Source organism: Reyranella sp. (genome assembly GCF_004297265.1).
In the GTDB taxonomy this organism is placed as follows: domain Bacteria; phylum Pseudomonadota; class Alphaproteobacteria; order Reyranellales; family Reyranellaceae; genus Reyranella.
In genome coordinates, this window is record NZ_SCUT01000028.1 from 1 (window position 1) to 56830 (window position 56830).

Here is a 56830-nt window from a genome sequence, read left to right on the forward strand (position 1 = left end):
GCGGCTTCTCCGAGGACAGGATGATCTGCTTGTTCTGCTCGACCAGCGAGTTGAACGTGAAGAAGAACTCGTCCTGGCTCGCTTCCTTGCCGCAGATGAACTGCACGTCGTCGACCATCAGCACGTCGACGTTGCGGAACAGCTCCTTGAACTGGCCGGTGTTCTTGGTGCGCAGCGCCTGGATGAACCGGTTCACGAAGCTTTCGGCCGTCAGGTAGAGAACGCGGGTCTTGGGATCGCGCTCGCGGATCACATGCCAGATCGCATGCATCAGATGGGTCTTGCCGAGGCCGACTCCACCGAAGATGTAGAGCGGGTTGCGCTCCGGCAGCGGCATGTCCTGCTCGGAGATGTTGCGCGCCGCCGCATAGGCGAACTCGTTGGGTTTGCCCACGACGAAGTTGGCGAAGGTGTAGCGCGCTTCCGGAGCCTGCGAGATCTCGTCGGCGCCGCGCCCGATCATGGGGCCCATCCGCGGCATCGGCGGCTGGTGGTTCTGCGACGAGGGCACGGGCGGCATCGCGATGATCTCGTTCGTCCGGCGCGGCGCCGGCGGCGGCACGAGATTCACCTCGACGTTCTTCACTTCGGTGTTCACCGATTGCCAGTAGGCGAGCACGCGGTCGCCATAGTGACGGCCGACCCAGTCGCGCACGAAGCGCGTCGGCGCGTAGAGGCGCAGCTTGCCGGCCTTGAGCTCACCCAGCTCGACCTCGCCGAACCATGTCTTGAAGGCCTTGTCGCCAATCTCCTTGCGAAGCCGATCGCAGACGCGCACCCAATGTGCTTCGAGCTCTTTTCGGCCCGCCCCTTCTTCCATACCTGCCCCCGCAAATTTGTTGTCTTCATATGCTGTGTTGTTATTGCCCTGGATCGGCGAATGAATTCGATTCACGTTTGTCTCCACGGAAGCCCCGCTGCCTTCCATCCCCTCGTCGCGCCGCGCTTGCCCTGCGCATCGAGGGGTCCTTCAAAGCCGTCTGTCACGTTGAGACACGTACTGTATCCGGCCGCGGACATGGCTTTCGCCGCCGCGACCGATCTCACCCCACTTCGACACAGAAAGAGCAGAGGGACCGCCTTGTCCGCCAACGCCCCGGAAAGCGCGCCGACGAAATCCGGATTGACCTGCATGCTCGGGAAGACTTGCCATTCGACCAGGCCCGGCTTCTTGTCCAGCCCGGCAAGGTCGGGCACGCCCACATAGTTCCACTCGGCGCGCGTGCGTACGTCGATCAGGATCGCGTCCTTGAGTTCGCCGAGAATCTTCCAGGCAACCGAAGGAGTCACGTCGCCAGCGTAGCCGGGCGCGGGGGACACTTCGAACGTGTCAGCGATCTTGTTGTCTTTCGACATGGCCCCCGCTTTCATTCGTCGAAGCGAGGCGTTGTCTGGCGAGCCAGCGATCTTGGGCGACACACAACACGGCAAGAGGGAACGAGGGATGTTCAGCGAGCGTCGCTTATGGGACGCTTCGTCTTCTTATCGATCGTCGAACTTGCGAAGCGTTGTGTACCTGTCTCCCTCGTTCGTCGTTGCGATGGAGAGGAATCCCCTCTTCTCCATCTGGCTCGCGATCCAAGCGCCCCACGCCCCGTCGCGATGTCGTGAGTCTTATCCAGACTCTCCGAAGCGCGCAAACGATTCACACGCAGAACACCACACGCTATTCAGCCACTTCGCGTCGTTGCTCGATTGACAAGTTGTGCGATTCGATTTTGCGCGTCGTTCGTCGAGAGACGGCTCTCAACATCTAGCGCTCGCCGTCGTCCTTCGTTCGATAACTCCGAATCGTATGTCAGTCGGCCAATCGACGACCAAACGATCAATGGAGAAAGGCGCGAAGATTTTTTTCGCGAAAGAATCTCGGCTTCGTCATCGCCACAAAAGAAAACGCCGCTCGAAGGAGCGGCGTTCACAAACCCTGAAGCAGGATGTCGGTAAGCGTCAGGCCATCGCCTTGATGCGCGCCGAGAGGCGCGACACGCGGCGGGCGGCTGCGTTCTTGGTCACGATGCGCTTGGTGGCGCCGCGCTGGATCTCGGGTTGCGCCGCGCGCAGCGCCTCCTGGGCGGCCCTCTTGTCGCCGGACGCAATCGCCTCCTCGACCTTCTTCACCGAGCCGCGCACGCGGCTGCGGCGCGCCGTATTCACGGCGGTGCGGCGCTCGGTCTGGCGGGCGCGCTTCTCGGCCGACTTGTGATTAGCCATGATAGTCCTCGTTGCTCGAAGGGCGCGCTTATACGGGCCGCATGGGGGCCGGTCAAGCGCGCCAAACCGGCCAAATCAGCGGTGTTTCCAGCCCGGCTTGCGCTTTTCGGCGAAGGCCGCCATGCCCTCGGACCGGTCATCGAAGGCAAAAGTTGCGTGAAAGGTCCTGCGCTCGAAGCGAACACCCTCCGAAAGGGTCGTTTCGAAGGCCCGATTGACCGCTTCCTTGGCCACCAGGGTGGCGGGCAGCGACATGCCGGCGATCTTCTCGGCCGTGGCGATGGCGTCGTCCATGAGCTGGGCCAGCGGGACGACCCGGCTGACCAGGCCGCAGCGCTCGGCTTCGGCAGCGTCCATCATGCGCCCCGTCAGGACCATGTCCATGGCCTTCGACTTGCCGACGAAGCGCGGCAGGCGCTGCGTGCCGCCCGCGCCGGGAATGGTACCCAGCGTGATCTCGGGTTGGCCGAACTTGGCGTTGTCCGCAGCGATGATGAAATCACACATCATGGCCATCTCGCAGCCGCCGCCCAACGCGTAACCCGCGACCGCTGCGACGATGGGCTTGCGGACCTGGCTCACCTTCTCCCAGCCGACGGTGATGAAGTCCTGCAGGAAGACGTCCTGGTAGGTCTTCTCCTTCATCTCCTTGATGTCCGCGCCGGCGGCGAACGCCTTCTCGCTTCCAGTCAGGACCATGCAGCCGATGCCGGGATCCACTTCGAAACCATCGAGCGCCTGACCGAGCTCGCGCACCAGATCGGCGCAGAGGGCGTTCAGGGCCTTCGGACGGTTCAACCGGATGATGCCGACCCGGCCCCTGGTCTCGGTCTGGATGTTCTCGTATGCCGCAGTCATTCTTGTTCTCCCTCGAGCCTGCCTTGGCTAGCGCTGGCAGCGCGCACAATAGAAGGTGGATCGCCCTGCCTGCACCAGCCGGCGCACCGTATTCCCGCAGTCGCGGGTCGGACAGGCGATGCCGGCGCGATCGTAGACATTGAAGCGCGTCTGGAAATAGCCGAGCTCGCCACCGGGCTGGACGTGGTCGCGCAGGGTCGATCCGCCGTCTGCAATCGAACGGTTCAGGACGAGCTTGATCGCGTCGACGAGGCGGTCCGCGCGCTCGCCCTTGATCGTGTGGGCGGAGCGGCGCGGCGAGATGCCGGCCAGGAACAGCGCTTCGCAGGCATAGATATTGCCGACGCCCACCAAGGTCTTCTGGTCGAGCAGGGCCGCCTTGATCGGCGTCTTGCGGCCGGCGAGGCGCCCGGCCAGCACATCGCCGGTAAAGGCGTCGTCCAGCGGCTCCGGGCCGAGGCTCTTGAAGTACTTATGCCGGGCGACGGCGTCGTTGGCCACCAGCACCATCAGGCCGAAGCGTCGGGCGTCGTTGAAGCGGACCTGCCAGCCGTCATCCATGTCGAAGACCACATGGTCGTGCCGGTCGAGCGGATGGCTGGAAGCGGTCTCGGCATCGTACAGGGTCATGCGGCCCGACATGCCGAGATGGACGACCAGGGTCTGGCCGTCGTCGAGCCGGATCAGCAGGTACTTCGCCCGCCGGTCGATGCCGGTGACGGTGCGGCCCTCGACCCGGGGCGCGAATTTCGTGGGTAACGGGACGCGGAGATCGCGGCGGCGTTGCTGCAGGCGGACGATGTGCCGGCCGACCAGGCGCGGCATCAATCCACGCCGGACGGTCTCGACCTCCGGCAGTTCAGGCATCGGCCTTCAGCGGAGGGGACAGCGGCGGACGTGCGCCGAACAGCGCGCTGCCGACCCGGACATGGGTGGCGCCCATGCGGACGGCCGTCTCGTAGTCGGCGCTCATGCCCATGCTGAGCTTTGCGAGGCCATTGCGGGCCGCCATCTTGGCCAGCAGCGCGAAATGCAGTGCCGGTTCCTCGTCGACCGGCGGGATGCACATCAGGCCGACGATCGGCAGCTTGTACTGGTCGCGGCAGAGGGCGACGAAGGCGTCAACGTCCTTCGGGAGAATGCCGGCCTTCTGCAGCTCCTCCCCGGTGTTGACCTGGACGTAGCAGGCGGGCCGGCGGCCCAGGCGCTCCATCTCCTTGACCAGCGCGGCGGCGAGGCGCTCACGATCGACGGACTGTATGACGTCGAACAGAGCGACGGCGTCGCGCGCCTTGTTGGTCTGCAGCGGGCCGATCAGGTGCAGTTCGAGATCGGGATAGGCGGCCTTCAACTCCGGAAACTTGCCTTCGGCTTCCTGGACACGGTTCTCGCCGAACACGCGATGGCCGACCCCCAGCAGTTCGCGCACCCGGTCCGCGCCATGGGTCTTCGAGACGGCGACCAGGGTGACATCGGACGGCGAACGACCCGATGCCCGCGCGGCCTCGGCGATGCGGCCCATGACCTCGGCCAGACGATTGGCGCCGCTGCTCATGCGTCGAGACCAGCGCGGGCGAGCAGGGCTTCCTCGTTGTTCGGATCGGCCGCCAGGGCGGCGTCCAGCGTCTCCCGGGCCCTATCGGATTCACCCAGCGCGGCGAGGCATATCCCGTAGTGGGCCAGCAGCCGCGTATCGTCCGGCAGCACCCGCAACGCCTGCTCGTGGTGCGCGCGCGCTTCGGCCGCCCGTCCCAGGCCCATCAGGGCCCGCCCGTAATTGGTCTGCACGAAGGGCTCGTCGGGAGAGACCTTCGCGGCCTTCTTCAGGATGCGCCGCGCATCGTCGAACCGCTTGAGACCGAGAAGCGCCAGCCCCTGGTTGTTCATCGCCCGTGCATCGCCGGACACGGCTTTCAGGTAGGGCTCCAGAATCCGGATGGCCTCCTCGAAGCGTCCGGCCAGGACGTGCAGGTTCGAGAGCTGGAGGATCGTCTCCTGATCGAGAGGGTTGCGTTCCAGAACCTTCTCGAGGATGCCGACGGCCTGTTCCGACTGGCCGGCCGCGGCTCGCGCCAGCGCCAGGGTGTTGTATGCTTGGCCGAAGGCCGGATCGAGTTGGAGTGCCTTCTCGATCACCGGGATGGCGTCGCTCGGACGACCGCTGAAATAGAGAACGTAACCCAGTGTGTGGTTCAACGTGGCGCTGGCCGGCGCCAGTTCGAGGGCGCGGCCGGCCTCGGCAATGGCTTCCTCGTAGTGGCCGAGCGCCGCCAGCGAGAGTGAGCGGTCACCCATGATCTGGCCACGGCGCTCGGTGTTGTCGCCCGCGTCCTCCAGCGCCATGTCGAAGACTTCGATGGCGGCTGAATACCGGCCCAGCCGATAGAGGGCATAGCCAAGCATGTTTCGGGCGCGCGCCTGCAGGGGCTTCAGCGCCTCGGTCTGATGTTCATGGATCGCGCGATCGACGTTGGCCACGAATTCCGACAGTTCACGTTCGGCGGCGGCGAAGCGGCCGGTGTCCATATGGACCGAGGCCAGCGCCAGACGGGCCTCGACATGGGTGGGTGCCTGGCGGATCGTGTCGCGGAAACGGCGCGCCGCCTCGTCGAGATTGCCGAGGCGACGGGCGGCGAGACCGAGATTGTAGAGCAGCATCGGCTCGTTCGGATCCTTCGCCACGGCCTTGCGCCACAGCCTCTCGGCTTCCTTCACGGCGCCCCGCTGCGACAGGCAGACGGCGAGATAATGGAGAATGTCGGGACGGTCGCCGTACCGGGATTGCGCGCTCTTGAACAGCGGCTCGGCGCGGTCGTACCAGCCTGCCCGCAGATACTGCAGGCCGTTCTGGAGATCAGGGTCGGGTTGCGGCTGGCCGTTGGGCCGGGAGGGGGGCGCGATGGCCATGCCGGGCTGTGTAGACCCGCCCCACGGCCAAGGCTAGACGAAATGGCATGGTGAAGGACGTCGAATTGTTCGCCGCGGCGATGGCCGGCGTGAAGCCGCTCAAGCGAAAGCGGGCGGCCGCGTCGCGTGTTCCGGCGGTGGAGGCCAAGTCGGCGTCCAAGTCGGCGCCCAAGGCGGCTGGCAAGCAAGCGACGCCCCGCTCGACGGCCCCCGTCTCGAAACCGCGGCCGCTGCCCGTCAGGTCCCATGTTTCCGACCTGTCGCCGGACGGCCGGCAGTTCGACCGCGACGTCTCGCGCGCCCTGTCGCGCCGTAAGCTCTCGCCGGAGGCGACCATCGACTTGCACGGCATGACGCTCGCTGTGGCCGAGCGGGCCGTGACGCGGTTTCTGGAACGGGTGACGGCGCAGGACATGCGCGTCGTGCTGGTTGTCACCGGCAAGGGGCTGCGCGAGGAAGGCGGCCGCACGATCGACGGCCGCATCCGGGGAGAATTCGTCGGCTGGCTGAACCGCGGCGACAATCGCGAGCGGGTGCGGGCGGTCCGTACCGCCCACGCCCATCATGGCGGCACGGGCGCCTTTTATCTGCTGCTGCGCCGGCGTTCCTCGGCCAGCAGCCGCTCCTTGCGCGCCACGCCCCAGCGATAGCCGGTCAGTGCGCCGCTCGATCCAACGGCGCGATGACACGGAATGACCACTGCGGCCTGGTTGGTGGCGCAGGCGCGTCCCACCGCCCGTGCCGACTTGGGCTCGCCGATGCGGCGGGCGATCTCGCCATAGGTGCGGGTTTCGCCGGCCGGGATCTCGGTCAGTGCCTTCCACACCTTCCACTGGAAAGCGGTCCCCAAGATGTCGAGCGGCACGTCGGGCGCGTCGAGCGCCGAGGGCTTTCGGCCGTAGAGCCGGGACAGCACGCCTCTGACGCGCGGGCCGAGGACATCGTCGTTGCGTTGGATCTCCGCGGCCGGGAAGTCCCGCTTCAGGTCCTTCTCGAGGGCCCGGTCATCGTCGCCCAGGAACACGGCAGCGATACCCTTCTCTGTCGCCGCCACCAGCACGCGGCCATAATCGGAGTCGACCGTGGTGTAGTCGATATGGGCGCCGGCGCCGCCCTTGGCGTAAGTCGCCGGCGTCATGCCCAGCGCCTTGTCGCTGTTCTCGTAGACGCGACTGGGCGAGCCGTACCCCGCGCCATAGATCGCATCGGCCACGCTGGCGCCGCCTCGGAGGGCGCTGCGGAAACGCTCGCGCTTGCGCGCGACCAGCCAGTCGCGAGGGGCGACGCCCAGCTCGGCAAGGAAGCGTTTGCCCAGCGCACCGCTCGACAAGCCGACCTTGCGCGCCACCTCGGTCAGGGAGGGCGGGGCGTCGGCGTCGCCGGCATCGAACAGCGCGCAGGCGCGCGCCACCGGCCGGCTGAGGCCCACCCCGGCCTGCCAGTCGCGCGGCTTGCACCGCTTGCACGCACGGAAGCCCGCCGCTTCCGCCGCCTCAGGCGAGGCGTGGAAGTCGACGTTGCGCCGCAACGGCGGACGGGCCGCGCACGAGGGCAGGCAATAGACCCCGGTCGTTCTAACCGAGAACCAGAACCGGCCATTGTAGCCGCGGTCGCGCCGCTGGACGGCGTGCCAGCAGGTCTCCGGGTCGGGAAAAAGAGAAGTGGCGAGGGCCACGGCGGGAAAGGAAAGAGCATGTTGGGTCATGGCGCCATCAAAGCACCACGACCCAAACCTGCTCTATCCGGCGCCCGCCGGCAATTCCGGCCTTTTAGGACCAGAAGGGCTTGTCGGCCTCGAACCGGGCGGTCGCCCGGTCGATGCCGATATCCCGCAGCAGTCGCTCGTCCAGCTGGGCCAGCTGATGTCGCGAACGGGCAAGCTCGGCTCGGGTCATGACTTTCTCGATCCCGACCACGACCGTGCCCGCCAGCAGCGACATCGCGCGGCCGAACGAGAAGGAGGGGGCATCCGCGCGGACCACCCGCACGTTGGATACGATCGACATGACTTAGCTCCGCTTGAGGCGATGGTGCCGGGGATCGGCAGTTGCGCCTCGTTTCTGGCCTGAATTTGCTGTATCCTGTGGGTACTTGCAAAGGATGAAAGCTCGGGGGAGGCATAGAATATCTATGAGCGTGTGTCCTAGATGAGCCGTTCGCAACTACCGCTTAACGCCTTGCGCGCCTTCGAGGCCGCTGCCCGCCACGCCAGTTTCACCCACGCCGCCGAAGAGCTTCACGTCACCCAGGCTGCCGTCAGCCATCAGGTGAAGGCACTCGAAGAAAGGCTCGGTGTCGCGCTGTTCGTGCGCCGTCCGCGCGGCCTCGAGATCACCAGCGAAGGCGAGGCGCTGCTGCCCGATCTGCGCGATGCGTTCGATCGCATGACCAATGCCCTGGAGAGGGTCGGCCGCAAGGCCAATTCCGGCACACTGAACGTGAGCCTCGTCACGACCTTCGCGCTGGGCTGGCTGGTGCCGCGCCTTCATCGGTTCCAGGCCAAGCATCCCGAGATCGAGGTGCGCATGACGACGAGCCAGAAGCGCGTCGACTTCGCCCGCGAGGATGTCGATTGCGCAATCAGGTTCACCGTGCAGCCGGAGCCCGAACTGCATGCAACGAGGCTGTTCAGCGACGTGCTGACGCCACTTTGCGGCAAGCGCTATCGCGACAAGCTGAAGACGCTCGACGACCTGAAGCGCGTGCCCTTCATCGACATGACACATGATCCCGAATGGCCGATCTGGCTGCGCGCCGTCGGCCTCGGCGACTTCAAGCCCAAGAGAGTGCTCACCTTCGATTCGACGATGATCGCGGTCGAGGCGGCAATGGAAGGCGCGGGTGTGGCGGTCGGTCCGCCACAACTGTTCCGCGAGGAGCTGTCGGAAGGTCGGCTGTTTCAGCCGTTCGAACAGATCGTCGACAGCGGCAAGGCCTGGTGGTTCGTCTGCCCGCCGGCCTCGGTCAGCCGCCCCAAGACCAAGGCCTTCGAGGAATGGCTGGTCGAAGAGCTGGCCGCGCCGCAGGCGCGGACGGTGCGCCCGGCGCTCACCGCGAGCGGTCGCCGCTGAGGCACCCTCGAAAAATTCTAATAGCGGGAAGGTCAGTCGGACGGGTAGCGGTGCTGCCCGCCGAAGACGTCCTCGACCATGAGGGCCCCGGGATCATCGGCCAGATAGGAGGGTCCGACCGGCACCTTTCCGTGGCCACCCGGCACGTCCAGCACGTAGGTCGGCTGGGCGAGGCCGGAGAGTCGGCCGCGCAACGCCTTCATCAGCGCCTGGCCCTCGGCGATGGACACCCGGAAATGGCCGGTGCCGCGCACCAGGTCGGGATGATGCAGGTAGTAGGGCTTCACCCGGGCCGTCACCAGCGCGCGCATGAGCTGCTCTAGGGTCTCGACATTGTCGTTCACGCCCTTCAGCAGGACCGTCTGGCCCATCAGAGGCAGGCCGGCATCGGCCAGGCGAGACAGGGAGGCGCGGGTCGGGGGGCTGAGTTCGCGCGCATGATTGCAATGAACGGCCAGCCAAACCGCGATCCGGCCGGGCTTCAGCGCCTGAATCAGCTCGTTTGTGACCCGTTCAGGATCGACGATCGGCACGCGGCTGTGCAGGCGGACGATGGCCACGTGCGGGATCGCGTCGAGCGCCGCCATCAGCTCGGCCAGCCGGCGCGGCGCCAGCATCAGCGGATCGCCGCCCGTCAGGATCACTTCCCAGATTTCCGGTCGCGCGCGGATATAGGCCAGCGCCGCAGCCAGTTCCTCGGCCGACAGGGCTTCGCCGCCCGGGCCTACCTTCTCGCGGCGGAAGCAGAAGCGGCAATAGACCGGGCAGACATGGATCGGCTTCAGCAGCACCCGGTCGGGATAGCGATGGACAATGCCTTTCACGGGCGACCGAGCCTCGTCGCCGATCGGGTCGGCGAGCTCGTCCGGCGCGACCTCGGCCTCGGCGCCGCTCGGAACGAACTGCCGGGCGATCGGGTCGTCAGCGAGGCGCGAACGGTCGATCAGCGCCACCATTTCTGGGGTTATGGCGATCGCCATGGCCTGCGCGGCCTCCGGCAGGCGCGGGTCGGGCAAGAGGAGGCCCTCGCTTTCGAGAGCTTCCAGGGAACGCAGCGTCTGCATGGCGCCGCCGAGATAGGCGGCACGGCCGCTCAAGTCCAGCGAGCGGTGTCGGCGCGGTCGATGGCCGTCAGAAGGGTCGCGGTGGACACGACGGTCCAGTCGCAGAGGTCGTAACGGCGGCTGAGCTTGTCGCGCACCGCCGCCTCGGCCGCGCCTTCAGGCAGCTTGGAGCGTTCCCACATGGCGAGATTGGGCCGCCGCGTCAGCAGCAAGCTGCGCACGCCGCCGTGCAGGCCCGCGCCCGTGACCTCGTCGAGGCCAGCACCGGTGCGCTCGCCGGTGGCCTGCCAGAGCCCGATCACCTGCGAATCGTAGGCGCTCTCGAAGCCCGGCCAGGCTGCGGCGCAGAGGTCGAGGAATTCTGGCCAGTTCGGCTGAGGCACGGCGAACCAGCGGAAGGCGTAGTTTCCCTGGCGCGTCGGCGGCACGAAGTCGGTGGGACGAAGCGTTGGCGTCATGGCCTCGCTGGTTATGGCGCGGATGTCGTCGATATTCGCCAGCAGCGCGCGCTCGGCCGCCGCCGCGGTGATCCCCTGCGGCCAGACGCTGATCGCCTGCACCTCGTCGCGCGGCCGGCCGATCTGGCTGCGCCAGGTGCCATAGAGCTGGCCGCCGGCTCCGGCGACCCGGCGTGCACCATCGCCCGACAGCCGGTCGGCAACGGCCTGCCACCGGCGCGGCCCGGCGTCGATGCGGTGATGGACGAAGGTGCTCAAGCCACGACTTTGTGGCGGCTGAGCGTGAAGCCTTCATAGCCACCGGCCGTGATCTCGTCGCAGCGCTTCTTGTAGCGGTCGAAGCCGCCGACATAGGGCATGAACACGCGTGGCTTGCCCGGAATGTTCGCTCCCACGTACCAGGAATTGGCCAGCGGATAGAGCGTGCTGTCGGCCACTGCGTTGACATGCGCGACCCAGTCGGCCTCGGCCTGCGGCGACGGCTCGATGCGGTCGAGCTGATGCTTGCCGAGATACTCGAGCGCGTCGGCGATCCAGTCGACGTGCTGTTCGATCGAGGCGATCATCTGCGTCTTCACGCCGGGGCTGCCGGGGCCGGTGACGACGAACATGTTGGGAAAGCCCGAGACCATCAGGCCGAGATAGGTGAGGGGGCCGCCCTGCCAGTGATCGGCCAGCACTGCGCCCTCGCTGGTGCGGATGTCGATCTCGCGCAGCGCGCCGGTCATGGCGTCGAATCCGGTGGCGAAGACGATGGCGTCGAGTTCGTATTCGTGGCTACTCGTCCGCACGCCCCTCTCCGTGATCTCCTGGATCGGGGCGGAGCGCACGTCGACCAGCTCGACATTTTCGCGATTGTAGGTCTCATAATAGTTCGTATCGAGGCAGAGCCGCTTGGTGCCGATCGGATGGTCCTTCGGCGCCAGCAGCTCGGCCGTCGCCTTGTCCTTCACGATGCCGCGGATCTTGTTGCGCGCGAACTCGGAGGCCGTGTCGTTGGCCTCTTTGTTCACCAGCAAGTCGGTGTAGGTATAGAGGTAGCTGATGCTGCCGCCCTCCTGCCACTTGGCCTCGTAGGCGGCGTTGCGCTCCTCCTCGGTGGCCTCGAGCGCCGACTTGGTCGGCCGCGGATAGCCGCCGATCGCGAAGGGCGTGTCGTAGGCGGCGCGGCGGCGGGCCGGATACTCGGCCTTGTGGCGGCTCTCGCGCTCTTCCTCCATCGGCGCGTTGCGCGCGGGCAGGCTGAAATTGGCGGTCCGCTGGAAGACGTGCAGGTGCTTCGCCTGCTGGGCGATCAACGGGATCATCTGTACGCCCGAGGAGCCCGTGCCGATGACGCCGACCCGCAGGCCGGTGAAGTCGACACCCTCGTGCGGCCACAGGCCCGAATGGTACCACTTGCCCTTGAAGCTGCCGATGCCCTTGAAGTCGGGCACGCGCGGCGTCGAGAGGTTACCTGCCGCCATGATGCAGTAGCGCGCCCGGATCTCCTCGCCGCTCCCGGTCCGCAAGGTCCATTCGTTGGTATCACTGTCGAAGGTGGCGGCCTTGATGCGGGTGTTCAGCTGCACGTCGCGGCGCAAGTCGAAGCGGTCGGCGACGTGGTTGATGTACTTCAGGATCTCGGGTTGCGTGCCGTAGCGCTCCGGCCACTTCCACTCCTGCTGCAGCTCGTCGGAGAAGCTGTAGGAATATTCGAGGCTTTCGACGTCGCAGCGCGCGCCCGGATAGCGGTTCCAGAACCAGGTGCCGCCGATTCCGGAGCCCGCCTCATAGGCCCGGACCTTGAGGCCCAGCTTGCGCAGGCGATGGATGGCGTAGAGGCCGGCCAGTCCGCCGCCGACGATGGCGACATCAAGTGGGGCAACGTCAAGCTGGCGAGGCGCGGGTGCATGGGAAGCATCGGGCATGGGACGGCTCCTGATTGAATTTTTGCTCTGCGAGCGGTGTCCGGCAGGTTGCACTTTCAGCGTCGACCCGGTGGTTCGTTTTGGCAAGAGCGGCGAGCACGGATGCGGAACTGGCAAGCGGCGGCATGCATCCGGCGCGGTGCAGCAAGTCGGTCGCCGATGCTAAGATCGATGGCTCGCCGATTGTTTCGGCCTTATTCTTTTTTGATGACAGCAGTGCGAAACCCCGGTTGAGAACGGCAGGAATAAGTCGTGGATCAATCGGTGCCGCCGCCCGTCCTGAAAACGCCGCCTGAATCTCCGGCAATCGGCGTGGTGCCGCGTGGGCGGTTGAGCCGTCCGTCCGGCCTCATACGCGTCCTGCTGCGTCCGCGCTTTCTTGCCATCGGCATCTTCTTGCTCGCGGCCTTGGTCTATGGCGGCCGCGAACTCCACCTGCGCCTCACTCACGTCTATGAGTACGACGCCCGCGTGAGCGCCGACATCGTGACCGTGTCGAGCCGCGCTGACGGCTGGATCGTGGATCTTGCCGTGCGGGAGGGCCAGCGGGTCGAAGCCGGCCAGACCCTGGTCAAGATCGACGATCGTGCGGCCAAGCTGCGGGTCGACGGCCTGAAGGCGCAGATCGAGGGCGTGCGGGTCGAGCGAGCGCGCCTGCGCGCCGAGCGCAAGCTCGATCAGAACCAGGCCGACGCCGCCATGCGTACCCGCACGTCGACTATCATGGTCCGCGAGAAGGCACGAGCGGCGCTGCAGGCCGACCTCGATTTCGCCCGGCTCGAACTCGATCGCAGCCGGACGCTGTTCGCCAGCAAGGTCATCAACGAGCGGCAGCTCCAGATGGCGCAGGCCGCCGTCACGAAGCTCGAGATCCAGATCCTCCAACTCCAGGCCGAGCATGAGCAGGCCGAGGGCAGCCTCGGCGAGGCGCGGGTCGGCCATGACAGGCTGGGCGTGATCGATGCGCAGATCGAGGCGCTGACCCACCAGGTCGCCGTGCTGGCGGCGCAGATGCGCCAGCAGCAGGTCGATGTCGAGGACCGTACGATCAAGAGCCCGATCCCCGCCGTCATCGACCGCACCTTCACTCTGCCGGGTGAATATGTGGCGGCCGGCCAGCGCATCCTGCTGCTCCACAACCCGGACGAGGTCTGGGTCGAGGCCAACATCAAGGAGACGCAGGTTGGCAAGCTCAAACTCGGCCAGCCCGTACGCGTCTCCGTCGACGCCTATCCCAACGACACGTTCGTCGGTCGTGTGGGACGGATCGGCAGCGCCACAACGGCGCGCTTCGCACTCCTCCCGACGCCCAACCCGTCCGGCAACTTCACCAAGATCACGCAGCGCGTGCCGGTGAAGATCGATATCGTCCAGATGCCGAAGCCGCTCACGCCCGGCATGATGGTCGAAGTCGAAATTGACATCCGCTGACTCTCCGACCGCTGGGGGCGCGCCACTCCAGAGGCGCGTCATGCTTGGCGAGGGAAGATCGCGCCACTGGAGTGGCGCGCCCCCGGCCGCATGAGCACTGCCGCCGTTCCCCTGCAGACCGCGGCCGCGCTCACGGAGCGCTACGGTCCCTCCTATCGCTGGCTGGTCACCGTGACCGGCATGATGGGCGTCGTGTCGATGGTGCTGGCGATGACCACGGTCAACGTGGCGGTGCCCGACGTCATGGGCGCCTTCGGCATCGGCCAGGACAAGGCGCAGTGGATGTCCTCGGCCTATATGGCGACGATGACCGCGGGCATGCTGATCAACGCCTGGCTGAGCGGCATCCTGGGTGAGCGCCGCACTTTCGTGGGGGCGCTCTTCTTCTTCTCGGTGGGCGCGCTGATGGGCGGCTCGGCCCCAACGGAAGATGCGTTGATCTTCGCCCGTGTCCTGCAGGGGTTCAGTGCCGGTGTCGCCCAGCCGCTGGTCATGGCGACGATCTTCACCGTCTTTCCGCCGGAGCGCCGCGGCATGGCGATGGGCGTGTTCGGCCTTGGCGTCGTCTTCGCACCGGCCATCGGGCCGACCCTGGGCGGCCTGATGATCGAGTACTTCTCCTGGCGCTACGTCTTCTTCATCTCGCTGCCGTTTTGCGTGATCGCAGCCGTCATGGGCATGATCTTCATGCCGACCCGGCCGATCCCGAAGATCATTCCGCCGTTCGACTGGCTGGGTTTCGCACTCCTGTGCACGGCGCTGCTCGGCCTGATGACCGGCATCGCCGACGGCCAGCGCGAGGGCTGGAGTTCCGATGCCATCGTGTTCCGGCTGGTTCTCGGCGCCGCAGCCACCGTCGCCTTTGTCTTCTGGGAGCTCTACACGCCCCGGGCGTTGCTCGACATACGCATCTTCGGCAATGTCGAGTTCGCCGCCGCGGCCCTCATCGCCTTCATCTTCGGCGCAGGCATGATGGGCTCGACCTACATCATCCCTGTCTTCGTGCAGACCATCATCGGCTTCACGCCGCTGCTGGCCGGGCTGATGATGATGCCGGCCGGCATCATGCTGGCCTTCATCTTCCCGCTGGCCGGCCGGCTATCGGACGCCATGCCGGCCTCGACCATGATCATCGGCGGGCTGATCCTGTTCGCCACAGGCTTCGCCTGGATGACGACGGCAGACATCGACACGACCTTCTGGACCCTGGTCTGCATGGTCATGGTCTCGCGCCTGGGGCTGGGCTTCATCAACCCCAGCCTCAATGCGTCATCGCTGAAGGCGCTGCCGGCCGACAAGGTGCGCCAGGGCTCGGGCGTCGCCAACTTCATGCGCCAGCTCGGTGGTGCCTTCGGCATCAACGGGATGGTCGCGTTCTTCGAGATCCGCACCCGCTTCCATGCCGACGCGCTGACAGCGACGCAGGACTGGGGCAACCGCACCACCGATCGCATGCTGACCCAGGTCGAGCATCTGTTGCAGAAGAGCGGTCTGCCGTACCAGCAGCAGAAGGCCGGTGCCCTCGAATATTTGGCCACGATGTTGCAAAGCAGCGCGCAGATGATGGCGTTTTCCGATACGTTCATCGTCGTGGGCGTGGTGGCGCTTCTGGCCCTGTTTCCGGCCGCGCTGCTGTCACGCTCGCAGCGCCGTGCGCGCGCCTGGAAGTAAGGGTTTGTACGAGGGGTTTTGCGATGATCGATGCCGAGACCAAGACGAAAATCATGAACGAGGTCGACCGCCAGTTCGACAACCAGATGAAGGTACTGGCCGACCTGGTGCGGATTCCCTCGACCCGGTTCCAGGAAGCGCCGGCGCAGGACATGATGGCGCGCCTGTTCAAGGAAGACGGGCTTGGCATCGACCGCTGGCAGGTCAAGATCGACGATCTCAAGCACCTGCCGGGCTACTCGCCGCATTCGCTGGACTATGACGATGCCTGGAACGTGGTCGGCGCCTGGCGGCCGTCCAATCCCAAGGGCCGCTCGCTGATCCTCAACGGCCACATCGACGTGGTGCCCGAGGGACCGCACGAGATGTGGACCCGCAATCCCTACGATGCCTACATCAAGGACGGCTGGATGTACGGCCGCGGCTCGGGCGACATGAAGGCCGGGCTGATCCTGAACGTCTTCGCGCTGCGCGCGCTGCGCGCGCTGGGCTACATGCCGGCTGCCGACGTCTACCAGCAGTCGGTGGTCGAGGAGGAATGCACGGGCAACGGCGCGCTTGCCTGCCTGCAGCGTGGCTATCGCGCCGACGCGGCACTGATCCCCGAGCCGTCGGGCTGCACGCTCACGGTCGCGCAGGTCGGCGTCATGTGGTTCCAGGTCAAGGTCACCGGCCATCCCGTACATGTCTACAAGGCGGACGCCGGGTCGAACGCGATCGAATCGGCCTTCCGCCTGATCCAGCAGCTGCGCGAACTCGAGAAGAAGTGGAACGCGCTGAAGGAACACGACAAGCATTACTGCGACCATCACCATCCGGTGAACTTCAACGTCGGCAAGATCGCCGGCGGAGACTGGGCCAGCTCGGTCCCGTCGTGGTGCACCTTCGACATGCGCGTGGGCGTGTTGCCGACCCAGACGCTGAAGGAGTGCCGGCAGGAGGTCGAGGACACGATCCGCCAGGCCGCGGCCAACGATCCCTTCCTCGGCAACAACCTGCCGACCGTGAGCTGGGAAGGCTTCCAGGCCGAGCCCTACGTGCTGAAGAACCACGAGCATGTGCGCGACATCCTGGCGGATGCGCACAAGACGGTGTTCGGGGCGGAACTCGACGATCGCCGCACGACCGGCACGACCGACGCCCGCTTCTTCGGCCTCTATGCCGGCCTGCCGGCGCTGGTCTACGGACCGCAGTCCGACGACGTCCACGGCTTCGATGAACGGGTGAACCTCGAATCGATCCGCAAGATCACCCAGTCGACGGCGCTGTTCATCTCCGAATGGTGCGGCCTGCAGAAGGCCTGACGGCTTCCACGCCTCATGAGTCCTCTCCCCCACTGCGTGGCGGAGAGGACATTCAAATCCACTGCGAACGTCCGCTGGGCCGGCGATGACCCGCCGGCCCCGGCGGCGAATCGCGTCGGCGATCTGGCGGAGATGGCTGTCCTGGCCGAAACCGGCGCGCTGAAACCCGGGATCGACCGCCGGTACAGGTTCGCCCAGATGGTCGAGGCGCACGCCTATGTCGAGACCGGCCGCAAGCGAGGCAGCATCGTGGGAAGCGTGGAGCGTCCGAGTTAGAGCCGTGTGACGGGATCTTGGGTGCGCGTTGCGGCTTTGCGCAGGCGGAGCCGAGGCATTGAGCGCGCTCCATGCAAAATGCCGGCGGCAGGGCCTCGGGAGCGCTGCTTCCCGGGGAAGTCCTTTTTCGGTTTGATTGTTTCGTTTATTTCGTTTGTTTCGTTTATGCCGCCTTACGAGGTCGCCGACAGGGCCCGTGACTCATTCGTGTCCCGGCATTTTCCAGACCGGGAAGGGGGCGGGCAGCCTATTCATCGTCATGGACCTCGTTGAGACAGAGGAAGAGCCGCGTCTGGCCGCTGGCGCCGACCGGGGGTGAGCGGTGCACGATGGCTTCCGTGCCGGCCCGCACCACGCCCTTGAACAGGCCAGCGGCAAAGCGCGGGAATTCGTTGAGGGGGCCGCGATAGCGGCGCTGGGCCTTGAGCGCGCGGGCGGCATGCTCGAGCGGCGGCCACTGCGTGCCGGGCCCGCGATAGGTTGCGTTGAGACGGTAGCCGACATGGTCGCGATGGAACCGCCAGCAGGCGTCGTGGGCGATCACTTCCAAGCGCAGGTCGACGTCGGGACTGTCGGTGCGCGCGGCGAAGCAGCGCGCAAGCCCGGCAATGTCGTCAATCAGCGCGCGGCGCTCGGGACTGTCGGCCAGCGCCACGAGATTGCACAGGGAAGCGAGCCGGCACGGGACGCACGCAACCGGTCCGATGAAATGGCCCTTCGGCAGGCGTTCGGGCGGCAGGGAATCGAGCCAAGCGGCCAGCTTCGCGGCTTGCCGGCGATGCCAAATGGTGAGGGCGACGTCGTGCTCGGCAATTCGATGCAGGACGGTGTCATCTGGGCTCTCGACGACCCGTCGGTTCGCAATTCCAGTCACGGGGAGTCCTCTCCGAAGGCAAGCCGGCAGTGATCATTTCCCAAAAAAGGTACATTATAACATTTCTGTAGATCAAGCTGCAGAAAGAGAGGGGCAAATAAAACGATGGGAGTTGCTCCCGCCCCTTCATCGATCCGCTTACGCGACCTTCGGGACGATCTCCCCGCCCCTGGCGAAAGAGGCGGGGAGGATTTGAGGTCAGCCGGCGATCGCCTGCTCCGCCGGCGCGTAGGGCAGGCCGAGGCTCTCGGCGGCGGCCTTGTGCGTGAAGCGGCCGCGATGGATGTTGAGGCCGGCGCGCAGGTGCGGGTCCGCGACGACGGCGGCGAGGCCCTTTGCGGCCAGAGCGAGACCGAAGGGGAGCGTGGCGTTGTTCAGGGCCTCGCTGGAGGTCAGCGGCACCGCGCCCGGCATGTTGGCGACGCAATAGTGGATGATGCCGTCGACCTCGTAGGTCGGGTCGGCATGGGTCGTGGCGTGGGACGTCTCGAAGCAGCCGCCCTGGTCGATGGCGACGTCGACGATCACCGAACCCGGCTTCATCGACTTCAGCATCGCCTTGGTCACGAGCCGGGGCGCGCTGGCGCCGGGCACCAGCACCGCGCCGATCACGACATCGGCCGAGAAGACTTCCTGCTCGACGGCGGCGATCGTCGAGTAGCGCGTGCGGACGCGGCCCTCGAAAAGCTCGTCGAGTTCGCGCAGCCGCGGCAGCGAGCGGTCGAGCACCGTGACATTGGCGCCGAGGCCGGCCGCCATGCGCGCGGCATGCGTGCCCACGACGCCGCCACCCAGCACGACGACATGGGCCGGTTGCACGCCGGGCACGCCGCCCAGCAGCAGGCCGCGGCCGCCGCGATGGCGCTGCAGGGCGCCGCCGGCCGCCTCGATGGAGAGACGCCCCGCCACTTCACTCATGGGCGCGAGCAGGGGCAGCCCGCCGCGAGAATCGGTCACCGTCTCGTAGGCGATGGCGGTGCAGCCCGATGCAAGCAGGCCTCTGGCCTGCTCAGGGTCGGCGGCGAGATGGAGATAGGTGAACAGAATCTGGCCGGGGCGGAGCTGGACCCACTCGCCGGGCTGCGGCTCCTTCACCTTCACGATCATGTCGGCGGTCGAGAAGATCTCGGCGGCGGTGGCAGCAATGCGGGCGCCTGCCGTGCGGTAGACCTCGTCGCTCGCACCGATCCCGGCACCCGCGCCGGTCTCGACCACGACCTCGTGGCCGGCATGGACGTATTCGCGGACCGCGCCGGGCGTCAGCCCGACGCGATATTCATGGGTTTTGATCTCTTTCGGCACACCGACGCGCATAGGGTCCATCTCCAGGCAGGTTCGGGTGTCATCAAACCAAGGAATGCCGGTTTGTTTCCCGGCATTCTGAAGATCAATTGAGTCTCTCCTGCCGAAATCCTACGATGAATCGGAGAAGCACGCAGGATTCCGAACATGAACCTCGACAAGATCGACGCCACCATCCTGTCGGAGCTGACGGAGAATGCCCGGGTGAGCCAGGTCGATCTCGCGGCACGGGTCGGCCTGTCGAGCACGGCGGTGGCGCGGCGGCAGCGTGCGCTGGAGGAGGACGGCCTCATCCGCGGCTACCAGGCCGTGCTCGATCTCGGCCGCTTCGGGTTGGCGACGACGGTCATTGTGCGGATCACGCTGGACGGCCAGAGCGACGAGGCGCTGACGGCGTTCGAGGCGGGCGTGCTCGATTGTCCCTCGGTGGTGCGCTGCTTCCTGATGTCGGGTAGCGACGACTATGTCGTCATCGTGCTGGCGCGCGACATCGAGGATTTCGAGCGTATCCACCGCACAGAACTCTCGCGCCTGCCGCGGGTCGCCCGGCTGGAATCGAGCTTCGCGCTGCGCGAGGTGGTGAACCGCGCGGTGCCGCCCTCGGTGTTTGGCAAGGCCGGGCGAATTGCTCAGCGCAGGCGGCGCGCCGAGGCATAGACGCCGAGCGCCACGCCGCCCAGCACGACCGCGACGGCCACGAGGCGCTCCGCCGACAGCGGCTCGCCGGTCAGGTAGGCCGAGATGGCGAGTGCGGCGCAGGGCACGAGCAGGCTGACCGGGCCGACCTTCGCGGCGGGATAGGTGCGCAACAAGGTGCCCCAGATCAGGTAGCCCAGCCACATCACCGGAACGACCGTGTAGAAGAGGACGAACCAGCCGCGCCAGGTCGGCGCGAGGATCGGTGCGGCCAGCGCCGCCGGCCCGTCGAGCACGAGGGACGCCAGGGCGAGCGGAATCGGCGGCAGGACGCTCGCCCAGACGGTGACGGCGAACATCGAAACCCCGCGGGCGGAACGGAAGACGAGGTTGCCCAGCGCCCAGGTGAGGGCCGACATCAGCGCGAGGCCGACGGCGAGCAGCGGCGTGTCGTCCGAGATCGAGCGTGCCAGCAGCACGACACCGGCGACGGCGACAGCGAGGCCGAGCCACTGTCCGCGCGTCGCGTGCTCCCGCAGCAGCAGGGCGGCGAGCACGACGGTGAGCGGCCCCTGGAGCTGCACCAGCACGGAAGTGAGGCCGGGCGGCAGGCCCGCCCCCATGGCGAAGAACAGGAAGATGAACTGGCCACCGAACATCAGGCCGCCGATGCCCGCCAGGACGGACCAGGAGATCGCGGGCTTGGGGATGAAGAACGCCGGCAACGCGCCCAGCAGGAAGCGCCAGGTCGCGAAGGTGAATGGCGTGAACTCGTCGAGGCCGAAGCGGATGACGGTGAAGTTCAACCCCCACATCGCCACGATGAGGAGGGCCGCCGCGAGATGTAGCGGGCTCAAGCGGCTACAGCCAGACCCACGGCCGCGCGCTCTTGTCGGATGCCTGCCAGGCCTCGATCTCGTCGCGGCGCGACATTGTGAGCGCGATGTCGTCGAGGCCGTTCAGCATGGCGTGCTGGCGCCGCGCATCGACCTGGAAGGGGATGGTGCGGCCGGTCGGCGAGATCACCTGGCAGTTCTCGAGGTCGACGGTGATGCGGGCATTGCCGGGCGAGGCCGTCATCTCGTCGGCGAGCTGCTCGATCTCGTGGATCGGCAGCGCCACCGGCAGGAGGCCGTTCTGGAAGCAGTTGTTGTTGAAGATGTCGCCGAAGTAGGGCGCGATCACCGCCTTGATGCCCATGCCCTTCAGCGCCCAGACGGCGCCCTCGCGGCTCGAGCCGCAGCCGAAATTCTCCCGGCTGAGGATGATCGGCGCGTCGCGATAGGGTGTCTGGTTGAAGATGCAGTCCGGATCCTCGCTGCCGTCGGGCTTGAAGCGGATCTGCTCGAAGCAATAAGGCCCCAGCCCCTCGCGCGTCACGTTGTCGACCAGCCGCTCGATGCGGATGATCAGGTCGGTGTCGACGTTCTGGCGCATCAGCGGCGTCGCGACGCCGGTCACCTTGGTGAACTTGTCCATCCTGCGTTTCCTCCTCCAACCTCATCCCGAGGAGCGCGTGCAACGCGCGTCTCGAAGGATGGGTAACAATCGTGGTGCTCGTTCGCACCCTTCGAGACGCGCTACGCGCTCCTCAGGGTGAGGTCTTTCGCTACATCTTCCTCACGTCGGCAATGGCACCCTTGATCGCGGCCGCCGCCGCCATGGCGGGGCTGGCGAGATGGGTGCGTGCGCCGGGGCCCTGGCGGCCGACGAAGTTGCGGTTGGAGGTCGAGACGCTGCGCTTGCCGGGCGGCACCCGTTCGCCGTTGGAGGCGAGGCACATCGAGCAGCCAGGCTCGCGCCATTCGAAGCCGGCCTCGGTGAACACGCGGTCGAGTCCCTCGGCCTCGGCCTCGGCCTTGATGCGCACGGAACCCGGCACGACCCAGGCGGTAACATGGTCGGCCTTGTGGCGGCCCTTCACGATCTCGGCGGCGGCGCGCAGGTCGGAGAGGCGGGAGTTGGTGCACGAACCGATGAACACCCAGTCGACCTGCGTGCCCTCGATCGGCTTGCCGGGTTCGAGGCCCTGATACTGGAGCGCGGCTTCCCAGGCGCCGCGCTTCTCTTCGGGGCCCTTGCTCGGGTCGGGGATGGCGCGGTCGACGGCGATGACATGCTCGGGGCTGGTGCCCCAGGTGATCTGCGGCGCGACGTTCTTCATGTCGACTGTGTGCTCGCGATCGAACTCGGCATCGGGATCGGTCGGCAGGGTGCGCCAGTGAGCGACGGCACGCTCCCACATCGCCCCCTTCGGCGCATAGTCGCGGCCGTTGAGATATTCGTAGGTCGTGTCGTCGGGCGCGACCATGCCGGTGCGCGCGCCCATCTCGATGGTGAGGTTGCAGAGCGTGAGACGGGCCTCGGCCGGCAAGGCGCGCACGCCCGAGCCGGCATACTCGACGGAGTAGCCGGTGCCTGCGGCCGTACCGAGCTCTCCGATCAGGTGAAGGATCATGTCCTTGGCCGTGACGCCCGGCATCAGCTTACCCTCGAAGCTGGCGCGCATGCGCTTGGGCTTGCGCTGGACCATCGTCTGCGTGGCGATCACATGCACCAGCTCGGAGGAGCCGATACCGAAGGCCAGCGACCCCAGGCCGCCATGGGTGGAGGTATGGCTGTCGCCGCAGACCAGCGTCGTGCCGGGAAGCGTCAGCCCCTGTTCGGGCCCCATGACGTGCACGATGCCCTGGCCGTCCTGGCCGAGGTCGAACAGCTTGATGCCGTAGGCGCTGGTCGTCTCGCGCATCGACTTGATCAGCGGCAGGCCCGGCGGATGGGTGAACTCGTCGCGGCCGGGTTTGGTCGACATCGTATGATCGGGCGTGCCGTAGGTCAGGCGTGGCTGCGCCGGTGGATAGCCCTTGTCGATGGCTTCCTTCAGCGCCTTGCCGCCCGACATGTCATGGAGCAACAGGCGATCGATGTGCAGCAAAACGAAGCCGTTGCCGAGATCGGTGATGACGTGGCTGTCCCAGATCTTGTCGAACAGGGTCTTGCCCATGGGTTTGGCCTCTGGGTGTGGGGTGATCCGCCGGGACGCGGATATCAGCACCCGGCGAGCCGCGCCGCCAGTCCTTCGCGATCATCGTCGCGCAGCAGTTCCGCAGACGCATACCAGGGCGATGTTCCGAGGTTCGGACCCCAGAGCCAGTCTGCGGTATTGGGCACCAGGAATATCGTTGGGATGCCGAGCGCCGCCGCCGCATGAGCGGGCCAGGTGTCGTCGCCCAAGACGAGACGACAGGTCGGGATTTCTTCCGGCGTGCGCACGAGATCGAGCCTGGCAAAGCCAGTGGGCGGCTCGGCGACAGTGAACCATCCGATGCGCGAAGAGGGTTCAGGCTTGCGGCTCGGCTTGGCCGGCGCCGGCAGCGCGTCGCGCGTCCAGTTCAGGAGAAGCGGCAGGCTGCGCAGCGGAGCGGCGGCCACGAAACCGTCGAGCGGCTCGCCACGACGGATCGTCGGGCCGTCCCACCAACCGGCGAGGGTCGCACCGCATTGCACGGTCGCCTCGACGCCGCGCGCCAGCATCACGGTATCGCGCAGGGCCGCGTCGCTCTCGATGTCGGCTTGCTCGGGGTAGATCAGCAGCCGGCCGTCGAGCGGTTCACCCTGCCAGCGCGGAAGATCGGGCGTGTAGCGCTCGCCCGGGATTTCGAGTCGTGCCTCGTAATCGCCCAGGCCGCGCCACCAGTCGCCCTGGCGCAGCATCAGCTCGCCGCGCCGCAGCCGGAGGCGCGGATCGTTGGGCTGGCTCACCAGCGCGGTTTCGAGATCGGCGAGGGCGCCCGCCCACTCGCCGCGCGCGGCCAGCAGCTCCGCCCGCGCGCTGAGCGCCGGCAGCAGCCGGTGGTCGATCGACAGAGCGCGGTCATAGGCGCGCTCGGCGTCCTCGGCCCGGCCCAGCGCTTCGAGGGCGCGGCCGGTATTGTGGGCGATGACGGCGTCGTCCGGCTTCAGTCGCGCAGCCTTTGCGAGGGCGGCCAGCGCCTGCTCGTGCCGGCCGAGCTGGACGAGGCAGCCGGCAAGATTGGTTTGTGCCGAAACTTCGCGTGGCAGGAACTGCGCGGCGCGTTCCAGTGGCTCGCGCGCCTCGGCGAATCGGCCGAGCTTCAGCCGCACCTGGCCCAGCAGATGGAGCGCCTGGCCCATGTTCGGACGCGCCTCGACGATGCGGGCGAACATCTCTTCGGCCGACGCGAAATCGCCGGCCGCCGCGCGCTGCAGGGCGTCGCGGCCGAGGGTCTGGATCTGCTGGTCGTTGAGCGGCACGTGGCGGCTCTAGCAGAGCCGCGCCGGCTGGCAAAGAAGAAGGGCAAAGAAAAAGCCGGCGGTCGCAAGGGAGGCTGGAGCGACCGCCGGCCAGGCACCGGAGTGGGGTGGTCCCGCGCAGGGTATGAAACGGGACCCCTCCGGATTCGGATGTCAGCTGCGCCAGAAGGGCTTGTTCGCCTCGAACTGGACGTCGGTCGGGCTGATGCCCAGATCACGCATCGTGCGGTAGTCCAGGTTGGCGAGCTCGCGGCGCTGCCTGGCCCGCTCGCGCCAGGTGGCGAGGATCTGGCCGAAAGCGGTGAAGCTGCCGGCCAGCGGCGCCTGTGATGAATGGTGGAGCGATATGTTGGCCATGGGACTGCTCCCGAAAGGGTTGAACTCTGTTGGGGCTGATGTGCGTGCCGGGGGACCTCTTTACAAATGACCCTTTGTCCTGTTTTGATTAAATTATCTCATGTGAAGGATGCGCGATGAAACGATCCCTGCCGCCACTCAATGGCTTGCGTGCCTTCGAGGCCGCGGCACGCCATATGAGTTTCACCGATGCGGCCGAGGAATTGAGCGTCACGCAGGCCGCGATCAGCCACCAGGTGCGCGGGCTGGAACAGAGACTCGGATTAAAATTGTTCGTGCGGCGCAATCGCTCGCTGCTGCTGTCCGAGGCCGGCCAGGCCTATCTCCCCTCAGTGCGTGCGGCTTTTGACCAGCTGAACGAGGCGACCGAGAAGCTGCTGCAGAAGGACAAGGGCGGCAACCTCACGGTGACGACGACCTCGTCCTTCGCGGTGAAGTGGCTGGTGCCGCGGCTGGGCGGGTTCCAGCGCTCGCACCCGGAGATCGACGTGCGCATCTCGACCGGCACGTCGCTGGTGGATTTCTCGCGTGAGGATGTCGACATCGGCATCCGCTACGGCCGCGGCCAGTGGTCCAATCTGGCGGCCGAGCGGCTGGTCGTCGAAGACGTCATGCCGGTCTGCGCGCCCTCGCTGCTCAAGGGGCCGAACGGGCTGAAGAAGCCGGCCGACCTCAAGCGGTTCAACCTGCTGCATATCGGCAACTTTCCGGACGATTGGCAGGTCTGGCTGACGGCCGCCGGCGTGAAAGGGGTCGATGCCTCGCGCGGCGTCTCGTTCGACTTCGCGCTGGCGGCCTACCAGGCCGCGATGGACGGGCTGGGCGTCGCGCTGGGGCGCAACCCGCTGGTCGAGCCCGACCTGAAGGCCGGGCGGCTGGTCGTCCCCTTCGAGTTCAAGCGCTCCTCGGACTTCGCCTACTATCTCGTCTATCCGCCCGAGGCGATCCGGCGCCGCAAGATCAAGGCGTTCCGCGACTGGATCGTCTCCCTGTCCGAAGTGGCGCAGCAGGCGGCCTGATCACACCCAGGCGTCGTCGAGGTGCACACCCAGCAGACTCTTGCCCTGGATTTCGACGTTCACGTCGAAATCGAGCATCGCGTGGTGTGATGCGGTGTTCATGTCGCGAAAGAAGACCTGCATGACATGGCTGTCATGGGCAGCGCCGGCGCCGGCGCCCTCGAAGAGCCGGTTGCAGGCACGCCGGCAAAGTTCGGTGGCGTAGGCCGCATTCCAGCGGATTTGCGCCCGCTTCCCCGCGGGCATCGGTGGATCGCGCAGCATCGCTTCTTCCAGGAGATCGCAGTTCTGCCGCGTCAGCGCCCAGGCGCAGGATATCTCCACGCTCGCCTCGGCGACCCTCCGTTGTACCCCGGCGTTCTCGGCCTTCATCGCGCCAGTGTAGACGTCGCGTCGACCGCGGGTTTTGTCGATGAAGAGCTGTAATCCACGCTCGGCCATTCCCACGATCGTGCCGAGCAGCATGGTCGCCAAGGTCGGCCGGATCGGAAGCCTGTAAAGAGGGATGTCGATACCAGGAACGGTGCCGAGCTGCGCCTCGAGCATGGGCACCGCGTAGCGCTCCGGGATGAACGTGTTTTCGAGAACGATGTCCTTGGAGCCGGTCCCGCGCATACCGAGGGTGAACCAGGTGTCGTCGATGACAGCGTCCTTCTTCGGCATCACGACGATCAGGGAGGGGCAGGTGCCCGCTTCGTTGCGGATCCCCTTGCAGCCCACCAGGATCCAGTCCCCATGGTCGGCTCCACTGGCGTAAGGCCATCGGCCATTGAGCATGTAGCCCCCGTTGGCGCGCTGGCAGGTGCCGCGAAGCGACGGCACGCCCGGAATCAGCATGCCTGGATGGCCGCCGAAGATTTCGTCCTGGCCCTGGGAGGGCAGGCGGCCGGCGATGAAGGTGTGAGCGGCGCACACCATCAAAACCCAGGAGGCCGCCGTGCTGCCCTGTGCGATCGTCCGCTCGGCTTCCACCAATGCCCGGACCGGCAGTTCGTAACCGCCGTAGGCGGCGGGGGCTACGATGCGGGTCGCTCCGGATTGATGCAGCAGGGCTACCGCGCGAGGGCTGAGCTGTCGATTGGCCTCCGACTCGGCCTCGGTGTCCTTCAACGCGTTTACGATCTTCAGTGCATTACCCGCGTCGTACATGGCCTTCCTCCACAGACTCGTTGAGAGTTCGTTATGTCAGAACATACTAGTATGTTAGTATATACACCATGCGAACATCTCTCAATGTCGTTCTCCCCGATGCGCCCGAAGCCCTGTGGCAGGGCGCACCCCGGCTACACGATCTGGCATACGCCTATTTGAAGGGCCTCCTGCTCGGCGGGGGGCTCGATCCTGGAGATCAGATTTCGTCCGAAGGGGTCGGCCGCGTTCTGTCGATAAGTCGCGCGCCTGTTGCCGACGCGATCCGCCGTCTCACGGTGGAAGGCCTTCTCGAGATACGGCCCCAGGTCGGCTGTCGCGTGGTTCGACCTGTTCCAGCCGAAGTGAGAGACTTGTACGAGGTCTTCGGAGCAACCGAGGGCGTTATCGCTCGTCTCGCCGCCGAGCGGCGATCGGCCATTGAAGCGGAGAGCTTCGGACGTCGATGCGCCGCGCTGGCATCGATGGCGGGACTGACTGATGAACCGGCCGCAAGGTTCGTGGAGCTGCGGCAGCGAAATCGCCGGCGATATGAACTTCTGCATGAACTCGCCCGCTCACCCAGGACTATCGAGATCGCCGAATCCTTCTGGGACCAGAGCGACTTTCTCATCCGGGTGGCCTTTGGCCATCGCGATCTGCCGTCGTTCGTCAGGGCCGGGCACGCAGCGTTCGTTTCGGCCGTGGTTGCCGGCGATGGTCCGGCAGCGGAGCATGAGACCCGGCGTTACCTGGTTCGCCTGGGCCGGCATGTTGCCGAACTGCTGGAGCGGCGCACCCAGGCTGACGACCGTTAGCCGCCCGACGAAGAATCCATTCGTCCCGACGAACGAGAACCTGTCCGGAGAAACGCCATGCAATTCGGCTATTTCACGCTGTCCGACAACCGCTACCCGAACAATCCGCGCTCGCCGGAATCCTTCATCAAGGACATCTATGCCGAGGCGCTGTGGGCCGAGCAGGTCGGGCTGAACTCGGCCTGGATCGGCGAGCACCACTTCAACCTTTTGGGCGTCAACGCCTCGCCGCTGGCGATGCTGGCGCAACTGGCGGGCGCGACGACGAAGCTGCGGCTGGCGCCGGCCGTGACGCTGCTGCCGGTCCACCATCCGCTGCATGTCGCCGAGGAATGGGCGACGCTCGATCTCCTGTCGGGCGGGCGGGTCGATTTCGCCGCCGGCCGCGGCTACGACCGCAAGGAGTACGATCCGTTCCAGATGCCGTTCGACGATTCCGCCGAGCTGTTTGCGGAGGGCCTGGAGATCGTCTGGCGCGCCTGGACCGAGCCCGGCAAGTGGTCCCACAAGGGCCGGTTCTACGAATTCAACGATGTCGAGGTGCGGCCCAAGCCGGCCCAGAGCCCGCTCAGGCCCTACGTGGCCTGTTTCTCGCGGCCGTCGATGGAACTGGCGGCCAGGAACGACTGGAACGTGATCTATGCGCCGTTCGCCGCGGCCATGGTCTACGGTTCGCTGGCCGACGCGGTGCGGGTTTATCGCGAGACCTGCGAGACCGGATTCAAGCGGCCGATGCGGCGGGCCATGTGCTCCTACTTCGTGCACATCGCCTCGACGCCGGAGGAGGAGCGCTACGGCAAGGAAGCGCTGGTCCGCTACTTCCAGGACGCGCTGATCGCTGCCTTTCCCTCGTCGTCGGGCGAGAAGGTGCCGCCAACCTACAGGTACTTCGTCGAGATCGTGAACATCCTGCGCGACATGCGGCCGGAGAAGCTGACCGACAAGTCGATCCTGTGCGGCAGCCCGCAGCACATCGTCGACACCTTGAAGCAGGTCGAGGCGGCCGGCGTCGCCGAGGTCATCCTCTACTTCAACTACGGCCAGAAGCCGCATGCGATGGTGAAGGAGCAGATGCAGCGCTTCATGCTCGAGGTGGCGCCGCATTTTACCTGACGTGCGGTGGGGCGATTGAGGCCCCTTCGCGGCCATGGTTGCAAGTCGTTCGCAAGTGGCGGATGTTGCGGCCAACGCGTTTCGAAGGAGTTGTCTCATGGCTCGCATCAGCACGAAGGAAGAGCTGCGGCGCATCATTGCCGAGCCGCGGCCGGCCACCCGGGTGAAGATCCTCGACTCGCTGGACGAGCAGTCGATCGAATTCCTGAAGCGCTGCCCCTTCGCCCTGGTCGGCACGACGTCGGCGGACGGCACCGTGGAAGTCTCGCCCAAGGGCGATGAGCCGGGTTTCATCCGGGTCGAGGATCCGAAGACGCTGCTGATCCCCGAGCGGGTGGGCAACAACCTGGCGTTCGGCCTGAACAACATCCTCGATACCGGTGAGATCGGCATCATTGCGCTGGTCCCGGCGACCGGGGAGACGCTGCGCATTTCCGGCACCGCGGAGATCCACGACGACCCGGAACTCGTGGCGTCGCTGAGTTCGCTGGGCAAGCCCGCGCTGCTGGCGACCCGTGTCCGCATCAAGCATTGCTATTTCCACTGCGCCCGCTCGATCGTGCGCGCCAAGCTGTGGGACCCGAAGGCATGGCCGGCACCCGGCCGCATCTCGTTCGGCAAGATCATCGCGCCGCGCATCGGTGAGAGCGAAGCCGTCGCCGCCCAGATCGATGCCAATGTCGAGGGCGCCTATACGACGCGGCTGTGGCAGAATACCTGACGGGTCGCGAGAGCAGTTGCCAACTGTCGTCCTGAGCGCAACGAAGGACCTGGCGGACGGCCAAAGCACTGCGTTGCTGGCGTGAGATCCTTCGCTGCGCTCAGGATGACAAGAATGGGAGGTGGGGACCTTCGATGAAGCGCAAGGTCGGTCTCTTTCTGCTCACGGTTCTGATCGCGGTGAGTCTCGGCGCCACGATCGTCGCGTCGCTCGCCATGTACCGCCTGGTGTCGAGGCTGCAGGACGAGGAGCTGCGCCGCATCGAAACCAGCCTCAGCCAGCGCTTCGACGTCTTCGAGACGATGCTGCGCAGCGAGAATCGGCGCAACACCGCGATCATGGCGAAGGTGATGCCTCAGATCGAGGCGGACGTGGAGCGCACCGGCCGCCCGGCCGCCGACCTCACGATCGACGAGCTGAACGCCCTGTCGGCCCGGTACGGCGTCGAGCACATCTATTTCATCGATCGGGACCACAGGGTCTTCAACACCAACCTCGCCTACGACAAGGGGCTCGCCTTCCCGAAGGGAGGCTTCTCGGACTTCCTCGATTCGGTGCTCGGCAAGGGCAGGGTGATGAGCGACGGCATCGACCTGTCGTCGGTGACCGGCACGCTCAGGACCTACACGTACTATGGCCCGCCAGGTAAGGACTACGTCATCGAGGCGTCGACCGACGTGCGAACCACGCTGAAACAGAGCGATTTCGGCTGGATGGGCCAGTACTTCTTTGAGGACTACTTTCCCGATGCCGTCCAGTCCAATGCCTATGTGACGGATGTCGACATCTACCTGATCAATTCGTCGGGCACCTGGTCCCTGATCCGGACCGGCGAGAAGCTCGCCCCCCTGCTGGCTGCCGAGGTTCTGAAGGAAGGGCGACTCCAGGTTCCGGACCCGGCCGGTCGCCATGTCACGATCTACAGCCGCTACAACAGGGCGGACGTCATCAAGGATGAGAGCCCGCTGACGGTGATACGCAAGGTCACCTACGACCTCTCGCTTGCCCGCGAGGCCGTGATGCACGTCTTCGTCAGCTCGATGGCCGTGCTCGCCCTGATGCTGCCGCTCGTCTACTGGCTGGCTTCGCGCCTGCTGCAGCGGCGGATCATCGATCCGATCCTGAACCTGCGCGGCGAGGCGGGCGCCATCGCGGGCGGCGACCTCGATCATGCGATCGCCAACACCGACCGGCGCGACGAGATCGGGCATCTCGCCCGCAGCTTCGCCTCGATGCGGGACTCGGTGCGGTCACGGATCAACGACCTCCGGGAGACCAACCTGGCGATCGAACGGTTCGTGCCGCGAGCCTTCCTGGCCAAGATCGGCAAGCCGAACATCGTCTCGGTGGCGCTGGGCGACAACAAGCGCGAGCACATGACCATCATGTTCTCCGACATCCGCAACTTCACGGCGCTGTCGGAGACGATGACGCCGGACGAGAACTTCGCGTTCATCAACACCTATCTCGAGCATGTCGGGCCGGTGATCCGAGACAATGGCGGCTTCATCGACAAGTATATCGGCGACGCCATCATGGCCCTGTTCGAGAACGCGGACGACGGCGTGCGTGCGGGGTTGGCCATGCTCGATGCGCTGGAAGGCTTCAATGGGTGCCGCGCGGCGCAGGGCCTGGCGCCGGTGGCCATCGGCACGGGGATCAACACCGGCTCACTGATGATGGGCACCATCGGCGAGTTGCATCGCATGGACGGGACGGTGATCTCTGATGCGGTGAACCTGGCCGCGCGCATCGAGAGTCTCACCAAGGTCTATCATGTCCGCATGCTGATCTCGCAGTACACCTACGACCATCTGGCGGACCCTGGCGCCTACGCGATCCGTCCCCTCGATGTCGTGGTGGTCAGGGGCAAGACACGACCGGTGGTGCTGTTCGAGGTGTTCGACCGCGACCCGCCGCCGGAGCGCGAGGCCAAGCTCAGGACGCGCGAGCCATTGCTGCGCGGGGTCGAGGCCCTGCTCCGGCATGACGTCGCGGCGGCGCGCACCTGCTTCGAGGAATGCCTTGCACTGGCGCCGGGCGATCCGGCGGCGGCCAACCTGCTGAAGAGCTGCCCGTCAGACGCGTGAGGCGCGGGCCTCGCGGAAGGACACGAGGCGACGCTGCGTCTCGTCCCACAGGACGAGGCGCACGCAGCGGAAGCTCTGGGTCAGGGTCAGGCGCCCGACATCGCGCAGCTCGGGATGGTCGCGCAGCACGTGCGGCAGCCGGTAGTAGGGGATGCGGCTGCTGAGATGATGGACGTGATGGATGCCGATGTTTGCGGTCAGCCATCGCAGGAAGGCCGGCAGATCATAGTGGGAGCTGCCGTGCAGGGCGGCCTCGTGCAGGTTCCAGTCGGGATCATTGTCCCACTTCGTGTGCTCGAACTGATGCTGAACGAAGAACAGCCAGACGCCGACAGAGGCGGAGACCAGCAACACGGGAAGATGGATCAGCAGGAAGGCCTTGATGCCGACCAGCCAGATGAGCGGTCCCGCTACGAGGAGGATCGCCAGGTTGTTCGCCATGGTGCTGATCCACGGCCGCCAGCCATCGCGCATCAGGCCGATCGGAAGGCGATGCTGCACGATGAACAGATAGGCCGGTCCGAGACCGAACATGACCAGCGGATGGCGATAGAGTCGATAGCGCAGCCGGCCCCACATCGAGCGGGCGCGGTATTCCTCGACCGTCAGCGTGTCGACGTCTCCGAGGCCGCGCTTGTCGAGATTGCCTGTGCTGGCGTGATGGGTCGCATGCGTGCGGCGCCACACGTCGTACGGCGTCAGGGTCAGCACGCTGGCGATGCGACCGATCCAGTCGTTCACAGAGCGCCGACGGAAGAAGGCGCCATGCCCGCAATCATGCTGGATCGCGAACAGCCGCACCATGAAGCCGGCGGCGGCCAGGGCCAGCGGCAGGGCCAGCCAATAGCCGATGTCGAGCGTCGCCCAGGCCAGCGTCCACAGGGCGACAAGCGGCACGACCGTGACGGCGATCTCGAAGATGCTGCGCCCGTTGCTGGGCTGGCGATAGCGCGCCAGGACCTGGGGCCACGCGCGGGCGGCTTTCGCCATCTGCGCGCGCCGGCCGGCGGCTTCCGGAGAGGTGCTCAAACGAATGAATTTCCTTGAGAAGAGGCGCGGGCGTCGGCAACCGCAAATCCGGCTTAGGGGGCGGTCTGGGCAAAAGCAACGAGCGAAGTGGCCCAGCGCTGCGAATCTTTGGCGGCTAAGCCGATTGTGGCCGCGCCGCGGCGGAAGCGGCTCCCCTGCCTCGTCCCCTGCCGCGGCTGCGACTACGGGTGGGGGCGCTTTCCGCAAGGGGCTGAGGCGGCTTGGCACGAATCCGTACGGTTCGTCCGTCCGGCTGCTCCATGTCGAAGGCGCCAGTCTTGCGGATGAGGTCGCTGAGCTTGCGGAAGCCGTAGGTGCGCGGGTCGAAGTCGGAGGCGATGTTGGCGAGGCGCTGGCCGACCGCGCCGAGGCTCACCCAACCGTCTTCCGTCTCCATCTGCGCGATCGCCTTCGTCAGGAAGGGAATGGCGGCGCTGGCAGGCTGCAGGGAATTCGGAGCGGCGCCCTCGCCGGGCGCAGTTACCGCGGCCTCGGGCAGGAGATTCTCGGTGTAGATGAACCGCCGGCAGGCCTGCCGGAAGCTTTCGGGCGTCTTCTGCGCGCCGAAGCCGTAGACGTCGGCTCCCTCTTCGCGCAGGCGCGAAGCGAGCCGGGTGAAGTCGCTGTCGGAAGAGACGAGACAGAAGCCGTCGAACCGCCGGCTGTGCAGCAGGTCCATCGCATCGATCACGAGTGCAATGTCGGAGGCGTTCTTGCCCGATGTGTAGGCGAACTGCTGGTAGGGGTCGATCGCATATTTCTGCAGGATCTCGGCCCATGACTTGAGGCGCGTGCTCGAGAAGTCGCCGTAGATGCGCCGCACGCTCGCCTCGCCGAACTTGGCGATCTCCTCGAACAGGCCGGCAGCGATGCGCGGCGACGTGTTGTCGGCGTCGATCAGGACGGCGAAGCGGCGGGGGCGGGTGTCTTCGGCCATGTGATTGCTCCAGGCCGTCAGGCGGCCGATTGGGCGTAGATCGCGTCGACATGGATGTCGGCGCAGTCGATGACGGGAAAGCCGGGATCGTGTCCGGCGAAGGCCAGGAAGAGGTCGGTGCCGCCTAGCATGATCGCCTCGGCGCCGCGCGCGCAAAGCGCGCGACCGGCCTCGAAGAAGACTTGGCGTTGGGCCTCGGTCAGGTGTCCGATCGTCGCCATCGCGACGTAGGTCTCGTGAACTTGGTCGAGGGCCGCGCCTTCCGTCGGCACGACTTCGACCGAAGGGATGCCGCCGTAGAGTCTGGTCTCCATCACGGTGCGCGTGCCCAGGATGCCGATCCTCCGGAACCGCCCCCTGGCCAGCGCTGCGTCGACCGCAGGGATGGCGTTGAGCACCGGAAGGGCTGAGATCGCCATGAGTTCGTTCACGCAGAAGTGGCCGCCCATCGAGGTGATGGCGGCGGCCTGGGCGCCGGCCGCCTTCAGGCGATCGACGAGGCCCGCGAAGATCTCGGCCTGTCTCTTCGGATTCCTGCCGACGAGATTGCGGCTCATTTCCCGGACGTCGGCATGCGCCATGGTGAGATCGAGCGGGACGCCGCCGGCGACGTGCCGTTCGATCAGGCCTCGGTAGTAGAAGTCGGTGGCGGCCGGTCCGATGCCGGCAATGAGTCCGATATGCATAGGCGACTGTCCCCGATCCGCCGCGATGCGGCAACCGGGGCGGCGGGGCCTGGGTGTGGCGAAAAGCGTGCCTGCGGGACGGCTGCCGCGGGCGCTAGAGTTTGTCCATGCGACGGGTGGCGGTGTTCGGAACGACGGGATCAGGCAAGAGCTGGCTGGCCGAGCGCCTCGCCGAGCGCGCCGGCCTGCGCGTCGTCGAACTCGATGCGCTCTTCTGGGGGCGCGACTGGCAGCCTGCGCCGGTCGACCTGTTTCGTCATCGCGTCGAGCGCGAGACCAGCGATGACGGCTGGATCGTCGTCGGCAATTACGGCCAAGTGCGCGACCTCGTATGGCGTCCGGCCGACACGCTGGTCTGGCTCGACCTGCCCCTGCCGCTGGTGATGGGACGCCTGCTGCGACGGACGGTGAAACGCGCCGTCACCCGCGAGGAATTGTGGGGCACCGGCAATCGCGAGACCCTCTCCAATGCCTTCCTCAGCCGGAATTCCATCCTGCTTTATGCGCTGAAGACGCATCGCCTCAATCGGGAACGCTTCGCGAGGGAATGCGAAGCGCTGGCCGGAGAGAAGCGCGTCGTGCGGCTGTGCAGCCGCCGCGACGTCGAACGTTTCGCAGCTAGTCCGCTGCCTTGACGGCCGGCACCGGCGCCCGCACGCCGCCACGCGCCAGCATCGCGTCGATCTCGGCGGCGCCGTAGCCCAGCTCGCCGAGGATGTCCGGACCGTCCTCGCCGACATGCGGGGCGTGCTGCTGCGGCGCATGCTGCGAGGCCGGCGGGAGCCCTGCGATGTTGGCAACCGGCATGCGGCCGAACCCGTCCTGCTCGATCCAGTCGATCGCGCCCGATTCCTTGACGTGCGGATGGTCGAGATAGTCCTGGTAGTTGTTCACCCGCTCGCAGAACACGTCCTTGGGCTGCAGGATCGCGATCCACTCCTCGGTCGTCTTGGTCGGCATCGTCTCGTTCAGCGCCTTGATGATCTTGGGCGCATTCTTGATGCGGCTCTCGTGGCTCTGCAGGTCGGGGTCGTCGGCGATGTCCTGGCGTCCGATCAGTTCGAACAGCAGGCGGAAATGGTGCGGCCGCATGGCGCTCACCATGATGTAGCCGTTCGACGTCTTGTAGCTGCCGGCCGGCATGTAGAGGACCGGCGGGTTGCCCTTCGAGAACACCCATTCCATCAACTTGGCCCCCTGGAAGGCGGCGGCGGCGCGCATCAGGCTGGAATCGATGAAGCAGCCCTCGTTGTACCGGAACTGGCGCATCAGCGCCGTCGACAGCGCCTGGAAGGTATAGAGGCCGGTCGTCACGTCGACGGCGATCATGCCCTGCCGCCAGGGCGTGCCGTCCGGCATCCGGTTCATCACCATCATGCCGCTGAATGCCTGGATCAGGCCATCGACGGTCGGACGCTTGCTGTAGGGGCCGGTTTGGCCGAAGCCGGACACCGAGCAGTAGATCACGTTGGGATTGATCTTCTTGATTTCTTCGTAGCCGAAGCCCAGCCGCGAGATGACGCCGGGACGGAAGCTCTCCATGACCACATGCGCCTTGGCGGCGATCTTCTTCACGACCTCGATGCCGTCGGCGGACTTGAGATCGAGTGCGATCGAACGCTTGCCGCGGTTGAAGGCGACGGAATGGGCGCAATGGTCGCCCTTGAGCTCGCCCAGTGCGCGGCCCCAGTCGCCTTCCGGCGGCTCGACCTTGATGACGTCGGCGCCGTGCAGCGCGAGCAGCATGGAGGCGTGCGGCCCCGCAATGCCCTGCGTGAAGTCGAGAACGGTAATGCCGTCGTAGGCGCCCTTGATCGTGGTCACTTGTTCCTCCCGAAGGCGCTGAACGTACGTTTAGCGACGCCGTTCATGCAAGGCCCGACCTGCAGCCGAGCCATGCGTCTTCGCGAAGCAGACCGTCTTCCGCCCCGAGGGCTGTCGCCAAGCCCACCGCAGAATTTCATTCCACTTTGATGTTGGCCGTCTTTATCACCGGTCCCCAACGCTTGCGCTCGGCCTGCAGGAAGGCCGCGAACTCGTCCGCCGATCCGGCCGTCGCCTCGGTGCCGATGGCTTCGAGCTTTTCCCTCACATCGGGCGAACGCAGCGCCTGCAACAACGCAGCGTGCAGGACCTCCACCACCTGAGGCGGTGTTCCCTTGGGCACCACGATACCCTGCCACTGCGCTCCGATCAGCCCCGCAATGCCAAGTTCGCGGCTGCACGGCACATCGGGCAGGATCGAACTGCGTGAGTCACCGGCCACCATCAGCGCCTTGAGCGTGCCGTTCTTTACCTGGGATGTGACGGTCGACAGCCCGATGAACATGAAGTCGATGTGGCCGCCGATCAGGTCGTTCAGCGCTCCCGCGCCACCCTTGTAGTTGACCAAGATGAAATCGAGCTTCTCCTGGATACGGAACATTTCTGCGATCAGGTGATGGACCGAGCCCACCGTCGCATTGCCGGCATTGATCTTGCCGGGTTTCTCCCGGATCAGGCGAATCAGGTCCTGCAAGGTGTCGGCCTCTATATGCTTGGCTACCACCAGGCCGATACGGGCTTCGTTGATCTTGATCACCGGGACGAAGTCCGCCTCGGGATCGTACTGCATGTCCGGAAACATGAACTGTGCAATGGTCATCGGTCCGGGCACGGCGACGCCCAGCGTGTAACCGTCGGGTGCCGCCTTCGCCACCGCCTTCATGCCGATGAGCCCGTTGGCGCCAGCGATATTGTCGACCACGACTGTCTGCCGCAGAACTTCTCCAAGTTTCTGGGCCACGATGCGCGCGGTCGCATCGGTTCCGGCGCCCGGTGGGAACGGCACGACCAGCTTCAGTGTCCGATCGGGGAATGTCGCCGCAAACGCCGGGCCGGCAGCCAGTGCGGCGCTTCCCGCGAGGAAGGCACGTCGATGGAGAAACGTGTTCATTTCACCTTCTTCACTGTGATGATCAGGCCTCCGTACGGCAGCAAGGAGCGTGCCGCTTACAAGGCGCTGGACGTTCGACGCGGTGAGGCTTCAGGGTGGCGCGACAAAGCCCGACATCCTGGATCGGTACGGACGCAAGGGGACCGCGATGACGATGCAAGTTCAACCAACCGACGCCGCCGTGTCCTGCGACCCGACCAGGCCGGTGCCGCGCGCCGTCCTGGAGGCGCGCCTGGCCTCGCTGCAAGCCTGGATGGTCGAGCGGGGCCTGCAGGCATTGGTGGTCTTTGGCCACGGCAGCGCGCTTGCCATGGCCACGCGCAGCCATGGCAATTTGCGCTATCTCCTGGACTGGGATGCCGAGTATGCGCAGTCGGTCCTGGTGCTGCCGGCGCAGGGAGTTCCGAGCCTCGCCGTCGGCAACGTCTTCTCGGTCATGCGCGCACGCGAAGAAGCCTGGATAAGCGATGTGCGGTTCGGAAAGGGCCCGGGCCTCGCGAAGGAAGTCCTTGCGCTGCTGCCTTCAGGAGCGAGCCGGGTGGGTATTGTCGGGCGCGAGGAAATCCCCATGGCGGTTTGGGACGAACTGGCGAATGCCGGGGCTTCCGGCTGGATCGACTGTTCGCCCGAACTGGCGCGACGGCGCGCGACAAAGGACGCGGTCGAGGTTGCCTATCATCGCGAAGCCGGACGCATCTGTGACGAGATCTTTGAACGGCTCGGACCGGCATTGCACACGGGAAAGGCCGTCTTCCAAATTCAGGCCGAACTCGAACATCATGCCCGTTCGCGCGGCTGCGAGCTGTGCAAGACCTGGCTGACGGTCGCCCCGGTGCCGGACCGTTGCCGCTACAGTCGCGACGAGAACTACAACGTGCCGCGAGAGGGCGATCAGGTTCTCCTCGGCATCATGTTGATTCTGCACGGGCATTGGGGGCACGCCATCCGCACCGGCGCGATCGGACGCAGCACCCCCGATGCCGAGCGCATCTTCTCGCGCGTCGCCGCCATGCACGCAGCCATGTTCGACAGCCTGCGGCCGAACGCCGAGATTTCGGCCGTCGGCAATGCGGGTGTTGCTCCAGCCGAGGAAGGCGTCTTCCAGTTTCGCTCCGGCCATGCGCTGGGTCACAGCTACGAAGACCCGGCCGGCACGAGCGATTTTCCGCAACCCTATGAAGGGGGGCGCGTGGCCGGCAAGCCGGCTCTCGCCCAGGCTGGAATGCTGTTCGAGCTTCATCCCAACCTGTTCATCGAGAATGTCGGCGCCGCGTCGATCGGTGACATGGTCCTGGTGACGGAACAGGGTGCGGAATACCTCACGACCTTTCCGCGCCACCTCCTGATTTTATAGCTCCTTGCGACCGATCACCCTGCTCTCATGGTGATCGCCGTCGTTCGTCAGGCAATGATCGGCAGCGTCTCGACGTCGTAGGCGTGGGTGATCTTGCGATGGAGCACGGGATCGTCGAGCTCCATCTCGAAGCGCGACGAGGACCGGATGCCGCCGATCGCCGGCATGGTGCCGCAGAACATCACGGTCCCCATGGGCAGGCGCTTGTTGTCCTTCCAGGCGAAGATCAACTCGCGCGGATCGCGAATCTTGGCCAGCGGGCCTTCCTGGTAGAGGACTTTCCTGCCGCCTTCCTGGACGAAGCTGCGCAGCATCAGTTGATCCCAGTGCGGCTCGACTTCCTCGAAGCGCCAGGCGACGCGGCCGATCGGCTTGGCGCACATCTGCTTGGAGACGGCGATGCCGTAGCTCTCGACCTTGCGGTCCGTATGGTCGGCGCCCACCGTCACCCAGAGCCGGTCGGCGGCGCCGACCAGCACGGGCTCGACCTCGCCGGAGCTGTCGTCGCCCAGAACCTGGATGCGATCGGCCTGGGTGAGCATCTGAGCGGCCGCGCGATAATAGATCGGCACCCGCGACGGCGGCTGGACGCCGATCGCCTTGAGTTCCTCGATATGGTGGTTGAGTGCGGTGACGTCGCGGCCGGTCCAGCCGGCGATGACGAGGTCCTTGATGTCGACCGCGACCTTCTCGACCGCGCCCTTGGCGTGACCTTCGAACTCCAGCCGCGCCATCGTCAGAGGACAGCCAGGCGCGAGTTGAGCAGGTCGGTGACGAGCATGTAGCCCGGCGCGTGGGTGATGCAGAACTCGGGCTTCACCGTCGCCACGACCGATTGCGGGGTGACGCCGCAGGCCCAGAAGACGGGCAGTTCGTCGTCGCGCACCGGCACGCCATCGCCGTAGTCGGGCTTAGAAATGTCCTTGATGCCGATCATCTCGGGCTTGCCGAGATGCACGGGCGCGCCGTGCACCGAGGGGAAGCGCGTCGTCACCTGCACGGCGCGGATCGCGTCAGCCGGCTTGAAGGGGCGCATCGACACGACCATCGGGCCATGGAACGGGCCGGCCGGCGCACACTCGATGTTGGTGCGGAACATCGGCACGTTGCTGTTGCAGGTCTGATGGCGAAGCTCGAGGCCGTTCTCGATCAGCGCTTCCTCGAACGAGAAGGAGCAGCCCAGCACGAAGGAGACGAGATCGTCGCGCCACACACCCTTGAGGTCGGTGACTTCTTCCACCAGCTCGCCGTTCTTCCAGACGCGGTAGAGCGGGATGTCGGTGCGGATGTCGAGATCCTCGCCCAGGGTCGGCAGGCGCCAGTCGCCCGGTTCGGACTGGCCGAGCAGGGGGCAGGGCTTGGGATTGAGCATGCAGAATCGTGTGAAGTCGGCCGCGAGGGACTTCGGCAGGATCGCGAGGTTGCCCTGGACATAACCCGGCGCCATGCCGGAGGTCGGCAGGCGATGGCCGCCATTGCGGATGCGGCGTCGCGCGTCGCGGCCGGTTTCGCCCTTCAGGCTGGTGATCGTGCTGTCCATCGCGAACTCCTAGACGTGCTGGCCGCCGTTGATCTGGATCTCGGCGCCGGAAACGTAGCTCGATCCCTTCTCGCAAAGGAAGTGAATCACGTCCGCCACCTCGTCGGGTGTGCCGAGCCGCCGCATCGGGATCTGCTCCTCGACGATCTTCTCGGTGCCGGGCGACAGGATCGCGGTATCGATCTCGCCGGGTGCGATCGCATTGACGCGAATGCCGCGCGGGCCGAAGTCGTGGCTCATCTCTCGGGTAAGTGCCGCGAGCGCGGCCTTGGAGGTGGCGTAGGCCGAGCCTGCAAAGGGATGGACGCGGCTGCCGGCGATCGAGGTCACGTTGACCACGCAGCCCTGCGCTTTCGACAGTTCGTCGACCAGGCCGCGGGCCAGCGCCACGGGCGCGAAGAAGTTGACGTTGAACACCTGCCGCCACAGATCGAACGGCGTATCCATGGCGCCGAGTCTTGCGCCGCCCTTGCCCTTGGGTGAGATGGCCGCGTTGTTGACCAGGGCGTCGAGCCGGCCGCCGGCGAGGCGCGAGCGGATCTGCTCGATGCCGCGGCCGATATCGACTGGATCGGCAAGGTCGAGCTGAACGTGGTTCTCGCCGCCGCTCGGCCACGGGCAGAGCGCGCTGAAGGGCTGGCGCGAGATCGTGATGACCCGCCAGCCGCCGGCGCTGAATTTCTTGACGGTCGCATGGCCGATACCTCGGCTGGCGCCGGTCAGGACCAGAGTCCTGACATTGTCGCGTGGGACTGTATTCATGAAACGATCCTAACCCGGCTGGGGCCGGAGTTCGCGGCCGATCTTAGATCTCACTTGTGACGCAAGTCCTACGCCACGACTTGTGGGGTTCACTTTTGTTCTTCACATCATGTATTAAACCTTTGTGATTCCATGGTTTGTTGGATTTTTGAGGCGGTTTGATTTATCCTTCGCCTCAGGCTTGGCCCATTTTCAGGGCCGTTCGGGCCGTCTTTATTTTTGCGAAGTCGATTTTTTTGGAGTTGTCCGACATGACGGACGAGCGACGGGCCTCGACGCCCACCCCCTATCTGCGCACGGGCCCTGCCACGATGTTGACGGCGATCGGCCTCTGCGTCCTGCTCATGATCATGCAACTCATGCCCGAAATGCGAGACGCTGGCCCGCTCCGGTCGTTCATCGCCTCGGACGCCAGCCGCTAATCCCTCTTCAGCCGCTTGTGCGGCTGCCCCTGAGCGCGCATCTAGGGGCCGAGGTTGCGCGTGCCCATGACAGCAGAACACGATCAAGCTTTGCCGGTCGGCACGCGACTGGGCGATTACCGTCTCGACGCCCTGATCGGGCATGGCGGCTTCGGCATCACCTATCGGGCCTTCGACACCCAGCTCGCCAAGTTCGTCGCCATCAAGGAATACATGCCGGTCGAGTTCGCGACCCGCCGGGCCGATGGTCAGGTGGCGCCGCGCGGCTCGCGCTTCGCCGACGATTTCACCTGGGGTCGCGAGCGCTTCCTCGACGAGGCTCGGGCACTGGCGCGGTTCCGTCATGTCCACATCGTGCCGGTGCTGCGCTACTTCGAGGCCAACGGCACGGCCTATACCGTCATGGAATTCGAAGACGGTCCCAGCGTCGCGCAGCTCCTGCGCCAGCCCGGCCGGCGCCTGCAGCCCGACGAGATCCGGCGTCTGGCCGAAGGCATGCTGAGCGGCCTCGGCGCCGTGCACGCCCAGGGCTTCCTGCACCGCGACATCAAGCCGTCGAACGTCATCGTGCGCCGCGACGGCGTGCCGATCCTGATCGACTTCGGGGCGGCGCGACAGGCGATGGGCGGGCGCACGCGCACTTTGACCAGCATCCTGACGCCGCAATACGCGCCGATCGAACAGTACGCGATGGACGGCAAGCAGGGGCCGTGGACCGACATCTATGCGACGGCGGCGGTGCTGCATCACACGATCTCGGGTTCCGCGCCGCCCGAGGCGGTGAGCCGCGTCGGCACGGATCCCTATCGGCCGCTCGCGTCGACCCATGCCGATCGCTTCGACCCGTCCCTGTTGTCGGCGATCGATCGCGGCCTGGCCTTCGCGCCCGAGCAGCGGCCGCAATCGATTGCCGAATGGCGGATTCTCTTTGGCGGTTCGCTGCCGAAGGTCGAGGATGCGCCGACGCAGCGCATGATGATCGAACCTGCCCCGGCCGGTTCGCCGGCGCCGCGCCTTGGCGGTGCGAGCCGGCCGGCGACCGAGGAGACTGAAGTCGACCCTCCGGCTACGCGGCGAAAGGGATTCGCTCGCCGACGGTTCCCGATCGTCCTGCTGGTATTGGGCGCCATCGCGGCCTGGAAATACGCGCCGCAAATCCGGGAGCGGTTTTTCGGTATGGTCGAGACACAGGCGACCCTGCCGCCGCCCATTCCGATCGCCACGCCGAAGGAGCCTTCTCAAGCGGCCGCGACGCCGACACCCGTGCAGCCGCCGGCGACAACGCCCGCGGCAACCAAGCCACCGGTCGTTGCCCCCGACACATCGCCGCAAAAGGCGCTCGTCGATCAGGCGCAGCGCGCCGCGACCGAAGCACGGGCGATGTTCGAGCGCGCCGAGGAAGCGGCGCGGGCAGCGCGCGCCATGGCGGGCGAGGCGCGCATCGTGGCGGCGCGGGCCGCGCGTCCCGATCTGGAGAACAGCGAGCGGCTCACCTATGACGGGGGCGCGAGCTACATCGGCCAGGTCGTCGACGGCAAGCGCCAGGGACTGGGCGTTGCCGAACTGGGTAACGGCGAACGCCAGGCCGGCGACTGGAGCGCCGACTTGATGAACGGTCTCGGCACGGTTCGGCTGGCCGACGACACGCGCTATTCGGGCCAATGGAAGGACGGCAAGTCGACCGGGCTCGGTCTTCGCGAGAAGCCGGGTGTCGAGCGGTCGGAAGGGAACTTCGTCGGCGGCCGCCTCGAAGGCCTCGCTGTCAGGCGCACGCTCGCCGAGCCGAACGGCGTGCAGGGCGGCGAATTCCATAGCGACCTTCTCGACGGGCCGGGCGTCGAACGGATCGGCGAGCGCGAGCGCTACGAAGGCGAGTTCCGCGGCGGGCAGCGCAACGGCTATGGCCAGTACACCGACGCCGAGGGCAAGGTGCGGGCCGGGCGCTGGGCAGCGGGAAAGCTCGTGGAATCAGCGCCTTAACATCGGTGGCACGGAAGTTGCGCCCCGCGGGTTGCAAGAGAGTTGCAGCCGCCGCCCGTGTCGAAACCTTTGTCCGTAGTCCTGATCGACGACAATCCCGCCCGCGCCGAGATCGTGGAATCCGGCCTGCGGGATGCCGGCTACGTGTTGCTGGCGCGGCTCGACGGCACCTACGACCTCGCAGCGCGCGTCAGCGTTCTGCAACCCGATGTCATCGTGATCAGCATCGACAATCCCGGCCGCGACGCGATCGAGGATCTGCGACGCACGACCGAGCAGCAGCCGCGGCCGATCGCGCTGTTCGCCGACCGTTCCGATCCGGCGACGATCGCCGCCGGGATGGAGGCAGGCGTCTCGGCCTATGTCGTGAAGGGCCTGACGCAGGATCGGGTGCAACCGGTCGTCGACGTCGCGGTCGCGCACTTCAATCGCTATCACACGATGCGCGAGGAGCTCGAGCGCGCGCGCCTGTCGCTGGTCGAGCGCAAGACCGTCGATCGCGCCAAGGGCCTGCTCATGGAGCAGAAGGGAATCGGCGAGGAAGCCGCCTACAAGCTGCTGCGCAAGCTCGCCATGGACCAGAACAAGCGCATCGGCGAAGTGGCGCAGGATCTCCTGACCTACGCGAAGGCGCTCAAGTTCTGATCGACACAATTGCCTGCCTCTTTGGCGATCATGCTGCATTCATGGGCAGGCAATAATACGTATCCAGAGGGATGATTCGCGGAGACATCCGCACTTTCATAGTTGAATCAGACACTTGCCAAAAGGCGGCACCGCCTTGGGCTCTTGGCACACTTCCTGCTGCTCTATCGGCGAGGCGCCCAATGACGGGCGGCTCCTGAATTCTCGGGCAGGCCAATGGCGGTCTGCCTTCCCGGACAACGACGTCCCACGCGGTCGCAGATCATGCGGCCGCTTGGGGCGTCTTTTTTTTGGAGTCGAGCGTCGTGGGTCAAGTCGAGCAACCGAAGGTGACGGTGGGATTCATCCCCCTCATCGACTGCGCGCCCGTTCTGTTCGCGGAGGTCCTCGGCCTCTACGAGCGCCACGGACTCGAAGTGGAACTGCGCCGCGAAGTCTCCTGGTCGAACATCCGCGACAAACTCGCGGTCGGCCTGCTCGACGCGGCCCACATGCTCTCGCCCATGCCGCTCGCCACGACGCTCGGCATCGACAGCGTCAACGTCCCGATGATCGCGGCCATGACGCTGCATCTCAACGGCAACTCGATCACTCTGTCGAACGGGCTGTGGCGGGAGATCGGGGAAGTCGCCCCCGAGTTCGTGGGCGACAACCTGCCGGCCGGCGCGCCGCTCGACGTGCGCGCGCTGGCTGCCGTCGTCGCCCGCCGCGCCCGCGAGGGCCGGCCGCCTGTCACGCTCGCGTCGGTCTTCACCTATTCCTCGCACAACCACCTGCTGCGCCTGTGGCTGGCCTCAGGAGGTATCGATCCCGACCGCGACGTGCGGCTCACCGTCGTGCCGCCGCCGCACATGGTGGCCCACCTCTCGGGCGGCACGATCGACGGCTACTGCGTGGGCGAGCCGTGGAACCAGCAGTCCGCCTCGCTCGGCATCGGCCGCATCGCGGCAAGCAGCCGCCAGATCTGGGACTCGATGCCGGAAAAGATGCTCGGCGCGACGGAGGCCTGGGCGCAGCGCAATCCGAAGACGCTGATCGCGCTGGTGAAGGCCATCACCGAAGCCGGCGCCTGGCTCGACGAGCCGGCCAACCGGCCCGAGGCGGCGCGCATCCTGTCGACGCCGCGCTTCCTCAATGTGCCGGTGGACGTGATCGCGCGGTCGCTCAGCCTGCCGGACTTCCACATCTTCCACCGCCAGCTCGCCAACTTCCCGTGGCGCAGCCACGCCGACTGGTACCTGGCGCAGATGGTGCGCTGGGGCCAGGTCGCGCCGCGCCCGGACATGCGCGCCGTCGCCGATCGCGTATTCCGCAGCGACATCTATCGCGCCGCCGCGAGCCAGCTTGGCCTGCCGTGCCCGCTCACCGACCGCAAGGTCGAGGGAGCGCATCCAGATCCGTGGATCCTCCCGACCAACGGCGCGCCGGTCGCGATGGGCCCCGACAGTTTCCTCGACGGGTCGGTGTTCGACCCTAGCAATGAAATCTCAACGACCTTCAAACAGCAGGAGAGCAAGCATGGCAACTAGGAACGGCCGCAAAGGCCTGGGACGGCGCGACCTTCTGAAGAGCGCCTCCGGCGTGGCGGCCACCGCGGCCCTGATGAGCGCAGTGCGTGCCTCCTTTCCGGGCGGCGCCTTCGCGCAGGCCGCGGGACCGGAGACCAACAAGGTCACGCTGGGCTTCATCGCTCTCACGGACTCCTCGCCGCTGATCGTGGCCAAGGAGAAGAAGCTGTTCGACAAGTACGGCATCACCGACGCCAACGTCGCCAAGCAGGCCTCCTGGGGCACCACCCGCGACAACATCGTGCTGGGCTCCGGGGCGGGCGGCATCGATGGCGCGCACATCCTGACGCCCAAGCCCTACCAGATCTCGCTGGGCCTCACGACGCCGGAGAACAAGCCGGTGCCGATGTACATCCTGTCGCGCCTCAACACGAACGGCCAGGCGATCTCGGTCGCGAAGGAGCTGATGCCGACCGGCGCGACGGTCAATGCCGAGCCGCTCAAGGCCGCCTTCGCCAAGATGAAGGCCGGCGGCAAGGAAGTGAAGTGCGCCATGACCTTCCGCGGCGGCACCCACGACATGTGGATCCGCTACTGGCTGGCCGCGGGCGGCATCGATCCCGAAAAGGACGTCTCGACCATCGTCGTGCCGCCGCCGCAGATGGTGGCCAACATGAAGGTCGGCAGCATGGAGGCCTTCTGCGTCGGCGAGCCGTGGAACGAGCAGCTCGTCAACCAGGGCATCGGCTACTCCGCCTGCACCACCGGCGACCTCTGGAAGGACCATCCCGAGAAGAGTCTCGGCATGCGCGCCGACTGGGTCGACAAGAATCCCAAGGCGGCGCAGGCCGTCCTGCAGGCGGTCCTCGAAGCCGCGCAATGGTGCGACAAGCTCGAGAACGCGAAGGAGCTGTCGGAGATCGTGGGCAAGCGCCAGTGGTTCAACTGCCCGCCGGCCGACATCATCAACCGTATCGAAGGCAAGGTGAACTACGGCGACGGTCGTAAGATCGACAATCGTGACCTCTCGATGAAGTTCTGGCGCGACCACGCTTCCTATCCCTACCAGAGCCACGAGCTGTGGTTCCTCACCGAGAACCAGCGCTGGGGTATGATGGCCGCCGACCTCGACACCAAGGCGATCATCGGCAAGGTCAATCGCGAGGATCTGTGGCGCGAGGCCGCCAAGGCCATCGGCGTCGCGGCCAACCAGATGCCGGCCGGCACGTCGCGCGGCAAGGAGACTTTCTTCGACGGCAAGGTCTTCGACCCGGCCGACCCGAAGGCCTATCTCGCGGCGCTTCAGATCAAGAAGGTGGCGTGATGCAGGCCGCTGCAAAGGCCACCCTCTCGGCGGCGACCGTCTCGGTGGCCAACGCCGTCCCGGTTCCGGAATCCTCGGCCGAGATCGTCACCTTCCGGCCGCCCGTGCGGCCGGCTCTGGAACGCGCGATGGAGATCGCACGGCATGTCGTGAGCGTCGTGCTGCCGCCGCTCATCGTGCTCTCGCTCACGCTGTTCGTCTGGCAGCTCCTCTGCTCGGAGCCGGGCGCACGCCTGCCGCCGCCGACCAAGGTGGTGGCGGATGCGTGGGATTTCATCGCCGATCCGTTCTACGACAATGGCGGCATCGACAAGGGCGCCTTCTGGCAGATCTCCAAGAGCCTGGGGCGCGTCGCGATCGGCTTCAGTCTCGCCGCCGTCGTCGGCATTGCGCTCGGCGTGCTGGTCGGCCAGAGCACCTGGGCGATGCGCGGCCTCGATCCGATCTTCCAGGTGCTGCGCACCGTGCCGCCGCTCGCCTGGCTGCCGCTGTCGCTCGCGGGCTTTCGCCATGCCGACCCGTCGGCCCTGTTCGTGATCTTCATCACCTCGATCTGGCCGATCATCATCAACACGTCGGTGGGCGTGCGGAACATCCCGCAGGACTATCGCAACGTCGCGGCGGTCATCCGGCTCTCCTGGTGGGAGGTGTTCTACAAGATCACGCTGCCGGCGACCGTGCCCTACATCTTCACCGGCCTGCGCATCGGCGTGGGCCTGAGCTGGCTCGCCATCGTCGCGGCCGAGATGCTGATCGGCGGCGTCGGCATCGGCTTCTTCATCTGGGACGCGTGGAACAGCTCGCGCATCTCCGACATCATCGTGGCCCTGGTCTATATCGGCATCGTCGGCTTCCTGCTCGACAAGCTGATCGCCACGGTCGGTCACTTCGTCTCGCACGGCGTCTCGGCGCAGTAGGAGCACAGGCCATGACCACACAGCCCTACCTCAAGTTCGACCAGATCGGGATGAGCTTCCGCCGTGGCCAGATGGCGACGGAAGTGCTGCGCGACGTGGACCTGCGAATCGAGCGGGGCGAGTTCGTCTCGCTGATCGGCCACTCGGGCTGCGGCAAGTCGACCCTGCTCAACATCCTGGGTGGCCTGCTGAAGTCGACCAGCGGCGAGGTCTTCCTCGAAGGCAAGGTGGTCGACGAGCCCGGCCCGGATCGCGCCATCGTGTTCCAGAACCACTCGCTGCTGCCGTGGCTCACCGTCTACGGCAACATTGCGATCGCGGTCGACAAGGTGTTCGGCGGCACCAAGAGCAAGGCCGAGCGTCACGACTGGGTCATGCACAATCTCGAGCTCGTGCAGATGGCGCAGGCCAAGGACAAACGGCCGCACGAAGTGTCGGGCGGCATGAAGCAGAGGGTCGGTATCGCCCGGGCGCTCGCCATGCAGCCCAAGGTGCTGCTGATGGACGAGCCGTTCGGGGCGCTCGACGCGCTGACCCGGGCTCATCTCCAGGACAGCGTCATGGAGATCCATGCGCGCCTCGGCAACACGGTGATGATGATCACCCACGATGTCGACGAGGCGGTGCTGCTGTCGGACCGCGTGGTGATGATGACCAATGGTCCCGCCGCCACCATCGGCGAGATCCTGCCAATCAATCTGCCGCGGCCGCGCCGCCGGCTCGAACTCGCGACCGACGCCGAATATGCGCGTTGCCGTGCCGCGGTGCTCGAATTCCTCTACGCCCGTCACCGGGTGCCGGCCCGTGCCGCGGCCTAGCAGTTCTTCTCCCCCGTCAGCGGGGGAGGCGTCGCCGTCATACGGCGACGCCTCCCCATTTGAATGGGGAGGCATATGAGCAAAGAGTTCGACGAGACCCAGAAACAGTGGCTGCAGGGTTTCGTCAGCGGCATCGAGGCGCGCAAGGCGGCGGACAAACTCGCGACGCGCGTGCCTGGAGGAGCATCCTCCGGCCCGCCGACCGGGCCCGACGCCCTGCAGCAGGCCGCCCAGGATCGCGCCGTTGCCGCGGGCGGCAGGCTGGTTGCCGAGGAAGCGGCCAAGCGGGCGCGCCATCCGCTCGATCGCTGGGACGAGCTGGTGGGGCGCGCCGAGGCCGGGCAGTTTCCCAAGGGCATGGACGTCTTTCTCACCAAGTATCACGGGCTCTTCTACGTCGCGCCGGCGGAGAACTCCTTCATGTGCCGGCTGCGCATCCCCAACGGTATCCTGAACGCCTGGCAGATGCGCGGGCTCGCCGACGCGGCGGAAGCCTTCGGCGGCGGCTACGCCGACGTGACGACCCGTGCCAACCTGCAGATCCGCGAAATTCCGGCACGCCATGCCGTCGACCTGTTGCTTGCCGTGCAGGATCTCGGGCTGACGGCGCGCGGCTCGGGCGCCGACAACATCCGCAACATCACCGGCAGCCCGACCGCCGGCATCGATCGCCAGGAACTCTACGACACACGGCCGCTGTGCCGCGCCATGCATCACTACATCCTCAATCACCGGGAGATGTATGGCCTGCCGCGCAAGTTCAACATCGCCTTCGACGGCGGCGGGCGCGTCCCCGTGCTGGAGGACACAAACGACATCGGCTTCGTCGCGACCGAAGTGACCGGCGGCGAAGGCTTCGAGCCCGGCATCTATTTCCGCCTGCAGCTGGGCGGCATCACCGGCCATCTCGACTTCGCCTTCGAGACCGGGATCCTGCTGAAGCCCGAGGAGTGCGTGACGGTGGCCGGTGCGGTCGTGCGGGCGTTCGCGATCCACGGCGACCGCACGAACCGCCAGAAGGCGCGGATGAAATATGTGATCGACCGCCTGGGCCGCGACGCCTTCGTGGCCGAGGTCGAGAAGGAATATGGCGCCAGGCTGCGCCGTGCGGCGGGTGCCGAGGTAGCGCCCCGCGCCCTGGCCGACAAGCATGGCCACATTGGCGTGCATCGCCAGAAGCAGGCGGGCCTCAACTATCTCGGCCTAGTGCTGCCGGTGGGCCGCATGACGGCGGAGCAGATGCGCAGTATCGCCGGTATCGCCGAGCGCTTCGGCAGCGGCACGATCCGCCTCACCGTGTGGCAGAACCTGCTGATCTCCGATGTGTCCGACCGCGACGTCGGTGTCTGCATCGCCGCCATCGCGGCCCTCGGACTCGGCGTCGAGGCAAGCGCATTGCGGCGCGGCCTCGTCGCCTGCACCGGCAATGCCGGCTGCAAGTTCGCGGCGTCGAACACCAAGGGGCATGCGCTGAAGCTCGTAGACTATCTCGAGATGCGGCTCAGCATCGACACGCCGATCAACATCCATCTCACCGGTTGCCACCATTCCTGCGCCCAGCACTATGTCGGCGACATTGGCCTGATCGCGGCCAGGGTCGAACGCGGCGAGGACAGCGTTGAGGGCTACCACGTCTTCATCGGCGGCGGCGCGGCCTCGACGGCCGAGCAGGCGATGGCACGCGAATACGCGACCTCGATCGCCTTCGACGAGCTTCCGCCGCTTCTCGAAAGGCTCTTGGCCGGCTACCTCATGCATCGTGAGTCCGCGAGCGAGTCGTTCTTCGAATTCTGCCGCCGTCATGAGATTGCGGCTCTGCGCGATCTGGCCGAGCGTGCGCCCGTCATGGCGCTCGCGGCATGAACGCCCTCACGCCCGTCCCGCAGATCATCCCCGAGAACGCGCCGTTCTCGACGGAGCAGCGCGCCTGGCTGAACGGCTTCTTTGCCGCCTATCTCGGCGTGAACGGCGGCGGGAGTGCGGACGAGGCGGCATCGGCGCCCGCCGAGCCGGAGGATTTTCCCTGGCACGATGCGGCACTGCCGCTCGCCGAGCGGCTGGAACTCGCCAAGGACAAGAAGCCCGAACGGCAACTCATGGCCGCGATGGCCCAGCTCGATTGCGGCCAGTGCGGCTATCTCTGCCAGACCTATGCCGAAGCCGTGTGGTCCGGTGCCGAGACCGACATGGGCCGCTGCGTGCCGGGCGGCAAGGAAACCCAGCGCAAGGTGAAGGAGCTGGTCGCCGCGCTGGAGCCGATGCGCGACGGCTCGGCCATGGCCGCGCCGTCGGTGAAACCTGCCGGTCCGGTCGGCTTCTCGCGCGACCGGCCGGCGCTGGCCACCCTGGTCGATGCCCATCCGCTGAACCGTGCCGGCTCCGAGAAGGACGTGCGTCATGTCGTGCTCGACCTGTCGGCGAGCGACATGACCTACGAGGCGGGCGACAGTCTCGGCGTCTTCGCCCGCAAGAATCCGCAGCTCGTGCAGGCGGTGCTCGACCGGCTTGGCGCCACCGGCGAGGAGATGGTGGGCTTCGACCATGAGGCACTGCCGTTGCGACAGGTCCTGCTGAGCAAGGTCGACATCGCGCGGCCGAGCGACGAGTGCATGCTGTTCCTGGCGAGTCGCGCCTTCGACGGCGAGGAGGCGCTGAAGCTCCAGGCCCTGGCGTCGGGCGAGGGGCCGCCTGAGCTGGCCGAGGCCGATCTCCTCGACCTGTTGCAGGCCTTTCCCTCGGTCTCGCCCTCGCTGCCCGGCCTGCTGAAGTCGCTCGACCGGCTGCAGCCACGGCTTTACTCGATCGCCTCGTCGCCCAAGGCGCATCCGGGTGAAGTCCATCTCACCGTGTCGGCCGTGCGCTGGGACACCAACGATCGCACCCGCACCGGCATCGGCTCCTGCTATCTCGCCGATTTCGCCAAGCCGGGCGACGTCATTCCGGTGTTCGTGCAGAAGGCCCACGGCTTCGCGCCGCCGGCCGACGATAGTGCGCCCGCCATCATGGTCGGGCCGGGTACCGGCATCGCGCCGTTCCGCGCCTTCCTCGAGGAGCGCGACGCGCGCGGCGCTTCCGGAAAGAACTGGCTGTTCTTCGGCGATCAGAAGCGCGCGACGGATTTTCTCTACGAGGACCAGATCATGGACTGGCAGCGTCGGGGCGTGCTGTCCCGGCTCGATCTCGCCTTCTCGCGCGACCAGGCCGAGAAGATCTACGTCCAGACCCGCATGCGCGAGAGCGCGGCCGAACTCTGGGCCTGGTTTGAGCAGGGCGCACACTTCTATGTCTGCGGCGACGCCAAGCGCATGGCCAGGGACGTCGAGATGGCCCTGCTCGATATTGCGACGACGGAGGGCGGCAAGAGCGCGGCCGAAGCGAAGGCGTGGCTTGACGGGCTCGCAAAAGCCGGCCGGTATCAGCGCGATGTCTACTAACGGCTTTTTGTCTCTGGTTGCCGTTCCCGGCCTCATCCTGAGGAGCCGTGCGCAGCACGGCGTCTCGAAGGATGGGCAACGGACACGGTGCGCGTGCCCACCCTTCGAGACGCGCTCCCGCGGAGCGCTCCTCAGGGTGAGGTCGTTGTTGTCGTCATGACGGCCGCCGTCCACACCACCTGCCCCTATTGCGGCGTCGGGTGCGGCATCGTCGCGACGCCCGACGGGAAGGGCGGCGCGGCCATCGCGGCCGACCATGATCATCCTGCCAATCGCGGGCGGCTGTGCTCCAAGGGCGCGGCGCTGGGAGAGACGCTGTCGCTCGAGGACCGCCTGCTGCATCCCGAGATCGACGGTCAGCGCGTCTCCTGGGAGGTTGCGCTCGACACGGTGGCGGAGGGCTTGCGGCAGACGATCGAGGCGCACGGGCCCGACGCCGTCGCATTCTATGTCTCCGGCCAGTTGCTGACCGAGGACTATTACGCCGCCAACAAGCTGATCAAAGGCTTCCTCGGCACCGCCAACATCGACACGAACTCGCGCCTCTGCATGGCCTCGTCGGTGGCCGGTCACAAGCGCGCCTTCGGCAGCGACACGGTGCCCGGCCTCTACGAGGATTTCGAGCGGGCCGACCTGGTGGTGCTGGTCGGCAGCAACCTCGCCTGGTGCCATCCGGTGCTGTTCCAGAGGCTTGAGGCCGCGCGGCTCGCACGACCGTCGATGAAGGTCGTGGTCGTCGATCCGCGCCGTACGGAAACCTGCGATATCGCCGATCTCCATCTTCCCCTGAAGCCCGGCAGCGACGTGGCGCTGTTCAATGTCCTGCTGGCCGGCCTCGCGGATCGTGGTGTTGTCGATCGTGACTTCGTCGAGCGACACACGTCGGATCTCGCTGCGGCGCTCGCCGTCGCGAGCGCGACGAATCCTGCCGTCTGCGGCCTGCCGCGGTCCGACATCGACACCTTCATCGACTGGTTCGCCCGTACCGAAAGAGTCGTGACTCTCTATTCCCAAGGCGTGAACCAGTCGAGCGCCGGCGTCGACAAGGTCAATGCGCTGATCAACTGCCACCTGCTGACCGGCCGCATCGGCCGGCCCGGCATGGGACCCTTCTCGATCACCGGCCAGCCCAACGCGATGGGCGGCCGCGAGGTCGGGGCACTCTCCAACACACTGGCAGCCCACATGGATTTCGGTCCGGCCGGGATCGACCGGGTCGCACGCTTCTGGCGGGCGACACGCATGGCGACGAAGCCGGGCCTCAAGGCGGTGGAATTGTTTGAGGCCGTGCGCGCCGGCCGCATCAAGGCGGTGTGGATCATGGCGACCAATCCGGTCGCGAGCCTGCCCGATGCCGACGCCGTGCGCGAGGCGTTGCGCGGTTGCGAATTCTCCATCGTCTCCGAGGCGATCCGCGCCAGCGACACGGTCGATGCCTGCCGCATTCGACTACCCGCCCTTGCCTGGGCGGAGAAGGACGGAACGGTGACGAACTCCGAGCGTGGCATCTCGCGTCAGCGACCGTTCCTGCCGCAGCCCGGCGAAGCGAGGCAGGATTGGTGGATCCTCTCCGAGGTTGCGCGGCGGCTCGGCCATGGTGAGGCCTTCGCCTGGCGCGGCGTCGCCGACATCTTCCGTGAACACGCCGCACTCTCCGGTTTCGAGAATGACGGAACGCGCGACTTCGACATCGGCGCGTACGCCGCGATCGACGATACCGCCTATGACGCGCTTCGACCGTTCGTCTGGGGCGGTGCCGCCGATCGGCGCTTCTTCGGCGACGGCCGTTTCTTCCACGCCGACCGCCGCGCACGTTTCATCGCCACGACACCGCGCCTGCCCGTAAATGCGCCGGATGAATCACGGCCGCTGATCCTCAACACCGGCCGGGTGCGCGACCAGTGGCACACCATGACACGCACCGGGAAGTCGGTGCGGCTCGCCGGCCATCGGCCCGAGCCCACGATCGAGATTCATCCGGACGATGCATCGGCGCGCGGTCTCGGCGATGGCGACATTGCAGAAGTGACGAGCCTTTGGGGCCGCGGCGCGCTGCGTGTCCATGTGACCGACTCGTTACGCAGGGGCGAGGTCTTCGGGCCCATGCACTGGACCGCGCAGGTCAGCCGCGCGGGTCGCATCAACGCTGCCGTGAATCCGGCGGTCGATCCCATTTCCGGCCAGCCGGAACTGAAACATACGCCCGTCGAGATTCGTCGGCTAGATATGCGCTGGCATGGCACGATTCTCGCTCGGCGCGCGGTGATGCTGCCGCAGATTTCCTATTGGGCGCGGATCAGAGGCGCCGGCTATCACGCCTATATGGTTGCAGGCGATCAACCCTTGGCAGTTGCACAGCAGGCGCTGTCTGCGGCCGTGCGCACCGCCAACCCGGGTCCGTGGCTTGCCGGCGACAAGGGCGTCGGTGCGGTCGTCAGCGATGGTCGCGTCGAGGCCGTATTGACCCTGGGATCGACATACGAGGCGGAGGCGCGTGACCGCTTCGCACCGTTCATGGCGCTGGAACGCCTCACGACAGGGCAGCGCAACGAGCTGCTGCACGGCGGGACTGACATGCATCGCGGCGGCGAGCTTTGCGCCTGCTTCGGTGTATCGCGCGGTGCCGTCGAAGCGGCCATCGCCGACGGCGCGACCTCGCTGGCCGCGATCGGAGCGACCACGCATGCCGGCACCAGTTGCGGTTCCTGCCGTCCCGAGATCCGCGCGCTGCTGCGCGCGGCGCGCCTCGTGAGGGCCGCGTGATGCAGACCTTCCCGCTCTTCCTGTCGCTGCAGGGCCGCCGCGCGCTGGTCGTTGGCGGCGCCGATGCGGCCGCGCGCAAGGCGGAGCTGCTGCTCAAGGCCGGTGCGCAGGTCTCGCTCATCGCCGAGACGGTTGGCGGCGAGATTGCCCATTTCATCGCCGAAGGCCATGTTTCCTGGGCCGGCTGCGCCTTCGACGACGACGATCTCGAGGGCATGTCACTGGTCATCGTGGCAACCGAAGACGAATCGGTGCAGGCGCGCGTCTCGGGCGCCGCTCAGGTGCGCTGCATTCCCGTCAATGTCGTCGACCGGCCCGCGCTCTCGACCTTCATAATGCCGGCGATCATCGATCGTGCGCCCATTACCATTGCCATCTCCACCGCCGGTACCGCGCCCGCGCTCGCGCGCCGCATCCGCGCCGACATCGAGCGCAGCCTCCCGGCGGCGCTGGGTCGGCTGGCGCGCTTCGCCGAAGTCTTCCGCGAACAGGTTCGCCGTACGCTCGTCGTGCCGCGCGCGCGCCGCCGCTTCTGGGATCGCGTCTTCGAAGGCCGGGTCGGAGAACTCGCCCTGGCCGGCGACGAGATCGGTGCGCGGCGCGAGTTGATCCGTCTGCTCGACAATGCACGCAGCGAGAGCCCAACGGCCGGCATGGTCCATCTGGTCGGCGCCGGGCCGGGCGATCCCGACCTGTTGACCCTGAAGGCGCATCGCCTGCTGCAGCGGGCCGATGTCGTGGTCTACGACCGGCTGGTTTCCGACGAAATCCTGGCGATGGCGCGCCGCGATGCCGAGCGCGTCTATGTCGGCAAGCGCCGGGCGAACCATTGCGTGCCGCAACCGGAGATCAACGACCGGCTGGTGGCGCTGGCTCGTGCGGGCAAGAGCGTGGTGCGCCTGAAGGGCGGCGATCCGTTCGTGTTCGGCCGGGGCGGCGAGGAGGTCGAAGCGCTGGTGGCGGCGGGCGTGGCCGTCGAGGTGGTGCCGGGCGTGACCGCCGCCCTGGGTTGTGCCTCGAGCGCGGGCATTCCGCTCACCCATCGCGACCATGCCCAGGCCTGCGTGCTGGTCACCGGTCATCTCAAGAATGGCACGGTCGATCTCGACTGGGCGATGCTCTCGCGGCCGCGACAGACCGTCGTCATCTACATGGGCGCCGGCGCGCTCCAGCACATAGCGTCGCAACTGATCGCCCATGGCCTGCCGGCCTCGACCCCCGTCGCCCTGATCGAGAACGGCACCACCGATCGCGAACGCCGCGTCGTCGGCACGCTGGCGACGATCGATCGGCAGGCCCGGCAGGCGTTCCTGAGCGGTCCCACGCTCTGCATGGTGGGTGAAGTGGTCGGCTTGGCGCTCAGCCGTGATCAGGAATTAAGCTTTGAGTCGAGAATGGGTCTCTGATAAGGGTGTCTGTGACAAAAATGCAACAACACCGGGGCAGGGATGCGTAGTTTTGTACTGAGCCTGGCGACACTGTTGGCATTTGCCGGCACGGGCTTCGCCCAAACCAATACAGGCGCTTCGACCGCTCCCAAGGTCAAGACCGCCGCTAACGCGACCACCAAGACTGCCACCACGAAGAAGACCGCTGCACCCGCCAAGTCGGCGAGTGTCCAGAAGGCCGCAGCCCAGCAGAAGAAGGCGCCGGCCACCACCCCCCAACAGCTCCGCGCCTCGCGCTACGGCGGTTTCGCGCCCGCCGCAATGGCCGCACCGCTGCCGGCACCCGATCTCGACCTCTCCAGCCCGCGCAGCCTCAGCCTGGTGAATTTCAACACCAAGGAAGAGATCACCGTCACCTACTGGTCCAGCGGCGCCTATCACCGCAGCGCTCTCGACCAGCTCAACCAGTTCCTGCGCGACAGCCGCGACAGTGGCGTGACGGAGATGGACCCACTGCTGTTCGACGTGCTGTGGCATACCGCCCGCATCGCCGGCTACGGCGGCCAGATCGAGGTCCTGTCGGCCTTCCGCTCGCCCGAGAGCAACGCCTGGCTGGCCAGCGTCAGCCGCGGCGTGGCGCGCGACAGCCAGCACATGAACGGCAATGCCATGGACATCCGCTTCCCGGGTGTCCCGGTGTTCCGCATCCGCCAGGCTGCGCGGTCACTGAACATGGGTGGCGTCGGCTTCTACCCGCGCTCCGGCTTCGTGCACCTCGACACCGGTCCGGTCCGCTACTGGTAAAACATGAGCCGCATCGAGATCGTCGAGGGCGACATCACGCGCCTCGACGTCGATGCCATCGTCAACGCCGCCAAGCAGAGCCTGCTGGGC

The 56830-nt window shown here is 66.5% G+C and carries 55 protein-coding genes (1 of these 55 cut by a window edge); 27 read left to right on the forward strand and 28 right to left on the reverse strand.

The window, feature by feature from the left end; genetic code table 11:
- The 7 genes from EPO41_RS12880 to EPO41_RS12910 form a co-directional block, all read right to left on the reverse strand.
- Window positions 1–778: DnaA/Hda family protein (locus tag EPO41_RS12880; protein ID WP_296325633.1), on the reverse strand; the 778-nt coding region annotated here is incomplete at its 3' end.
- Between the two features lie 113 nt (window positions 779–891).
- Entirely contained in the window at window positions 892–1356 is a 465-nt protein-coding gene (locus EPO41_RS12885) for a rhodanese-like domain-containing protein (protein WP_296325636.1), read from the reverse strand.
- Between the two features lie 591 nt (window positions 1357–1947).
- Window positions 1948–2211: a 30S ribosomal protein S20 gene (gene rpsT / locus EPO41_RS12890; protein WP_296325638.1), complete on the reverse strand. Its 264-nt coding sequence runs from the start codon at window positions 2209–2211 to the stop codon at window positions 1948–1950.
- A gap of 75 nt (window positions 2212–2286) precedes the next feature.
- Window positions 2287–3069, reverse strand: coding sequence for an enoyl-CoA hydratase (locus tag EPO41_RS12895; protein WP_296325640.1), 783 nt, complete (start codon window positions 3067–3069; stop codon window positions 2287–2289).
- A 27-nt stretch (window positions 3070–3096) separates the two neighbouring features.
- Window positions 3097–3936 (reverse strand): bifunctional DNA-formamidopyrimidine glycosylase/DNA-(apurinic or apyrimidinic site) lyase, encoded by an 840-nt coding sequence (gene mutM, locus EPO41_RS12900; RefSeq protein ID WP_296325641.1) that lies wholly within the window; start codon window positions 3934–3936, stop codon window positions 3097–3099.
- A complete protein-coding gene (locus EPO41_RS12905) occupies window positions 3929–4624 on the reverse strand; it encodes a YggS family pyridoxal phosphate-dependent enzyme (RefSeq protein WP_296325643.1) in 696 nt (231 codons plus the stop codon). Before EPO41_RS12905 ends, mutM begins: the two co-directional genes overlap by 8 nt.
- Window positions 4621–5976 carry a tetratricopeptide repeat protein gene (locus EPO41_RS12910; protein WP_296325645.1) on the reverse strand — a complete coding sequence of 452 codons (1356 nt, stop codon included), beginning with the start codon at window positions 5974–5976 and terminating at the stop codon, window positions 4621–4623. The genes EPO41_RS12905 and EPO41_RS12910 overlap by 4 nt, the downstream gene beginning before the upstream one ends.
- Before the next feature lie 47 nt (window positions 5977–6023).
- On the opposite strand from EPO41_RS12910, the gene EPO41_RS12915 reads away from it, so the two are divergent.
- Window positions 6024–6626: a Smr/MutS family protein gene (locus EPO41_RS12915; RefSeq protein ID WP_296325647.1), complete on the forward strand. Its 603-nt coding sequence runs from the start codon at window positions 6024–6026 to the stop codon at window positions 6624–6626.
- Here the strand turns inward: EPO41_RS12915 and ada are convergent.
- Window positions 6560–7681: a bifunctional DNA-binding transcriptional regulator/O6-methylguanine-DNA methyltransferase Ada gene (gene ada / locus EPO41_RS12920; protein WP_296325649.1), complete on the reverse strand. Its 1122-nt coding sequence runs from the start codon at window positions 7679–7681 to the stop codon at window positions 6560–6562. The two genes, EPO41_RS12915 and ada, sit on opposite strands and share 67 nt — an antisense overlap.
- Window positions 7682–7745: 64 nt before the next feature.
- Window positions 7746–7982 carry a DUF1127 domain-containing protein gene (locus EPO41_RS12925; RefSeq protein WP_296325650.1) on the reverse strand — a complete coding sequence of 79 codons (237 nt, stop codon included), beginning with the start codon at window positions 7980–7982 and terminating at the stop codon, window positions 7746–7748.
- 141 nt (window positions 7983–8123) lie between these two features.
- Here EPO41_RS12925 and gcvA point away from each other — a divergent pair, with 141 nt between their 5' ends.
- On the forward strand, window positions 8124–9047 hold the full coding sequence (gcvA, locus tag EPO41_RS12930) for a transcriptional regulator GcvA (RefSeq protein WP_296325651.1): 924 nt from the start codon (window positions 8124–8126) through the stop codon (window positions 9045–9047).
- A 32-nt stretch (window positions 9048–9079) separates the two neighbouring features.
- Here the strand turns inward: gcvA and EPO41_RS12935 are convergent, their stop codons facing one another.
- The 3 genes from EPO41_RS12935 to EPO41_RS12945 are packed head-to-tail and all read right to left on the reverse strand — an operon-like array spanning window position 9080 to window position 12479.
- Window positions 9080–10144 (reverse strand): lysine-2,3-aminomutase-like protein, encoded by a 1065-nt coding sequence (locus EPO41_RS12935; RefSeq protein WP_296325652.1) that lies wholly within the window; start codon window positions 10142–10144, stop codon window positions 9080–9082.
- Entirely contained in the window at window positions 10141–10827 is a 687-nt protein-coding gene (locus EPO41_RS12940) for a hypothetical protein (protein ID WP_296325653.1), read from the reverse strand. The genes EPO41_RS12935 and EPO41_RS12940 overlap by 4 nt, the downstream gene beginning before the upstream one ends.
- Entirely contained in the window at window positions 10824–12479 is a 1656-nt protein-coding gene (locus EPO41_RS12945) for an NAD(P)/FAD-dependent oxidoreductase (protein ID WP_296325654.1), read from the reverse strand. The genes EPO41_RS12940 and EPO41_RS12945 overlap by 4 nt, the downstream gene beginning before the upstream one ends.
- A 252-nt stretch (window positions 12480–12731) precedes the next feature.
- On the opposite strand from EPO41_RS12945, the gene EPO41_RS12950 reads away from it, so the two are divergent.
- From EPO41_RS12950 to EPO41_RS12965, 4 genes are all read left to right on the forward strand, one after another.
- Complete coding sequence (locus EPO41_RS12950; protein ID WP_296325656.1) at window positions 12732–13910, forward strand: HlyD family secretion protein; 1179 nt, start codon at window positions 12732–12734, stop codon at window positions 13908–13910.
- Between the two features lie 90 nt (window positions 13911–14000).
- A complete protein-coding gene (locus EPO41_RS12955) occupies window positions 14001–15581 on the forward strand; it encodes a DHA2 family efflux MFS transporter permease subunit (RefSeq protein WP_296325658.1) in 1581 nt (526 codons plus the stop codon).
- Window positions 15582–15604: 23 nt separating this feature from the next.
- On the forward strand, window positions 15605–16885 hold the full coding sequence (locus EPO41_RS12960; protein WP_296325660.1) for an ArgE/DapE family deacylase: 1281 nt from the start codon (window positions 15605–15607) through the stop codon (window positions 16883–16885).
- A gap of 15 nt (window positions 16886–16900) precedes the next feature.
- Window positions 16901–17161 carry a zinc-binding dehydrogenase gene (locus tag EPO41_RS12965; RefSeq protein WP_296325662.1) on the forward strand — a complete coding sequence of 87 codons (261 nt, stop codon included), beginning with the start codon at window positions 16901–16903 and terminating at the stop codon, window positions 17159–17161.
- 247 nt (window positions 17162–17408) lie between these two features.
- Here the strand turns inward: EPO41_RS12965 and EPO41_RS12970 are convergent, their stop codons facing one another.
- Together EPO41_RS12970 and ald are read right to left on the reverse strand one after the other, a co-directional pair.
- Complete coding sequence (locus EPO41_RS12970; protein WP_296325665.1) at window positions 17409–18035, reverse strand: DUF1826 domain-containing protein; 627 nt, start codon at window positions 18033–18035, stop codon at window positions 17409–17411.
- A 198-nt stretch (window positions 18036–18233) separates the two neighbouring features.
- Window positions 18234–19349, reverse strand: coding sequence for an alanine dehydrogenase (gene ald, locus EPO41_RS12975; protein WP_296325667.1), 1116 nt, complete (start codon window positions 19347–19349; stop codon window positions 18234–18236).
- 135 nt (window positions 19350–19484) lie between these two features.
- Here ald and EPO41_RS12980 point away from each other — a divergent pair, with 135 nt between their 5' ends.
- Window positions 19485–19994: an Lrp/AsnC family transcriptional regulator gene (locus tag EPO41_RS12980; RefSeq protein ID WP_296325669.1), complete on the forward strand. Its 510-nt coding sequence runs from the start codon at window positions 19485–19487 to the stop codon at window positions 19992–19994.
- On the opposite strand, the gene EPO41_RS12985 is transcribed toward EPO41_RS12980, so the two are convergent.
- The 5 genes from EPO41_RS12985 to EPO41_RS13005 all read right to left on the reverse strand — a co-directional run bounded on the left by EPO41_RS12985 (window position 19967) and on the right by EPO41_RS13005 (window position 24605).
- The gene (locus EPO41_RS12985) at window positions 19967–20830 is read right to left on the reverse strand and encodes an EamA family transporter (RefSeq protein WP_296325671.1); all 864 of its coding nucleotides are present in this window, start codon (window positions 20828–20830) and stop codon (window positions 19967–19969) included. The genes EPO41_RS12980 and EPO41_RS12985 overlap by 28 nt on opposite strands.
- A gap of 4 nt (window positions 20831–20834) precedes the next feature.
- The gene (leuD, locus tag EPO41_RS12990) at window positions 20835–21452 is read right to left on the reverse strand and encodes a 3-isopropylmalate dehydratase small subunit (RefSeq protein WP_296325674.1); all 618 of its coding nucleotides are present in this window, start codon (window positions 21450–21452) and stop codon (window positions 20835–20837) included.
- 130 nt (window positions 21453–21582) lie between these two features.
- Window positions 21583–22977, reverse strand: a complete 1395-nt coding sequence (gene leuC / locus EPO41_RS12995) for a 3-isopropylmalate dehydratase large subunit (protein ID WP_296325676.1) — start codon at window positions 22975–22977, stop codon at window positions 21583–21585.
- A gap of 44 nt (window positions 22978–23021) precedes the next feature.
- Window positions 23022–24248, reverse strand: coding sequence for a tetratricopeptide repeat protein (locus EPO41_RS13000; RefSeq protein WP_296325678.1), 1227 nt, complete (start codon window positions 24246–24248; stop codon window positions 23022–23024).
- Window positions 24249–24401: 153 nt separating this feature from the next.
- Complete coding sequence (locus EPO41_RS13005) at window positions 24402–24605, reverse strand: DUF1127 domain-containing protein (protein ID WP_296325680.1); 204 nt, start codon at window positions 24603–24605, stop codon at window positions 24402–24404.
- 116 nt (window positions 24606–24721) lie between these two features.
- Here EPO41_RS13005 and EPO41_RS13010 point away from each other — a divergent pair, with 116 nt between their 5' ends.
- A complete protein-coding gene (locus EPO41_RS13010; protein ID WP_296325682.1) occupies window positions 24722–25624 on the forward strand; it encodes a transcriptional regulator GcvA in 903 nt (300 codons plus the stop codon).
- Here EPO41_RS13010 and EPO41_RS13015 read toward each other — a convergent pair whose 3' ends face one another.
- Complete coding sequence (locus EPO41_RS13015; protein ID WP_296325684.1) at window positions 25625–26773, reverse strand: hypothetical protein; 1149 nt, start codon at window positions 26771–26773, stop codon at window positions 25625–25627. It lies immediately after the preceding gene.
- 68 nt (window positions 26774–26841) lie between these two features.
- Here EPO41_RS13015 and EPO41_RS13020 point away from each other — a divergent pair, with 68 nt between their 5' ends.
- From EPO41_RS13020 to EPO41_RS13035, 4 genes are all read left to right on the forward strand, one after another.
- Window positions 26842–27570 (forward strand): GntR family transcriptional regulator, encoded by a 729-nt coding sequence (locus tag EPO41_RS13020; RefSeq protein WP_296325687.1) that lies wholly within the window; start codon window positions 26842–26844, stop codon window positions 27568–27570.
- 57 nt (window positions 27571–27627) lie between these two features.
- Entirely contained in the window at window positions 27628–28683 is a 1056-nt protein-coding gene (locus EPO41_RS13025) for an LLM class flavin-dependent oxidoreductase (RefSeq protein WP_296325689.1), read from the forward strand.
- 97 nt (window positions 28684–28780) lie between these two features.
- Window positions 28781–29404, forward strand: coding sequence for an MSMEG_1061 family FMN-dependent PPOX-type flavoprotein (locus EPO41_RS13030; protein WP_296325691.1), 624 nt, complete (start codon window positions 28781–28783; stop codon window positions 29402–29404).
- 134 nt (window positions 29405–29538) lie between these two features.
- On the forward strand, window positions 29539–31494 hold the full coding sequence (locus tag EPO41_RS13035) for an adenylate/guanylate cyclase domain-containing protein (RefSeq protein ID WP_296325693.1): 1956 nt from the start codon (window positions 29539–29541) through the stop codon (window positions 31492–31494).
- On the opposite strand, the gene EPO41_RS13040 is transcribed toward EPO41_RS13035, so the two are convergent.
- From EPO41_RS13040 to EPO41_RS13050, 3 genes are all read right to left on the reverse strand, one after another.
- On the reverse strand, window positions 31483–32484 hold the full coding sequence (locus EPO41_RS13040) for a fatty acid desaturase (protein ID WP_296325931.1): 1002 nt from the start codon (window positions 32482–32484) through the stop codon (window positions 31483–31485). The two genes, EPO41_RS13035 and EPO41_RS13040, sit on opposite strands and share 12 nt — an antisense overlap.
- A gap of 154 nt (window positions 32485–32638) precedes the next feature.
- Entirely contained in the window at window positions 32639–33460 is an 822-nt protein-coding gene (locus EPO41_RS13045) for an NYN domain-containing protein (protein ID WP_296325694.1), read from the reverse strand.
- Window positions 33461–33477: 17 nt separating this feature from the next.
- Entirely contained in the window at window positions 33478–34146 is a 669-nt protein-coding gene (locus tag EPO41_RS13050) for an aspartate/glutamate racemase family protein (protein ID WP_296325696.1), read from the reverse strand.
- Window positions 34147–34253: 107 nt separating this feature from the next.
- Here EPO41_RS13050 and EPO41_RS13055 point away from each other — a divergent pair, with 107 nt between their 5' ends.
- Complete coding sequence (locus EPO41_RS13055; RefSeq protein WP_296325698.1) at window positions 34254–34781, forward strand: DUF87 domain-containing protein; 528 nt, start codon at window positions 34254–34256, stop codon at window positions 34779–34781.
- Here the strand turns inward: EPO41_RS13055 and EPO41_RS13060 are convergent.
- Both EPO41_RS13060 and EPO41_RS13065 read right to left on the reverse strand, forming a co-directional pair.
- The gene (locus tag EPO41_RS13060; RefSeq protein ID WP_296325700.1) at window positions 34765–35970 is read right to left on the reverse strand and encodes a CoA transferase; all 1206 of its coding nucleotides are present in this window, start codon (window positions 35968–35970) and stop codon (window positions 34765–34767) included. The two genes, EPO41_RS13055 and EPO41_RS13060, sit on opposite strands and share 17 nt — an antisense overlap.
- Before the next feature lie 136 nt (window positions 35971–36106).
- Window positions 36107–37081 (reverse strand): tripartite tricarboxylate transporter substrate binding protein, encoded by a 975-nt coding sequence (locus EPO41_RS13065; protein ID WP_296325703.1) that lies wholly within the window; start codon window positions 37079–37081, stop codon window positions 36107–36109.
- Between the two features lie 205 nt (window positions 37082–37286).
- Between EPO41_RS13065 and EPO41_RS13070 the strand changes: the two genes are divergently transcribed.
- On the forward strand, window positions 37287–38435 hold the full coding sequence (locus tag EPO41_RS13070) for a M24 family metallopeptidase (RefSeq protein ID WP_296325704.1): 1149 nt from the start codon (window positions 37287–37289) through the stop codon (window positions 38433–38435).
- 47 nt (window positions 38436–38482) lie between these two features.
- On the opposite strand, the gene EPO41_RS13075 is transcribed toward EPO41_RS13070, so the two are convergent.
- Genes EPO41_RS13075 through EPO41_RS13085 form a run of 3 tightly spaced genes read right to left on the reverse strand, consistent with a single transcriptional unit; the run spans window position 38483 to window position 40737 of the window.
- Window positions 38483–39169: a DUF2848 domain-containing protein gene (locus tag EPO41_RS13075; RefSeq protein WP_296325706.1), complete on the reverse strand. Its 687-nt coding sequence runs from the start codon at window positions 39167–39169 to the stop codon at window positions 38483–38485.
- A 2-nt stretch (window positions 39170–39171) separates the two neighbouring features.
- The gene (locus tag EPO41_RS13080) at window positions 39172–39975 is read right to left on the reverse strand and encodes a putative hydro-lyase (protein ID WP_363246967.1); all 804 of its coding nucleotides are present in this window, start codon (window positions 39973–39975) and stop codon (window positions 39172–39174) included.
- 9 nt (window positions 39976–39984) lie between these two features.
- Complete coding sequence (locus EPO41_RS13085; protein ID WP_296325708.1) at window positions 39985–40737, reverse strand: SDR family oxidoreductase; 753 nt, start codon at window positions 40735–40737, stop codon at window positions 39985–39987.
- A gap of 251 nt (window positions 40738–40988) precedes the next feature.
- Between EPO41_RS13085 and EPO41_RS13090 the strand changes: the two genes are divergently transcribed.
- The 13 genes from EPO41_RS13090 to EPO41_RS13150 all read left to right on the forward strand — a co-directional run.
- Window positions 40989–41159 carry a hypothetical protein gene (locus EPO41_RS13090; RefSeq protein ID WP_296325710.1) on the forward strand — a complete coding sequence of 57 codons (171 nt, stop codon included), beginning with the start codon at window positions 40989–40991 and terminating at the stop codon, window positions 41157–41159.
- Between the two features lie 66 nt (window positions 41160–41225).
- Window positions 41226–43139, forward strand: a complete 1914-nt coding sequence (locus EPO41_RS13095; RefSeq protein WP_296325711.1) for a protein kinase — start codon at window positions 41226–41228, stop codon at window positions 43137–43139.
- Window positions 43140–43196: 57 nt separating this feature from the next.
- On the forward strand, window positions 43197–43784 hold the full coding sequence (locus EPO41_RS13100; RefSeq protein ID WP_296325712.1) for an ANTAR domain-containing protein: 588 nt from the start codon (window positions 43197–43199) through the stop codon (window positions 43782–43784).
- Window positions 43785–44089: 305 nt separating this feature from the next.
- Window positions 44090–45313, forward strand: a complete 1224-nt coding sequence (locus tag EPO41_RS13105; protein WP_296325713.1) for a CmpA/NrtA family ABC transporter substrate-binding protein — start codon at window positions 44090–44092, stop codon at window positions 45311–45313.
- Entirely contained in the window at window positions 45303–46616 is a 1314-nt protein-coding gene (locus EPO41_RS13110; RefSeq protein ID WP_296325714.1) for a CmpA/NrtA family ABC transporter substrate-binding protein, read from the forward strand. Before EPO41_RS13105 ends, EPO41_RS13110 begins: the two co-directional genes overlap by 11 nt.
- Window positions 46616–47533: a nitrate ABC transporter permease gene (ntrB, locus tag EPO41_RS13115; protein ID WP_296325715.1), complete on the forward strand. Its 918-nt coding sequence runs from the start codon at window positions 46616–46618 to the stop codon at window positions 47531–47533. Before EPO41_RS13110 ends, ntrB begins: the two co-directional genes overlap by 1 nt.
- A gap of 11 nt (window positions 47534–47544) precedes the next feature.
- A complete protein-coding gene (locus EPO41_RS13120) occupies window positions 47545–48351 on the forward strand; it encodes an ABC transporter ATP-binding protein (protein ID WP_296325726.1) in 807 nt (268 codons plus the stop codon).
- 75 nt (window positions 48352–48426) lie between these two features.
- Window positions 48427–50214, forward strand: coding sequence for a NirA family protein (locus EPO41_RS13125; RefSeq protein ID WP_296325727.1), 1788 nt, complete (start codon window positions 48427–48429; stop codon window positions 50212–50214).
- Window positions 50211–51785 (forward strand): sulfite reductase subunit alpha, encoded by a 1575-nt coding sequence (locus tag EPO41_RS13130; RefSeq protein WP_296325728.1) that lies wholly within the window; start codon window positions 50211–50213, stop codon window positions 51783–51785. Before EPO41_RS13125 ends, EPO41_RS13130 begins: the two co-directional genes overlap by 4 nt.
- 156 nt (window positions 51786–51941) lie before the next feature.
- Window positions 51942–54548: a nitrate reductase gene (locus tag EPO41_RS13135; RefSeq protein ID WP_296325729.1), complete on the forward strand. Its 2607-nt coding sequence runs from the start codon at window positions 51942–51944 to the stop codon at window positions 54546–54548.
- Window positions 54548–55954 (forward strand): siroheme synthase CysG, encoded by a 1407-nt coding sequence (gene cysG / locus EPO41_RS13140; protein ID WP_296325932.1) that lies wholly within the window; start codon window positions 54548–54550, stop codon window positions 55952–55954. The genes EPO41_RS13135 and cysG overlap by 1 nt, the downstream gene beginning before the upstream one ends.
- Before the next feature lie 42 nt (window positions 55955–55996).
- Window positions 55997–56740, forward strand: coding sequence for a DUF882 domain-containing protein (locus EPO41_RS13145; protein WP_296325730.1), 744 nt, complete (start codon window positions 55997–55999; stop codon window positions 56738–56740).
- A gap of 3 nt (window positions 56741–56743) precedes the next feature.
- Window positions 56744–56830, forward strand: the beginning of a protein-coding gene (locus EPO41_RS13150) for an O-acetyl-ADP-ribose deacetylase (protein WP_296325731.1). It continues 408 nt past the right edge of the window; only the first 87 of its 495 coding nucleotides appear in the window; it begins with the start codon at window positions 56744–56746; its stop codon lies off the right edge, out of view.

Coding starts and splice junctions, on each gene's coding strand:
- EPO41_RS13065 (WP_296325703.1), bottom strand. CDS start 37,081: ATGAACACGTTTCTCCATCGACGTGCCTTCCTCGCGGGAAGCGCCGCA.
- EPO41_RS13030 (WP_296325691.1), top strand. CDS start 28,781: ATGGCTCGCATCAGCACGAAGGAAGAGCTGCGGCGCATCATTGCCGAG.
- EPO41_RS12915 (WP_296325647.1), top strand. CDS start 6,024: ATGGTGAAGGACGTCGAATTGTTCGCCGCGGCGATGGCCGGCGTGAAG.
- EPO41_RS12945 (WP_296325654.1), bottom strand. CDS start 12,479: ATGCCCGATGCTTCCCATGCACCCGCGCCTCGCCAGCTTGACGTTGCC.
- EPO41_RS13045 (WP_296325694.1), bottom strand. CDS start 33,460: ATGGCCGAAGACACCCGCCCCCGCCGCTTCGCCGTCCTGATCGACGCC.
- EPO41_RS13125 (WP_296325727.1), top strand. CDS start 48,427: ATGAGCAAAGAGTTCGACGAGACCCAGAAACAGTGGCTGCAGGGTTTC.
- EPO41_RS13085 (WP_296325708.1), bottom strand. CDS start 40,737: ATGAATACAGTCCCACGCGACAATGTCAGGACTCTGGTCCTGACCGGC.
- EPO41_RS12955 (WP_296325658.1), top strand. CDS start 14,001: ATGAGCACTGCCGCCGTTCCCCTGCAGACCGCGGCCGCGCTCACGGAG.
- EPO41_RS13015 (WP_296325684.1), bottom strand. CDS start 26,773: ATGTACGACGCGGGTAATGCACTGAAGATCGTAAACGCGTTGAAGGAC.
- EPO41_RS13010 (WP_296325682.1), top strand. CDS start 24,722: ATGAAACGATCCCTGCCGCCACTCAATGGCTTGCGTGCCTTCGAGGCC.
- mutM (WP_296325641.1), bottom strand. CDS start 3,936: ATGCCTGAACTGCCGGAGGTCGAGACCGTCCGGCGTGGATTGATGCCG.
- EPO41_RS13055 (WP_296325698.1), top strand. CDS start 34,254: ATGCGACGGGTGGCGGTGTTCGGAACGACGGGATCAGGCAAGAGCTGG.
- EPO41_RS13080 (WP_363246967.1), bottom strand. CDS start 39,975: ATGGACAGCACGATCACCAGCCTGAAGGGCGAAACCGGCCGCGACGCG.
- EPO41_RS12895 (WP_296325640.1), bottom strand. CDS start 3,069: ATGACTGCGGCATACGAGAACATCCAGACCGAGACCAGGGGCCGGGTC.
- EPO41_RS13025 (WP_296325689.1), top strand. CDS start 27,628: ATGCAATTCGGCTATTTCACGCTGTCCGACAACCGCTACCCGAACAAT.
- EPO41_RS12980 (WP_296325669.1), top strand. CDS start 19,485: ATGAACCTCGACAAGATCGACGCCACCATCCTGTCGGAGCTGACGGAG.
- EPO41_RS13050 (WP_296325696.1), bottom strand. CDS start 34,146: ATGCATATCGGACTCATTGCCGGCATCGGACCGGCCGCCACCGACTTC.
- ntrB (WP_296325715.1), top strand. CDS start 46,616: ATGCAGGCCGCTGCAAAGGCCACCCTCTCGGCGGCGACCGTCTCGGTG.
- rpsT (WP_296325638.1), bottom strand. CDS start 2,211: ATGGCTAATCACAAGTCGGCCGAGAAGCGCGCCCGCCAGACCGAGCGC.
- gcvA (WP_296325651.1), top strand. CDS start 8,124: ATGAGCCGTTCGCAACTACCGCTTAACGCCTTGCGCGCCTTCGAGGCC.
- leuC (WP_296325676.1), bottom strand. CDS start 22,977: ATGGGCAAGACCCTGTTCGACAAGATCTGGGACAGCCACGTCATCACC.
- EPO41_RS13040 (WP_296325931.1), bottom strand. CDS start 32,484: ATGGCGAAAGCCGCCCGCGCGTGGCCCCAGGTCCTGGCGCGCTATCGC.
- EPO41_RS12885 (WP_296325636.1), bottom strand. CDS start 1,356: ATGTCGAAAGACAACAAGATCGCTGACACGTTCGAAGTGTCCCCCGCG.
- EPO41_RS12960 (WP_296325660.1), top strand. CDS start 15,605: ATGATCGATGCCGAGACCAAGACGAAAATCATGAACGAGGTCGACCGC.
- EPO41_RS13035 (WP_296325693.1), top strand. CDS start 29,539: ATGAAGCGCAAGGTCGGTCTCTTTCTGCTCACGGTTCTGATCGCGGTG.
- ald (WP_296325667.1), bottom strand. CDS start 19,349: ATGCGCGTCGGTGTGCCGAAAGAGATCAAAACCCATGAATATCGCGTC.
- EPO41_RS12965 (WP_296325662.1), top strand. CDS start 16,901: ATGAGTCCTCTCCCCCACTGCGTGGCGGAGAGGACATTCAAATCCACT.
- EPO41_RS13095 (WP_296325711.1), top strand. CDS start 41,226: ATGACAGCAGAACACGATCAAGCTTTGCCGGTCGGCACGCGACTGGGC.
- EPO41_RS13020 (WP_296325687.1), top strand. CDS start 26,842: ATGCGAACATCTCTCAATGTCGTTCTCCCCGATGCGCCCGAAGCCCTG.
- EPO41_RS13110 (WP_296325714.1), top strand. CDS start 45,303: ATGGCAACTAGGAACGGCCGCAAAGGCCTGGGACGGCGCGACCTTCTG.
- EPO41_RS13145 (WP_296325730.1), top strand. CDS start 55,997: ATGCGTAGTTTTGTACTGAGCCTGGCGACACTGTTGGCATTTGCCGGC.
- EPO41_RS12910 (WP_296325645.1), bottom strand. CDS start 5,976: ATGGCCATCGCGCCCCCCTCCCGGCCCAACGGCCAGCCGCAACCCGAC.
- EPO41_RS12925 (WP_296325650.1), bottom strand. CDS start 7,982: ATGTCGATCGTATCCAACGTGCGGGTGGTCCGCGCGGATGCCCCCTCC.
- EPO41_RS13005 (WP_296325680.1), bottom strand. CDS start 24,605: ATGGCCAACATATCGCTCCACCATTCATCACAGGCGCCGCTGGCCGGC.
- cysG (WP_296325932.1), top strand. CDS start 54,548: ATGCAGACCTTCCCGCTCTTCCTGTCGCTGCAGGGCCGCCGCGCGCTG.
- EPO41_RS12905 (WP_296325643.1), bottom strand. CDS start 4,624: ATGAGCAGCGGCGCCAATCGTCTGGCCGAGGTCATGGGCCGCATCGCC.
- EPO41_RS13120 (WP_296325726.1), top strand. CDS start 47,545: ATGACCACACAGCCCTACCTCAAGTTCGACCAGATCGGGATGAGCTTC.
- EPO41_RS13130 (WP_296325728.1), top strand. CDS start 50,211: ATGAACGCCCTCACGCCCGTCCCGCAGATCATCCCCGAGAACGCGCCG.
- EPO41_RS13135 (WP_296325729.1), top strand. CDS start 51,942: ATGACGGCCGCCGTCCACACCACCTGCCCCTATTGCGGCGTCGGGTGC.
- ada (WP_296325649.1), bottom strand. CDS start 7,681: ATGACCCAACATGCTCTTTCCTTTCCCGCCGTGGCCCTCGCCACTTCT.
- leuD (WP_296325674.1), bottom strand. CDS start 21,452: ATGGACAAGTTCACCAAGGTGACCGGCGTCGCGACGCCGCTGATGCGC.
- EPO41_RS13075 (WP_296325706.1), bottom strand. CDS start 39,169: ATGGCGCGGCTGGAGTTCGAAGGTCACGCCAAGGGCGCGGTCGAGAAG.
- EPO41_RS13090 (WP_296325710.1), top strand. CDS start 40,989: ATGACGGACGAGCGACGGGCCTCGACGCCCACCCCCTATCTGCGCACG.